Genomic DNA, 56760 nt, shown 5'->3' with positions numbered 1-56760 from the left:
CGATTACTGCTCGACAGACCTTCCGCCGAGCGGAGCGTATCGCAAGAAGCAGGCGTGATACTGTATATGCAAACAGTATCGCGTTGACTCCTATGCAACTGATCGAGAAACTCAGCGTCCTTGCCGACGCCGCCAAGTATGACGTTTCGTGCGCCAGCAGTGGCGCACCCAAGCGCAGCTCCAAGGGACGTAGCGGGCTTGGCGCAACGGACGGCATGGGCATCTGCCACAGCTTCACGCCTGATGGACGCTGCGTCTCGCTGCTCAAGGTCCTGCTGACCAACTTCTGCTTGTACGACTGCCAGTACTGCGTCAATCGCCGGTCCAGTGATGTACCCCGGGCGCGCTTTACACCCGAAGAGGTGGTGACACTGACCTTGGACTTCTACCGTCGTAACTGTATCAGCGGACTGTTCCTCAGCTCCGGAATCATCCGCTCGGCGGACTACACCATGGAACAGTTGATTCGTGTAGCCAAGCTTTTGCGCGAGGATCATGAGTTTCGCGGATACATTCATCTCAAAACCATTCCGGATGCCGACCCCCTGCTGATAGCCGAGGCAGGCCGCTACGCCGACCGGCTCAGCGTCAATATCGAGTTGCCGACCGAAGCCAGCCTGATCCGACTTGCACCAGAAAAGCAGGTCGTGACCATCAAACAAGCCATGCACAGCATTCATCAAGGCGAAACCGAAGCCTCCGCTGAGAAGCGAGCACCACGTTTCGCCCCGGCGGGCCAAAGCACGCAAATGATCGTGGGCGCCGACACCACGGATGACAGCACCATTCTGCACACTGCGCAGTCGCTCTACGGAAGCTATCGATTGCGTCGGGTCTACTATTCGGCTTTCAGCCCGATCCCGCACAGCCCCAAGACAGTTCCTTTCGAAGCGCCGCCGCTGTTACGTGAACACCGTCTTTATCAGGCGGACTTCCTCATGCGTGGATATGGTTTTCAGGCAGGGGAGCTACTTAGCGGTCCAGGCAATCTGGCGCTGGACATCGACCCGAAGCTGGCCTGGGCGCTGACTCATCGGGATCAGTTCCCGGTTGACCTCAACCGTGCGGAGCCGGCAATGATCGCTCGAGTCCCGGGGATTGGAATGCTCAGTGCCAAGCGCCTGGTTGATCTGCGTCGGCAGAAACGAATTCGATTCGAAGACCTGACACGCCTACGTTGTGCCCTGGAAAAAGCCAAACCGTTCGTCATTACCCAGGATTATCGACCAGCACAGGCTGGCCACGAATCTGCAAGGTTGCGGCACCACTTGAGCGATACGTCCTCGCAAATGGCGCTTTGGTGATGATCACGGTGCGCTTCGATGGAAGCTTTGAAGCCTGGAGGGGCCACGCGCGTGCGCTTCTCCTCGGGCTTGTACCTCCGCATGAGGTGAATTGGGCGAGCAGCGAAGAATCGGCCGGTTTATTCGATGATCCGCCACATGACCGGCCCATCGAGTCCTCACAACAGGTAAGAGTCCCCAGGCAACTGCTCGACGAGCTGGAGATGGCCGCTCGCTGCCGCGTCGCGAACCGCTGGAGCCTGCTCTATCGCGTGCTCTGGAGGGTGTCCCAAGGCGATTCGACGGCCAGATTGGTGGGCGATGCCGACGGCAGTGAGCTACATGGCCGGATCAAGGCGGTCCGCCGTGAGGCTCATCATCTGCACGCATTTCTTCGTTTCAATCCGATTGGGGCCAGTGATGGGCCGGAGCATGTAGCTTGGTTCGAGCCGGCGCACGACGTGCTTCCATGGGCAGCGGAACATTTCGCAGAGCGCATGGGCGATAACCGCTGGCTGATAGCAACACCGGACGATGGGGTTTGCTGGGATGGGCAGGCGCTGTATTACGCGCGACCCTGTCCTCCCGAGTGGCGGAAGTTGGCATCAGAAGCCAAGGATCCTGGCGGGGATCTCTGGAAAACCTATTACGAGAACACGTTCAATCCGTCTCGTTTGAACCGCAGCGTCATGGAAAGCAATTTGCCGGTACGCTTCTGGAAGAACCTGCCCGAAGGCTTGCTAATCCCGCAGATGATGAGCCGCGCCCGAGCTGGCGCGCAGCGTGACGGTCAGTCCGAACGGGTCGCCAGCAAGACCGGGAAGCGCATCGGACGACCTTCATCAGAGACCAATTAACGGAAGCTGCGGCCCTTGTCGTCGTCGCTGACTTCAAGCGTCAAGCCCTGAGACACGCTTGTCAGGTGCTCACCGTCGGTTTCAGAGCCTAGCTTGATCATCAAGCGTAGGTCGTTGGAGGAGTCGGCATGCGCCAGGGCATCCTCATAAGTGATTTCACCTTGTACGTAGAGGTTGTACAGGGCCTGGTCGAACGTTTGCATGCCCAGATCGGTGGAGCGCTTCATCAGCGACTTCAGCTCGTGCACCTCGCCCTTGCGAATCAGGTCGGCGGCCAGCGGCGTGTTGATCAGCACCTCGATGACCGCTCGACGGCCCTTGCCGTCCGGCGTTGGTATCAGCTGTTGAGCAACGATGGCCTTCAGGTTAAGTGAAAGATCCATCCAGACTTGCTGATGCCGGTCGGCCGGGAAGAAGTTGATGATGCGGTCCAACGCCTGGTTCGCGTTGTTGGCATGCAGGGTCGCCAGACACAGGTGTCCGGTTTCGGCAAACGCCACCGCATAATCCATGGTTTCGCGGGTACGCACCTCACCGATGAGGATCACGTCGGGTGCCTGACGCAAGGTGTTCTTTAGCGCTACATCGAATGAGTCGGTATCTATGCCAACCTCACGCTGAGTGACTATGCAGCTCTGATGCTGGTGGATGAACTCGATGGGGTCTTCAATGGAGATGATGTGGCCACTGGAGTTTTTGTTGCGGTAACCGATCATTGCGGCCAGGGATGTGGACTTACCCGTACCGGTCGCGCCGACGAACAGCACCAGCCCACGCTTGGTCATCGCCAGTTTCTTGAGCACCTCCGGCAGCTTCAGGTCTTCAAGGGTCGGGATGTTGGTTTCAATGCGGCGCAATACCATCCCGGCAAGGTTGCGCTGATAGAAGGCGCTGACTCGAAACCGGCCGATGCCCCGAGCACTGATTGCAAAGTTGCATTCGTGGTTTTCGGTGAACTCGCGACGCTGCTGCTCGTTCATCACTGCGTGCACCGTTTCGCGGGTCATTTCCGGCGACATCGGTGTCTTGTTCACCGGCATGATCTTGCCGTTGACCTTCATAGACGGCGGCACGCCGGCCGTAATGAACAGGTCCGAACCGCCCTTTTCCACCATCAGGCGCAACAGTTTCTCGAATTCCATCGTCGTTCTCGTAGTCCGGCGTAGCCGATTTGTCTCGAAGCGGAACGCCCCCCGGTTTTGCAGGGGCATTATGTGGGTCAGAAGTTTTCCGGCTGCTTGGCCTTTTCCTTGGCGTTGTCGCGCGAAATGAGCCCTTTTGCCAACAGGCCTTTCAGGCACGAGTCCAGCGTCTGCATGCCCAACGATCCACCGGTCTGGATGGATGAGTACATCTGCGCGACCTTGTCCTCACGGATCAGATTTCGAATCGCAGGCGTACCGATCATGATTTCATGCGCCGCGACCCGACCGCCGCCAACTTTTTTCAACAATGTCTGCGAAATTACCGCTTGCAGTGACTCCGACAGCATCGAGCGGACCATGGACTTCTCTTCTGCAGGGAAGACGTCTACAACGCGGTCAATGGTCTTGGCTGCCGAGGTGGTGTGCAGCGTGCCGAACACCAAGTGGCCGGTTTCCGCGGCAGTCAGCGCCAGGCGGATGGTTTCCAGGTCTCGCATTTCGCCGACCAGAATGATGTCCGGGTCTTCACGCAGTGCCGAACGCAGGGCTTCTGAGAAACCGAGCGTATCGCGATGCACCTCACGCTGGTTGACCAGGCACTTTTTCGACTCGTGAACGAACTCGATCGGGTCTTCGATGGTGAGGATGTGGTGGTACTTGGTGTTGTTCAGATAGTCGAGCATCGCGGCTAACGTGGTCGACTTGCCCGAACCTGTCGGTCCGGTAACAAGCACCAGCCCGCGGGGAACGTCGGTGATCTTGCGGAAGACTTCGCCCATGCCAAGGTCCTCCATCGTCAGTACCTTGGACGGAATGGTCCGGAAGACAGCGCCAGCACCGCGGTTCTGGTTAAAGGCGTTGACACGGAAGCGGGCCACGCCCGGCACTTCAAACGAGAAGTCGGTTTCGAGGAATTCTTCGAAATCCTTGCGCTGCTTGTCATTCATGATGTCGTAGATCAGCGCGTGCACTTGCTTGTGATCCATCGCCGGAAGGTTGATTCGGCGCACATCGCCGTCAACGCGGATCATCGGCGGCAGGCCGGAAGACAGGTGCAAATCCGACGCACCCTGCTTGGCACTGAACGCCAGCAGCTCTGTGATATCCATGGGACTCCCCAATTACAAGCAAGCAGGTAGAATGCCGCGCAGACCCTAAGGTGGCAGGCGCAGGTAATGTCCACGATAGCGACGAATATTGCAAAGGTCGGAACGCGCATCCGTGAGGCGGCGCAAGCTGTGGCGCGCGATCCCGATGAGGTGCAGCTGCTAGCGGTGAGCAAGACTCAACCAGCCAGCGCAATCCGCCTGGCGAATGAAGCTGGTCAGTGGGATTTTGGAGAGAACTACCTGCAGGAGGCACTGGAAAAACAGGCCGACCTTCGTGACCTGTCACTGACTTGGCATTTCATTGGCCCCATTCAGTCGAACAAGACCAAACTGATCGCCGAGCATTTCGACTGGGTACATTCCGTGGACCGGCTTAAGATCGCTCAGCGCCTATCCGATCAACGCCCCCCCGAGCTTCCTCCATTGAACGTCTGCCTGCAGGTCAACGTCAGCGGAGAGGGGAGCAAGTCGGGCTGCGATCCGCAGGAAGCAACCGCTCTAGCCAATGAGATCGCTTCGCTGCCGAACCTGCGCCTGCGTGGCCTGATGGCTATTCCTGAGCCGACTGACGACCTCGCTAAGCAGCGCGCTGCTTTTGCACATCTGCGCCAGTTGCAAAGCAAAATCGACCTCGAGCTGGACACCCTTTCCATGGGCATGAGCCAGGACCTTGAAGCCGCTATCGCCGAAGGCGCCACATGGGTACGCGTTGGCACCGCATTGTTCGGCGCACGCGATTACTCCTTGCAGCCCGGTTCGGCCAGCCCTTCCGCATGAATAAAGGAAATCCTCGTATGAGCACTCCCCGTATCGCCTTTATCGGCGGCGGCAATATGGCCGCCAGCTTGATTGGCGGGCTGCGCAACCAAGGCATTCCGGCCTCTGCCATCTGCGCCAGCGACCCCGGTGCCGACAGGCGTGACGAGCTGAAAAACGCACACGGGATCGACACCTTCTCAGCAAACGCCCAAGCCATCTCTGGTGCCGATGTCATCGTGCTGGCCGTCAAACCGCAGGTCATGCAGACGGTGTGTCGCGACCTCGCAACAAACCTGCAGCCAAACCAACTGATCGTATCTATAGCAGCAGGCATCAGCTGCGCCAGCCTGCAGACATGGCTGGATGAGCAAAACCCTCGATCAATCGTTCGCTGCATGCCAAACACCCCTTCTCTATTGCGCCAAGGCGTCAGTGGGCTGTTTGCCAACAGTCAGGTTTCTGACCTGCAGAAGCAGCAGGCCGAGCAGCTGCTATCAGCGGTGGGACTGGCGCTATGGCTAGACGACGAAGCGCTGATAGACGCCGTAACGGCAGTTTCCGGCAGCGGCCCTGCATATTTTTTCCTGATGATCGAAGCCATGACCGCTGCCGGCGAGCAGCTCGGCCTGTCGCGCGAAACTGCCGCACAGCTGACCATGCATACCGCGCTGGGGGCTGCACGCATGGCTTGTGAAAGCGATGTGGAAGCGGCAGAACTGCGCCGTCGCGTCACATCACCGAACGGAACGACCGAAGCGGCGATCAAAGCCTTCCAGGCGGGCGGCTTCGAGACCCTGGTTACACAGGCGATGAACGCAGCAGCAAAACGCTCGGCCGAACTCGCCGAACAACTGGGCAACTAAGGAGCCTTCATGTCGCAACTCTCGCAAGCCCTGATCCTGATCGTACAGACGCTCGGCAGCCTCTACCTGCTGATCGTTCTTCTGCGCTTCATCCTGCAGTTGGTTCGGGCCGATTTCTATAACCCGCTGAGCCAGTTCATCGTCCGCGCCACCCACCCGCTGCTGCGGCCGCTACGCCGGGTGATCCCCAGCATTGGTGGAATCGACCTGTCTTCATTGGTCCTGGCGATCATCCTCCAAGTGCTTTTGATGGCAGCCATTCTGATGATCGCCTTTGGCACCATCGGCAACCCACTGCAGCTTCTGGTCTGGGCCATCATTGGCGTGACCGGCTTGTTCCTGAACATCTTCTTTTATGCGCTCATCATCAGTGTAATCCTGTCATGGGTTGCCCCCGGCAGCCAGAACCCGGGCGCTCAGCTGGTCAGCCAGATCTGTGAACCGGCACTCGCCCCCTTCCGTCGGCTGCTGCCCAACCTGGGCGGACTTGATATTTCGCCAATCTTCGCGTTCCTTGCACTCAAGCTCCTGGACATGCTGGTCATCAATAATCTGGCAATGATGACCCACATGCCTAACATCCTCCGATCGCTTATCTGAGCCGCACCGCCCATATGCCATTGCGGCGTTTGGGCGGTAGTTCACAAAGTCCGGATTGACCGGCATCGGGCGACTGGGATAATCGTTCGATTCGCCTTTCAGGAAGCAACAGGATCATGGAACGACTCGACCGGCAGGTGGACGCCTACGTCACCTGGAAGCGCGACCTGGTCCGCGAGATCACCCGCTACCGCAGCTGGTTGGCGCACAACCGCCTCAATTCCGAAGGAGTCGATGCCAGGCTCGACCGGGCGCTGAAGCTACTGCGCACCGACCACATCACCCTGGCCTTCGTCGGTGAGTTCTCCCGTGGCAAGACAGAGCTGATCAACAGCCTGTTCTTCTCCGGCTACGGTCAACGCATTCTTCCTTCCCGTGCCGGCCGCACGACCATGTGTCCGACCGAACTATTCTTCGATCCTCGCGCAGAGCGCTCCTATATTCGGCTGCTGCCCATAGAGTCGCGCCTTGAGGACACCAGCATCGCCCAGCTCAAGCGCAGCCCGCGACTCTGGACGAACGTGGCGCTCGATCCTGAAAATCCAGACGCCATGGTCGAAGCCTTCACGCAGGTTGCATCTTCCAAGTCGATGCCGATCGAGCAGGCCATTCAGCTGGGCTTTCACCCTGACGCGCTGGAGCAGTCCGAAACCCTCGGCGAAGTGATAGTGCCCGCCTGGCGGCACGCGATGGTCAACTTCGACCACCCCCTATTACGCCAAGGCCTGCGAATTCTCGATACGCCGGGCCTCAATGCGCTGGGCAGCGAGCCGGAACTCACGTTATCAATGCTGCCGAATGCCCAGGCCGTGATTTTCCTGCTGTCTGCCGATGCTGGCGTCACCGCGAGCGACATGGACATCTGGCAACAGCACATCCGTCACCTTGATGACGGCGACCGGCAACGCCTGTTCGCCGTGCTGAACAAAATCGATGTCCTGTGGGACGACGTGTCCGGCGATGCCTTCGTCAACGACGCGATACAACGCATGCAGACCGCCACCGCCCAACAGCTGGGTATCGCGGTTGAGGACGTGCTTCCGCTTTCGGCCAAACAGGCGCTGCTTGCCAGAATTCGCGGTGACCAGCCCCTGCTTGAGCGCAGCCGGCTGGAGACGCTTGAGCAACTGCTCTGCGAACGCATCCTCGCTCAGAAGGAACGGCTGCTAGAACAGCAGGTGGTGCGTCAGGTGCTGGCGCTTCTGCAGAACAGTCAGCAGATCCTCACCCAGCGCCTGGCCAAGGTGCGTGAGCAGTGTGAGGCGCTAGACAATCAACGCCAGGACAGCGGGCAGGTCCTGATGGAACTCACAGCTCGCACTCGTCATGATCATAACCAGCACCACAAGCGCCTGCTGCAGCTCAAGACCAACCAGCGCCTGCTGCAGCGCCAGGGCGAGCTGTTACGGGATACGGTTCGCTCCGAGCGCCTGGACGAACACCTTGCTCGTCTGCGACGCAGCCTGACCGGCAGCCTCACCACCTTGGGAATCAACCTGAGCATCCTGCACTTCTTCAGGGCGGTAGAGCAGGATCTGGCCGCCCTCGAACACGAAGCCGTCTTGGCGAACAAGATGGTCTCGGCCATCTATCGTCGACACAACGATGAAAACCCGTTACAGGGCGTCGACGCTCCGCTGTTCCGTCTGGCACCCTATCAAAGGGAACTCAAGCGCCTTCAGAACAAGGCCGACCAGTTTCGCCTCCAGCTCAAGACGATGCTCACCGAACAACGCGCACTGACCCGACGATTCTTCGCGACCCTGGTGCAGGAGGTTATCGGCATGCATCAACGCTTGCGCCAGGAGGCCGAGCAATGGGCCAACGAAGCGCTGATGCCACTAATGCAGCACTCACTGGAGCACAAGCAGCAGCTCGAAGCGCACATGCTGAGGCTCAAGCAGCTGGCGCAGGACAGCCAGCAAAGCAGCCAGCGTGGGCGCTTGCTTGCGCGCTACAGCCTGGAACTCGAGCAACAACTGGCGCAGGCTGGTGAAATGCTCAGGCTGCTGCGTCGCCCTGCCCCGATTCGCCGACAGGGAAAGGTGGTCAGTCTCACAGGCGCAAGCCTGGTGTGAATCCTGCGTTTTCGATTGAGGATGAATTGAGGCGCGCTAACCTTTAGACTTTGCCGCCTTCTTCCAGCACGAGCCAGGGTCGATGCCCACTGCTATTCCAGCCGATTCCGTTGGTCTGGTGAGTCCGAAGGTCGAGCATTTCGCCGAGCCGCTGGCACTTGCCTGCGGCCGCACGCTCGACAGCTACCAGCTGATCTATGAAACATATGGCGAACTGAACGCCGCTCGCAGCAATGCCGTGCTGATCTGCCACGCGCTGTCCGGCCATCATCACGCAGCAGGCTTTCACGATACCGAAGACCGCAAGCCAGGCTGGTGGGACAGCTGTATTGGCCCGGGCAAGGCAATCGACACCAATCGATTTTACGTGGTCAGCCTGAACAACCTTGGTGGCTGCAACGGCTCCACCGGCCCGAGCAGTATCAATCCCCTGACTGGCAAGCCCTACGGCGCGGATTTCCCCGTGGTCACCGTGGAAGATTGGGTAAACAGCCAGGCAAGGCTCGCCGATGTCCTGGGTATCGAGCAGTGGGCAGCGGTCGTGGGCGGGAGCCTGGGCGGTATGCAGGCATTGCAATGGACAATGAGCTACCCGGAGCGTGTGCGTCATTGCGTGGCAATTGCCTCGGCGCCAAAGCTCTCGGCGCAGAATATTGCCTTCAATGAGGTAGCCCGTCAGGCCATCCTTTCCGACCCGGAATTTCATGGCGGACATTTTCTTGAGCAGGGCGTCATTCCCAAGCGCGGCCTGATGCTGGCTCGGATGGTCGGCCATATCACCTATCTGTCCGACGATGCCATGGGCACCAAGTTCGGGCGTGGACTCAAGAGCGAAAAGCTCAACTACGACTTCAACAGTGTCGAGTTTCAGGTCGAGAGTTATCTGCGCTATCAGGGCGAGGAGTTCTCCAGTCGCTTCGACGCCAACACGTATCTGTTGATGACCAAGGCGCTGGACTATTTCGATCCAGCTGCCGCTCACGACGATGACCTGGCAGGCGCCCTGTCGTGTGCCAAAGCGGACTTCTGCGTAATTTCGTTCACCACAGACTGGCGTTTCTCGCCGGAGCGTTCTCACGAGATCGTCAACGCACTCATGGCCGCGCGCAAGAACGTCTGCTATCTGGAAGTGGACGCCCCGCAAGGCCACGATGCCTTTTTGATTCCCATCCCTCGTTATCTGCAAGCCTTTCGCGGTTACATGAACCGCATCGTCGTATAAGGAATCCACATGCGCGCCGATCTGGACATCATCCAAGACTGGATACCAGCTGGAAGCCGCGTGCTCGACCTCGGTTGCGGCAACGGCGAGCTGCTGGCTTGGCTGCAAGACAACAAGCAGGTCAGCGGCTACGGTCTGGAAATCGACCCGGACAACATTGCAGCCTGTGTCGAGAAAGGTGTGAACGTCATCGAGCAAGATCTCGACAAAGGCCTCGGCAACTTTGCCAGTGATAGCTTCGACATGGTCGTGATGACCCAGGCGCTGCAGGCAGTTCACTACCCAGACGAGCTGCTGAAGGAAATGCTACGGGTCGGTCGTGAGTGCATCATCACCTTCCCCAACTTCGGCCATTGGCGTTGCCGTTGGTATCTGGCTAGCAAGGGCCGCATGCCGGTGTCGGAGTTTCTGCCTTACACTTGGTACAACACGCCGAACATCCACTTCTGCACATTCGAGGACTTCGAGCGACTATGCCGCGAACGAGGCGCTCGGGTGCTTGAGCGATTGGCCGTGGACCGTCACCACAAGCACGGCATCGCGAGTCGCCTGTGGCCCAACCTGATTGGCGAAATCGGCATCTATCGCGTCACAGGCCCAGCCCGTTGACCTTCCCATCGCTGGAGATGAACCATGAGATCTAGTCTGATATGCCTGCTGACCCTCCTGCTTGCAATGCCCGCTTGGGCAGAGCGCAAGCACAGCGAGGGTGAGTACGACGTCCATTACATCGCGTTCAATTCGGGCTTTCTGCAACCGGATATCGCTGCGGCCGCCGGCCTTGTCCGTAGCAAGACCCAGGGCGTGATCAACGTATCGGTGTTGAAATCTGGCAAGCCGGTCGCGGGACAAGTGAGCGGCTCGGTAAAGAATCTGCTGGGTCAGGATTACCCGCTGAAGTTCAAGCAGCTAAAGGAGGGAGACGCGGCAATCTACTACCTCGCCCAATTCCCGTTCGACTCGCGAGAAACGCTGCGTTTCAGCCTCAACGTCCAACCCACGGGCGGCGCTCCGATCGCCTTCGATTTCTCTCAAGAATTCTTCCCGGACGAATGATGCCCTTCAACGAACTGGTGCTGGCCAGCCATAACGCCGGCAAGCTCAAGGAACTGCAAGCCATGCTGGGCGACTCCGTACGGGTACGCTCGATTGGTGAATTCAGCGCGATCGAGCCAGAGGAGACTGGGCTGTCCTTCGTCGAAAACGCCATCATCAAAGCCCGCAATGCCGCCCGGATTTCCGGACTGCCGTCCCTGGCCGATGATTCGGGTTTGGCGGTGGATTATCTCGGCGGTGCACCGGGCATCTATTCAGCGCGGTATGCAGATGGCAGGGGCGATGCGGCGAACAACGCCAAGCTGCTCGACGCGCTGAAGGATGTACCCGATAGCGAGCGCGGCGCACAGTTCGTTTGTGCGCTGGCGCTGGTGCGCCATGGTGAAGACCCGCTCCCCATCATCTGTGAAGGCCTCTGGCATGGCCGTATTCTGCATGCGCAGCAGGGCGAACATGGGTTCGGCTATGACCCGCTGTTCTGGGTCCCGGAACGCAACTGTTCAAGCGCTGAAATGACCCCGGCCGACAAGAATCAGCTCAGCCATCGTGCGCGTGCCATGGCCCTGCTCAAGCAGCGCCTGGGCCTTGCATGAGCAACACCGCAGCGCCAGAGCCGGACGCTGATGACGGCCATCAGGCTTCCGCATCATCGGCAGCTAGGTTTCAGCTTCCGCCCCTGGCTGCCTATGTCCACATCCCATGGTGCGTCAGGAAATGCCCGTACTGCGACTTCAATTCACACGCGGCGGGCCCGTCGCTTCCTGAAGATGCTTATGTCACAGCGTTGCTGGCCGACCTGGACGCCGATATGGGTCAGGTACAGGGCCGCAAGCTCAGTTCGATTTTCTTTGGTGGCGGTACGCCAAGCCTGTTTTCCCCCGGTGCGTTAGGCAGGATTCTTGAAAGCCTGGAGCAGCGGATCGGCTTCAGCGATGACATCGAGATTACGCTGGAAGCCAATCCGGGCACTTTTGAACAGGCGAAATTCCGCGACTACCGAAGCCTCGGTATCAATCGCCTGTCCATCGGTGTGCAGAGCTTTCAAGCTGAGAAACTAACGGCGCTAGGCAGGATTCACGATGGTGACGAGGCTGTGCGGGCGGCCGATATGGCACGCGCCGCGGGCTTCGATAATTTCAACCTCGACCTCATGCATGGCCTGCCGAATCAGAGCCTGGACGATGCATTGAGCGACCTGCGAATAGCCATCGCTCAGCAGCCGACCCACCTGTCCTGGTATCAGCTCACGGTTGAGCCGAATACCGAGTTCTGGAGCAAGCCGCCAAAGCTGCCGGAAGATGAAACCCTGTGGGACATCCAGGAAGTCGGCCAGGCACTTCTTGCGGCGCACGGTTACCGCCAGTACGAGACGTCTGCTTATGCCCAGCCTGACCGCCAGGCGCGCCACAACCTTAATTACTGGACCTTCGGTGACTTCCTGGGACTTGGCGCTGGCGCCCATGGCAAATCGAGTGACCGAGACGGGCATATCCGTCGGCAATGGAAGACTCGCCTGCCCAAGGACTACCTTGATCCGAGCAAACGCTTTCGCGCCGGTGTGAAAGACCTGGCGCAAGATGAATTGCCATTCGAATTCCTGATGAACGTGCTGCGCCTCACCGACGGCGTGCCCACAGTGATGTTCACTCAGCGCACCGGACTCGCACCAGCGCTGCTCTCCGATGGCCGTCGCGAGGCCGAGGCGCGAGGGCTCTTGGAGCGCGATCCGCAACGCCTGGTCGCCACGCCCAAAGGCCAGTTGTTCCTCAACGACTTGCTACAACTATTCCTGCCCTAAGGACCCCGCATGGACCTAGTACTCGACCTCATTGCCACCTTGTCGCGGTGGAGCCGCAGTCACCTGTCCGACATTTCCCTGGCGATCATGGCCACACTGTTCGTACTGTTCGGGCCAGCATTGAACGCCTGGGTGCAGAGAAACATCGGTGGATGGAATTTCGTATTGCGGACGCTCGCCTTCGTGGTGTTCTGCGCGCTGGTTTACGGCCTCGGCATCATCTACCTCAGCCCCTGGCTCGCCAAAGGCCTGGCGCAATTCAACAACTACACCCTGGCGCCGGTGCTGTTGGTGATGCTCTTCATCATCGGCGTGGTTGCCGACCGCAACTAGCCAACTAGTCATCGCGCAAAAAACGTTCGAGATCCACTGGCTCACCTACCAAACCATGCAGCTGGTGGCGCAAGTCTTCGAACAGCGGATCGTACTCGGCATGGAATGCGAAAAGCACATCCGTGTGCAGGTGCAAACCGCGCTTGCGCAAGCATTGGCGGATGCGCTGTAGAAAGTTGAACGCCACGTCCCGGTGCATCGCGAAGCGTTCATCGATGGGCGTCTGATCGATCGTTCCATACAGGTGGAAACAGGCCCACTCCGGCTTCTGCTCCGGCCCCTCGACGTGGTAGTCGAGCTTGAGGTGATACTCAGGAAAGTTGTCCGATGGCAATCGGTTGACCTCCACGTGACCCGGTCTGAACACGACACCCCTCCTCAAATCATAACCAAGCAACCGCTCTGACTCGGCGCCCCATTGCCTACACCAGCGAGCTCATCGTTGCACCACGACCCCAGCGCTTTGTTGATCCCTGTCATGACCACGTCGTGCAGATAGGCATTCAATGACCGTGACTAAGCAGGTTCTTCGAAGGAGACAGGTTATGGTCGCAGCCACGAAACAACTGAAACTCAATGCGTTGATCGCATTGGTGGTGGGCTCGATGATCGGCGGCGGAATCTTTTCGCTGCCGCAGAATATGGCAGCGAGCGCCAGCGCCGGAGCGATCCTCATCGGCTGGGGCATCACCGCGGTCGGAATGCTCACCCTGGCCTTCGTTTTCCAGACGCTGGCCAACCGCAAGCCGGATCTGGACGCAGGCGTCTATGCCTATGCGAAAGCTGGCTTCGGCGACTACATGGGCTTCTCGTCGGCCTGGGGTTACTGGATCAGCGCCTGGATCGGCAACGTCAGCTATTTCGTGTTGCTGTTCAGCACCCTGGGCTACTTCTTCCCGATCTTCGGCGAAGGCAACACCCTGCCGGCAGTGATCGGCGCCTCGCTCGTGCTTTGGAGTGTGCACCTGCTGGTCTTGCATGGGATTCAACAGGCCGCGTTCATCAACCTGGTCAGCACCATCGCCAAGGTCGTCCCGCTGATCATGTTCATCGTCATCGCTGCCATCGCGTTTCGCCTGGAAGTGTTCACGGCCGACTTCTGGGGCCGTGGCAATCTTGAACTGGGCAGCGTCATGCAGCAGGTGCGCAACATGATGCTCGTGACCGTTTGGGTCTTCATCGGCATCGAAGGTGCCAGCGTCTATTCGGCGCGAGCCGAGCGACGCAGCGACGTCGGCAAGGCGACAGTGATTGGCTTCATTGGTGTGCTCGCACTGCTGGTACTGGTAAACGTTCTATCCATGGGCATCATGAGCCAGGCCGAACTCGCTGGCTTGAAGAACCCTTCCATGGCCGGCGTGCTGGAGCAGGTAGTGGGCCGCTGGGGCGCTGTGCTGATCAGTGTTGGGCTGGTCGTGTCATTGGCCGGCGCCCTGCTGTCATGGACCCTGCTCTGCGCCGAGATACTTTTTGCCGGCGCACGCGACCACACCATGCCGAGCTTCTTGCGCAAGGAAAACGCGAATCACGTTCCCGTCAACGCGCTTTGGCTTTCCAATGGGCTGATTCAACTGTTTCTGATCATCACGCTGTTCAGCGCTTCGACGTACCTGAGTCTGCTCTATCTCGCCACTTCTATGATTCTGGTGCCGTATTTCTGGTCCGCAGCTTACGCACTGTTGCTAAGCGCTCGGGGCGAGGGTTACGAGAATGCGCCTGGTGAGCGTCGTAAGGATCTGCTGGTGGCCGCCATCGCCACGCTATACGCACTCTGGCTCGTCTATGCCGGCGGCGTGCAGTATCTGCTGCTGTCTGCGCTGCTCTACGCGCCAGGCGTGCTGCTCTTCGCCAAAGCCAAGCATGAACGTGGCGAGCCGGTATTCACCCTGATCGAGAAGCTGATTTTCGCTGCTGTCGTGATCGGCGCAGGTATCGCGGCCTATGGCTTGTACGAGGGCTTCCTGTCGCTTTGATCCTCTGGGCGCCGAGTGCGCCTACTCCTCGACCATCGCCATAAGCGATGGCGAACCACTGAGCACCTACCGGTGCGAAGACTTGCAAGGAGAATGTCCATGACCCCGCAACCCTTGAAACTGGGTGTCCATTCCGAGGCCGGCAAACTGCGCAAGGTGATGGTCTGCTCGCCAGGCCTAGCCCATCAGCGCCTGACGCCGACAAACTGCGACGAGCTCTTGTTCGATGATGTGATGTGGGTGAACCAGGCCAAGCGCGACCACTTCGATTTCGTCACCAAGATGCGTGAGCGAGGCGTTGAGGTGCTGGAGATGCATAACCTTCTAACCGAGACGGTGAGCAATCCAGAAGCTCTGAAGTGGATCCTCGACCGCAAGATCACGGCGAACCAGGTCGGTATCGGTCTGCAGAACGAAGTGCGCAGCTGGCTCGAGGAGCAGCAGGCTCGGCACCTCGCCGAGTTCTTGATCGGCGGCGTTTCAGGTAGCGACCTGCCGGGCACCCAAAGTGGCGAAATCGTCAGCATGTTCCGCGATTATCTAGGCCATTCGAGCTTCATCCTGCCTCCGTTACCCAACACGATTTTCACGCGCGACACCAGCTGCTGGATCTATGGGGGTGTATCGCTTAACCCCATGCACTGGACTGCGCGGCGGCAGGAGACCCTGCTCACCGCCGCCATCTATCGCTTCCATCCGCAATTCGCCGACCAGGATTTCAAGATCTGGTATGGCGACCCAGAGCTCGACCACGGCCTGGCGACACTCGAAGGCGGCGACGTGATGCCCATCGGCAATGGTGTGGTCCTGATCGGCATGGGTGAGCGCAGCTCTCGCCAGGCAATTGGCCAACTGGCCCAATCACTGTTTCGCCAGGGCGCAGCCGAACGGGTGATCGTCGCCGGCCTGCCTCGTTCACGATCCGCGATGCACCTGGACACGGTGTTCAGCTTCTGCGACCGGGATCTGGTCACCATCTACCCGGACGTGGTGCAGGGCATCGTCGCCTTCAGCCTGCGCCCGGACGAAACCAAACCTGGCGGCATCGATCTGCGCCGCGAGAGTTCGAGCTTTCTTCAGGTGGTGGCCGAGGCCCTGGGCTTACCCGCCCTGCGCGTGGTCGAGACGGGTGGCGACAGCTATGAAGTCGAGCGTGAGCAATGGGACGACGGCAACAACGTCGTCGCGCTGGAGCCTGGCGTGGTCATCGGCTACGACCGCAACACTTTCACCAACACCCTGCTGCGCAAGGCCGGTGTGGAGGTGATCACCATCAGCGCCAGTGAACTGGGCCGCGGCCGCGGCGGTGGCCACTGCATGACCTGCCCGATCGTACGCGACCCTCTCGACTATTGATCTCAGCGCCGGGCGAGCTTCGCCCGGCATGCAAACAGAGGAATGCTCAACATGGCCTTCAATATCCATAACCGCAGCCTGCTTAGCCTGATGCATCACAGCGAGCGTGAACTGCGCTACCTGCTCGACCTGTCCCGAGATCTGAAACGCGCCAAGTACACCGGCACCGAGCGCCAGCATCTCAAGGGCAAAAACATTGCGCTGATCTTCGAAAAAACTTCCACCCGCACCCGTTGCGCCTTCGAAGTCGCGGCCTACGACCAGGGTGCGAACGTGACATACATCGACCCCAATTCCTCGCAAATCGGCCACAAGGAAAGCATGAAAGACACCGCGCGCGTCCTGGGACGCATGTACGACGCCATCGAGTACCGCGGATTCAAGCAGGAGATCGTCGAGGAGCTGGCGCGCTATGCCGGCGTACCGGTCTACAACGGCCTCACTGATGAATATCACCCCACCCAGATGATTGCCGACGTGATGACCATGCGCGAGCACAGCGACAAGGCGCTGCATCAGATCAGCTATGCCTACCTGGGCGATGCGCGCAACAACATGGGCAACTCCCTGCTGTTGATCGGCGCCAAGCTGGGCATGGACGTACGCATCGCTGCGCCGAGGGCCTTATGGCCTAGCGATGCACATGTCCAGGCCTGCCATGAATTTGCCGAGCAGAGCGGTGCCCGGCTGATGCTCACCGAGGACCCTATCGCAGCGGTGGAAGGCGTCGACTTCGTCCACACCGATGTGTGGGTGTCCATGGGTGAGCCGGTCGAGGCCTGGGCCGAGCGCATCGAGCAACTGCTCCCCTATCAGGTAAATACGGCGCTCATGCAGGCCACAGGCAACCCGCGCAGCAAGTTCATGCACTGTCTGCCTGCGTTCCACAACAGCGAGACAAAGGTTGGCAAGGAGATCGCGGCCAAGTACCCGCACCTGTCCAATGGCATCGAGGTAACCGAGGACGTGTTCGAGTCGCCCTACAACATTGCCTTCGAGCAGGCGGAAAACCGCATGCACACCATCAAGGCAATCCTGGTCTCTACGCTGGCTGACATCTGAGCCTGTACCTCCCTTCTTCCTACGAAGAGGGCCAAAGGGGCGAGGCGGCTCCCAGCCGCCAAGCCCGCACGAGGAGTGAACGCACCATGAGATTAGTCATTGCTCTGGGCGGTAACGCCCTGCTGCGTCGCGGCGAGCCCATGACCGCAGAAAACCAACGCGACAATGTCCGTGTTGCCTGCGAGCAAATCGCAAAAGTGGCACCCGGCAACGAACTGGTGATTGCCCACGGTAACGGCCCTCAGGTAGGCCTGCTGGCGCTGCAGGGAGCCGCCTACGACGCAGGCAACGCATTCCCGCTGGACGTGCTCGGCGCCGAAACAGAAGGGATGATCGGCTACATCATCGAGCAGGAGCTCGGTAATCTGCTGCCCTTCGATGTGCCTTTCGCAACCTTGCTGACGCAGGTCGAAGTCGACGCTGCCGACCCTGCATTCAAGCACCCAAGCAAACCGATCGGCCCGGTATACAGCCGAGAAGAGGCTGATCATCTGGCGCGGGAAAAAGGCTGGAGCATTGCTGCAGACGGCGATCACTTCCGCAGAGTAGTCGCAAGCCCTAGACCCAAGCGCATTTTCGAGATCCGGCCGATCCGCTGGCTGCTGGAAAAAGGCAGCGTAGTGATCTGCGCCGGCGGAGGCGGAATTCCCACTGTCTATAACCAGAATGGCCGACTCGAGGGCGTTGAGGCGGTGATCGACAAGGACCTCTGCTCAGCCCTCTTGGCCGAGCAACTTGAGGCCGATCTGCTGGTGATCGCCACAGATGTTGACGGCGCGTACATGGATTGGGGCGCGCCACAGCAGCGTCGAATCACCGAGGCGCACCCCGATCAGCTGGAGGAACTTGGCTTCGCCGCAGGCTCCATGGGCCCGAAGGTGCAGGCAGCCTGCGAGTTCGCCAGACGTACCGGCAACGTGGCGGTAATCGGCTCATTGAGCGACATCGAAGCGATCGTTCAGGGTCAAGCCGGTACCCGGGTCAGCCTGTCGTCAAAAGCATTTGCATAGCCCGTTGCCTGATTCGGCGAAACAAAAAAGCCGCCTGAAAAGGCGGCTTCGTTGTAATTGAAAGTCGATTATCGGCGCAGGGCCGCCGGAGAGAAGTCTCGCGGCGTGAGCCTGGCTTCGAAGTCATACATCTGCTCGTTATTATCCAAGCCATCCACGAAGTAGTTGTCGTCTTTCAGATGGTAAAGGGTCTCTACCGTACTGTTGAACATGGGCACTTCGTAATAGCTGATCGGGTGGCTTTCCTGCAGACCGATCAACTCACCTTTCTCGTCAAAAAGGTCCACTGCCAGGATCGACCAGCTGTCTTCATCGATGTAGAAGCGACGCTTGTCGTAGGGATGTTTAAAGCCCTTGCGCAGCGTTGCATCGACTACCCACACCCGGTGCAACTCATAGCGCAGCAGCTCGGGATTCAAGGTTTTTGGACCCACGATCTTTTCGTATGGAATGCCTTTCTGGTGCACGGCGTAGCTGTTGTACGGCACGAGCATTTCACGCTTGCCGGCCAGCTCCCACTCGTATCGATCGGGGGCCCCGTTGAACGAGTCCACCACGTCGGCCGTTGCCAGACCGCTGGTATCGGGCTGCAACGAGTCGTAGGCAAGTGAAGGCAGGCGACGGACCCGGCGGTCGGCTGGGCTGTAACGCCAGGCCTTGCGAACCCCGAGAACCTGATCCAACGGATCCTGGACCACCAATGCGGTGCCCGACAGCTTGGCCGGCGCGGTTACCCGGTACTTGTAGTAAAGGGCCGTGTTGTCCAGGTCCGTCTGGTTCATGCCTTCGCGGTTGTAGACGTAGTAGATGTGGCGATCACGCTTGATGTAGGTCGGGCTGCCGTTGATGACCACGGCCTGATTGTTGACGAAATGCGTCTGGTCACCCTTGTAATGCAGCATGTGGTTCCAGATCACCTCTATGCCGTCCTTCGGGATCGGAAAAGGAATACCAGCCGACGCGCCCCTGATGCCGTTTCCATTGGCGATCAGCTCGGCATTGACCGCATTCTGGCGGGTCGCATCATAGATGCGCTGCGGGTTCGCGGCGCTGCGGCGGGTTGGAAACACTCGCAGGTGGAAGTCCGAATGCCGCTCGACCAGTGCCCGCAAGCCCTCGGGCAGCAACGCGGCGTACTCGGCAACGTTGCTCTTGTCGACTTTGTACAGCACCGGATCGGCCGCGTAGGGATCGGGGTGATGCATGCCTGGCTCGTAACCGGCAGGTGCTTGCACACCGCCGGTCCAGGCCGGAATCGTGCCAGCTGCGTTAGCAGCGCGCTCGGCACCCAGCGGGGTCAGATCCTGACCCAACCGCACAGCCTGCGCGTCATCGACCTTGGCGTAAGCCTGGCTGGCACATGCCGCCAGCAGCAGAATTCCAAATTTTCTGTACATCTCTTTGCTCCTTGCTGCGCGAAGTACGCGCGGCAGATGACGGCCACTGCCGGCGGGCAGGGCTCTCGTGAGGCGTTGGGGATCGTGCCTTCCTGGCGTTACGGTCTAACCGGTATTCCTTGGCCGTTGAACGGCTCTAGTCGATGTAGCGGTGTTGCCTGTATTCAATCAGTCGATTCGCTCGAACTTCAGGTCCCAGACACCATGACCCAAACGCTCACCGCGACGCTCGAACTTGGTCGTCGGGCGCTCAGATGGGCGCTCGACATACTGTCCATTTGGGGCTTGGTTCCTGTAGCCAGGCGCGACGCTCATGACGTCGAGCATGTGCTCTGCATAAGCTTCCCAGTCGGTCGCCATATGCAGCACACCACCGACCTTGAGCTTCTTGCGCACCAGCTCGGCGAATGCCGGCTGGACAATGCGCCGCTTGTGGTGGCGACTTTTATGCCAGGGATCTGGGAAGAACAGCAGAACCCTGTCCAGACTGGCATCGGGAACGCATTCACGCAGCACTTCAAGCGCATCGCAACTGTAGACCCGCACATTATTTAGATTCTGTGACAGAAGTCCGCTTAGCAGGGCCCCCACACCCGGCGAATGCACTTCAACTGCGATGAAATCCTGCTCGGGTGCTGCCGCGGCCATCTCCAGGGTGGAATGGCCCATGCCAAAACCGATTTCAAAGGTCCGTGGAGCCTGCCGTCCGAATAGCTCGTCGAAGTCACGCAAGCCATCAGCCAAGTCCAAGCCAAAACGCGGCCACCCCTGGTCAAGACCACGTTGCTGGCCTTCAGTCATGCGGCCGGCACGCATCACGAAACTCTTGATGGTGCGCATGCGCTTCTGGACGGCGGCCGGGTTGGGAGTGTCAGTCATGAACGAACCTGCAGGTAGCAAAGGACCGGCCGCTTGATCCAATGGACAGCGGCCGGATAACGGGTGGGAGGGGTTGGACTAGCGGATCAGGCCTTCCAGAGGCGAGGAAGCACTGGCGTATAGCCTCTTCGGCATGCGACCAGCGAGATAGGCCAGGCGGCCCGCATCTATGGCGTATTTCATGGCTTCGGCCATCAACACCGGATTTTGCGCGAGGGCGATAGCACTGTTCATCAGCACCGCCTCGCAACCCAGCTCCATAGCGATGGTGGCGTCGGACGCGGTGCCGACGCCCGCGTCGACCAATACCGGCACCTTGGCTTCCTCCAGGATTATGCGCAGGTTGTAGGGATTGCAGATCCCCAGCCCCGTACCGATCAGTCCGGCCAGCGGCATTACCGCGATACATCCCATGTCCGCCAGCTGACGGGCGATGATCGGGTCGTCGCTGGTGTACACCATGACGTCAAAATCATCTTTGACCAGGATCTCTGCGGCCTTCAGGGTTTCGATGACGTTCGGGAAAAGTGTTTTCTGATCGGCCAGCACTTCCAGCTTGACCAGCTTGTGGCCGTCGAGCAATTCCCGAGCGAGACGGCAGGTACGCACGGCTTCGTCGGCGTCATAACAACCTGCGGTATTGGGCAATATGGTGTATCGGTCCGGCGAGATGACGTCGAGCAGGTTTGGCTCGCCTGGATTCTGTCCAATATTGGTACGCCGCACCGCGACGGTGACGATCTCTGCGCCAGATGCTTCGATGGCGGCGCGGGTTTCGTCGAGATCCTTGTACTTGCCCGTACCGACCAGCAGGCGAGATTGATAGGTGCGGCCAGCGAGCGTGAAGGGTTTGTCGTGCGGAACTGGGCTCATGCGACCATCCTGTTCAGACGTAATGGATCGAGATATACGTCGCTGCACGGGCGACGTCCGGAAAAAACTATTGGGTGACGGAGCCGTCAGCCGCCGCCAATGGCGTGCACGACTTCGACCTGATCGTCTTCAACCAGGACCGTCGCGGCATGCTGGCTGCGCGGGACGATATCGCGGTTGAGCTCTACGGCCAGCCGACGCCCAGTCAGTTCAAGGCGTTGCAGCAAGTCGGCCACCGACTGACCGTCAGGAAGCTCATAGCGCTCGCCGTTCAGCTGAATGTGCATAGTGATCGCCACCATTGCCAAGGGGCCAGCATTCTAGCCCGATCGACTCCGACCACCAAGGCACCGAGCGCCGCCGTTCATCCTTGCGAAAACCATTGACCCGCTTATACGCGCAGAGTCCAGGCCGCCAGCATCAGGCAGACCCAACCCGCCAGAAAGGCGCTGCCACCGATGGGGGTAATGATGCCGAGCTTGCTGATGCCCGTCAGGGTCAGCAGGTACAGACTTCCGGAAAAGAGCAGGACGCCAAGCGCAAACAGCATGCCCGCAGCGGTCAGTAGGCGACTTGGCGCATGTAATGCCAGCAGCGCAACGCCGATCAATGCCAGCGCATGGATCAGCTGGTACTGCACGCCGGTCTGGAACACGGCCAGATAGTCGGCCCCAAGACGCTGCCTCAACCCATGTGCGGCAAAAGCGCCCAGCGCTACTCCAGTCAGACCGAAGAATGCGGCAAGCATGAGAAAAGGACGAATCATCGGGCGCTTCCAGTCAGGTGGTAAGGACGCCGTTATAATGCCCGTTCCCTCTGGTCGCGACCACGCCCATGCTCCGAGCCCTGCTGCGCCGCCTCATCAAACTGCTTTTATGGCTGACCGCGCTGTCCGTACTGCTGGTACTCGTGTTCCGCTGGGTGCCACCGCCTCTCACTGGGCTGATGATCGAGCGCAAGATCGAATCCTGGACCAGCGGAACGAGCATCGATCTGCAACGGAGCTGGCGGCCCTGGAATGAGCTGCCCGATGACCTGAAGATGGCGGTGATCGCCGCGGAGGACCAGAAGTTCGCCGATCACTGGGGCTTCGATGTCGGCGCAATTCGCGCTGCATTCGAGCACAACGAGCGAGGTGGCTCGCTGCGCGGGGCCAGCACGCTGAGCCAACAGGTCGCCAAGAACCTGTTCCTCTGGTCTGGCCGAAGCTGGGTGCGCAAGGGACTGGAAGTCTGGTTCACCGGATGGATCGAATTGCTGTGGCCGAAACAGCGCATCCTCGAGGTTTATCTCAATAGCGTGGAATGGGGTAATGGAATATTCGGGGCCGAAGCGGCAGCCCGGCATCACTTCGGCATCGGTGCTTCTTATCTCTCCGCTGCCCAGGCAACCCAGCTGGCCGCTGTGCTGCCTAACCCACGCGAATGGAATGCCGGCCGTCCCGGCCCTCATGTTCGCCAACGCGCGAGCTGGATTCGTCAGCAGATGCGCCAGCTCGGAGGCAGCCACTACCTGAATAGGCTGCGACAGACCGACGCTCGCTGAGTGACCGCAGCTCGATTCAGGCGGATGCTCAACCTAGCCGTTCGCCGGACACGACCTGAGCCAGGTAGCAACCCGCCCGCTCAAGGGTTCAAACCTGGACCACAGGCCAACGGAACGGCCTGACGGAGCGTTATGGCAGTGCGCCACTGCAACGAGTAAGCTCAACGCACATCTCGCGAATGCAGGCCCGCACAAGTCTGCAACAAGGGCGTCATTCAAGGCACGCACGACGACTTCGCCATTTGCCACAGAACGCACGGCTGATTGTATGAGCGAAACTGCAACTGACGCGTCATCCGACAAGATGCGGCAAGTCTTCCACTGGCGTAACGGCGTCGCCTGGCTGGTCCTGGCCTTTGCGCTACTGGTACAGCTGGCGCTCCTGCATCATCTCGAGCGCAAAGAAGAGCGCGCCGCGCTCAAGCAGTTTGACCTGTTGGTGCAGACGACTACCGAAACCATCCGCAAACGCATGGTCGACCATGAACAAATCCTGCTGGGCGCAGCCGGCATGTTTGACGGCAGCGATGAGGTTACGCGTGACCAATGGCGCAATTACAACGAACGCTTGCAGCTGTCCGAGCGCTATCCCGGAATCCAGGGCGTAGGCTTCGCCAAGACGGTGCCGCAGGCAGAGCTCGCAACGCACGTTCAATCCGTTCGAGCGGAAGGGTTATCAGACTACGACGTGGCCCCGCCCGGCAATCGCGACCTGTATACGCCGATCGTCTACCTGGAGCCTTTCAACGAGCGCAATCGGGCTGCATTCGGCTATGACATGTTTGCCGAACCCATCAGGCGTCAGGCCATGCTCACGGCTGCCGAAACGGGGGAAACGCAGATAACTGGAAAAGTTACGCTGCGCCAGGAAATCTACCGCGAAGTGCAGGCAGGGATCCTCATGTACGCGCCGCTGTACACCCCCGGCGAGCCACTCGACACCCCAGCGCAGCGCCTTGACGCACTTTATGGCTTCGTCTTCAGCCCTTTTCGGCTGGACGACCTGATGCGCGGGATTCTTGGTGTTAATGCAAACCTCAATTTGCACATCTACGCTGGCGAAAGCGAGAGCGTTGAACAGATGCTTTATGCCAGCCGCGAAGGCGAGGCGACCGAAGAGCCAAAATACAGCCAAGTGGCGAAACTGCAGCTATATGGACAGACGTGGACATTGCGTCTCGAGAGCCGGCCGGCCTTCGATCAGTTCTTCCACAGCAACAAGAGCCTGATCGTTGGCCTTGGCACCGGATTGAGTGCTTTGCTGTTCTTCCTGACTTTATCCCTCTCGATGCGGCGTAGTCGAGCGGAGTCGCTAGCTCAGCAGATGACCGAGCACATTCTGGAGAACAAGCGAGCCCTGCAGCTCAGTGAAGAGCGCTTGAGTCTTGCGCTCAAAGGCAGCAATGACGGCCTGTGGGATCTGAATCTGGACATTGGCACCTTCTACGCCTCGCCTCGCGCGTGGCACATGCTGGGTTATCGTCCAGGCGAGCTGAGTTCGGATCTCAAGCTTTGGGAACGCGTAATGGTGGCAGAGGATCTGCCGAAAGCCCGAGCCCAACTGGCGCGCACCATGTTGTCCAAGGTCGATCATTTCACCGCAGAGTTACGCCTGCAGCATAAAAGCGGCAAGGTCACTCCGGTACTGGTACGCGGCTACATCCAGCGTGACCGGAGCGGTCAGCCGCTGCGCATCAGCGGTACCAGCATGGATCTGACAGAGCACAAACGCATCGAGCAGATGAAAGATGAGTTCGTCTCCACCGTCAGCCATGAATTGCGTACACCGCTGACCTCTATCAGTGGCGCCCTCGGGCTGATTACAGCCGGCGCCCTTGGTGAATCCCCACCAGCCATCCAGCAAATGCTCGAAATCGCTCATCGCAACAGCCTGCGCCTGGGATATCTGATCAACGACTTGCTGGACATGGAAAAGATCACGGCCGGCAAGATGACCTTCGACATGCGGGAGCATTCGCTACGTCGCCTGCTGGACGAGGCGTTGATTAGCAATCAGGCGTTCGCCGCTCATTACGGCGTCAATTGCATCCTGCGCGAGCCGGCCAACGTAAACGTGTGGGTGGACGGTTTGCGGCTTCAACAGGTGCTGACCAACTTCCTTTCGAATGCGATCAAGTACACCCCCGAAGGTGGTGAAGTCACCCTGCACTGCAGCCAGCCCGACGGGGGACACGTACGCATCAGCGTCACCGATCAGGGGCCAGGCATTCCTCCGACGTTCCAGACCCGCGTGTTCGAAAAATTCGCTCAGGCAGATGCTTCGGACAGCCGCCAGAAGGGCGGTACCGGTTTAGGGCTCGCCATTACCAAGGAATTCATAGAGCGTATGGGCGGGCGGGTCGGCTTCGATACGGCTGAAGGCAATGGCACTACATTCTGGTGTGAGCTACCGATCGTGGAAACTGCCACTTTGACGCCAGACCAGGGCCAGCCGCGCCTGCTCGTGATCGAAGACGAACCGGATACCGGTCGGCTATTGCACCTGATGCTGCGAGACGCGGGTTACGCCGTGGACCGCGTACAAAGCCTGCATGCAGCACGAGGCAAGCTCGCCGGCACCCGATATGAAGCGATGACGCTCGATATGCATTTACCGGATGGTAGTGGACGGGACCTGATCGACGAAGTCCGCAATAATCTCGACACCCGAAACCTGCCGATCATTGTCATTTCGGCAGCCAGCCAGTTCGACCGGCACCCAGATGACAGAAACATCGCCTGGCTGCACAAGCCCATCAGTGCCGCGCAGCTGTTGATCGCCCTTACAGACAGCCTGGAAAGCAATCGACATCCTTCGTGAGCGGGACCGAGTGCATGTATCTGTCCGGCTGATAGCGCGATCGGAAACAAAAAAGGCGCTGCAACTGCAGCGCCTTATGAATCGACACCATTGATCAAGCCAGGATAGAGCCCTTGAGCTTATTCATGGCGTTCTTCTCAAGTTGACGAATACGTTCTGCCGAGACGCCGTATTTCGCAGCCAGGTCATGCAGGGTCGCCTTGTTGTCGCTCAACCAACGCTGCTGAAGGATGTCCCGACTACGTTCGTCCAGCGTGCTCAAAGCCTCGTGGAGATTGGTATTGGAACTATCACTCCAATCCGCGTCCTCGAGTTGTCGGGCAGGATCATAACGATGATCCTCGAGGTAGTGAGCCGGCGACTGGTAGGCACTGTCATCATCGGCGTCCGCCGAAGGATCGAAGGCCATGTCATGGCCGGTCAGACGGCTCTCCATCTCGCGCACTTCACGGGCTTCAACGCCGAGGCTGTCGGCAACACGCTCGACTTCGTCGTTGTTCAGCCAGGCAAGACGCTTCTTCTGGCTACGCAGGTTGAAGAACAGCTTGCGCTGCGCCTTGGTGGTGGCGACCTTGACGATGCGCCAGTTGCGCAGGATGAACTCGTGGATCTCGGCCTTGATCCAGTGCACAGCGAAGGACACCAGACGGACACCCATCTCCGGGTTGAAACGCTTGACCGCTTTCATCAGGCCAACGTTGCCCTCCTGGATCAGGTCAGCCTGGGCCAGACCGTAACCGGAATAGCTGCGAGCGATGTGCACGACGAAGCGCAGGTGAGCAAGCACCATCTGGCGCGCGGCCTCAAGGTCCTGCTGATAAAACAGACGCCCGGCCAGATCGCGCTCCTGCTCGACCGTAAGCAGCGGAATGCTGTTGACCGTCTGCACGTAGGCCTCGAGATTCGCTCCCGGGACCAAGGCTTGAACAGGTTGCAGATTTGTAGTCATGCAGATCCTCCAAAATTGAAGCTGCAGAAGTTTAGCACTGCCGCATGAGACTGCAAGCCTGTGGAAAAGTTTCCTTTGTGCAAATAAACCTCTTTATAAACAACAACTTATCTCGGAGCCAATTCGCTCAGATGTCTTGCGACCGCAAGCCAGGCGCCGATGTATCCCAACAGTACAGCGCCCAGTACCAGTGACAGCCCGTCCTCGGAGGGTACGCCGCCCAATCCGAAATCACTGCCATACAGACCGGCAAGGCCTATGACCGCCTCGTTCAACCAGCCAAGGCCGTACGCCAGCAAGAGCCATGCGATCAGGCCGGCCCCCAACCCGTACAGCGCTCCCATGTACAGGAATGGGCGCCGCACATAACCGTCCGTCCCGCCAACCAGTTTCACCACTTCGATTTCAGTGCGACGGTTTTCAATGTGCAAGCGGATGGTGTTGCCGATCACCAACAACAGCGTTGCGATCAGTAGCAGACTGAGGCCAAAGACGAAACGATCACCTAGCTTGAGTATTGCGGTCAGCCGCTCGACCCAGAGCAGATCAAGCTGCGCCTGCTCCACGCCAGGCAGCTCGGCCAGACGCTGACGCAGAGCTTCTAGATTGTCGCGATCGACCTCGGCGGGCGTCACCAGAATCACGCCAGGCAAGGGGTTTTCCGGCAGTTCTCGGAGCGCTTCGCCAAGGCCCGAGAGCTGCTGGAACTCTTCCAGGGCTTCTTCACGGCTGATCCAGCTGGCTTCGGAGACATCCGGCATCTGCAGTATCTGCTCACGCAACCCCTGCCCCTGCTGGGCATCCACGTTTAGCTGCATGAACAGGGAGATCTGTGCGGCACGCTGCCAGGAACCACCGAGGCGCTCGACATTATCCAGCAACAGGGCCAAGCCCATGGGCAGGCTGAGGGCAACCGCCATGACCAGGCAGGTGAAGAAGCTGCCAATCGGCTGTTTGATCAACCGGCCGACGCTGTCGACCACGCTGGCGCGGTGACTTTCCACCCACGCATGGAACAGTGTCTTGAAGTCTGGTTCGTCGCTTCGCGGCTGATCAGGCTTGTTGCGCACGCCGCCGGCACGTTCCGCCGGATTCGGGTTCTGCTCGGGCTTACTCATCGGGCGGACTCCCCGTCACCGATCAATCGACCGCGCTGCAGTGTGAGCATGCGATGGCGCATACGAGCGATCAGCGCCAGGTCGTGGCTGGCAATGAGCACCGTGGTGCCCAGGCGATTGATGTCTTCGAATACACCCATGATTTCTGCTGCCAGACGCGGATCGAGGTTGCCGGTTGGTTCATCAGCGAGCAACAGCGCAGGACGGTGCACCACAGCGCGGGCGATACCGACGCGCTGCTGCTGTCCGGTGGAAAGATCGGAGGGATACTGCAGCGCCTTATCCTTGAGGCTGACGCGCTCCAGGGCAGTCATCACGCGCTGGCCGATCTCGCGCTTGTTCAAGCCAAGAATCTGTAGCGGCAACGCTGCGTTGTCGAACACGGTGCGATCGAACAATAGCTGATGGTTCTGGAACACCACGCCGATCTGGCGACGTAAAAAAGGGATCTGCGCATTACTGATTCGTGAAAGGTCCTGCCCGGCCAGCAGCAATTTGCCGCTGGTTGGCCGCTCCATGGCCAGCAGAAGGCGCAGCAAGGTACTTTTACCGGCCCCGGAGTGACCGGTGACGAATAGAAATTCGCCGCGCTGCACGTGGAAGGAAAGCTCGTGCAGCCCGGTGTGACCGTTAGGATAGCGTTTGCCGACCTGCTCGAATCGAATCATGACGAGGCTCCACCTGCCCCTTTCTCGGCGAACAGGGCATCGACGAACGCATTCGCTTCGAATGCACGCAGGTCGTCAATACCCTCGCCTACTCCGATATAGCGGATCGGCGTACCGAACTGCTTGGCCAGCGCGAAGATCACCCCGCCCTTGGCGGTACCGTCGAGCTTGGTCAACACCAGCCCGGTGAGTTCGACGGACTGGTTGAACTGCTTGGTCTGATTGATCGCGTTCTGCCCGGTCCCGGCATCGAGCACCAGCAGGACCTCGTGGGGCGCGCTGTCATCGAGCTTGCCCATTACCCGACGGACTTTCTTCAGCTCTTCCATCAAGTTGTCCTTGGTGTGCAGACGGCCTGCCGTGTCGGCAATCAGCACGTCGATGCCACGGGCTTTGGCAGCCTGCACAGCATCGAAAATCACCGAAGCGGAATCGGCGCCAGTGTGCTGCGCGATCACTGCGATATTGTTGCGCTCGCCCCAGACCTGCAGCTGCTCGACCGCAGCAGCGCGGAATGTATCGCCGGCGGCCAGCATCACCTTCTTACCTTCGAGCTGGAGCTTTTTCGCCAGCTTGCCGATGGTAGTGGTCTTGCCGACGCCATTGACGCCAACCACAAGAATCACGAATGGGCGCTTGCTACCGTCTATTACCAGCGGCTGCTCGACAGGCTTTAGCAGGCTGGCCAACTCTTCCTGCAGAGCCTTGTAAAGTGCACCGCTGTCGGCCAGCTCCTTGCGCGATACACGACGTGCAAGGTTCTGCATGATTGCAGTGGTGGCCTCGACGCCGACATCCGCCGTCAGCAAACGGGTCTCGAGCTCATCGAGCAGATCATCGTCGATGGCTTTCTTGCCCAGGAACAGGCTGGCCATGCCTTCGCCGATACTGGCGCTGGTTTTCGACAGCCCTTGTTTGAGACGGGCGAAGAACCCCAGCTTGGCCGGCGCCTCAGTCGGGCTGGGCGCAGGGGCCGGTTCGACGGCGATTTCAGCCAGGACCGGGGCCTCCGGCTCTTCGCCAGGCCGGACGAGCTCTGGCACTGGCTCCGCTTCGGGCTCGGCATGCAGGACCACTTCAGGCGCGATCTTGGGCTCGATAGTCGGTTCAGGCGCGGCCGCAACAGCCTCGGTACGCACTGGCTCTACGGCTGGAGGTGTTTCAGGGAGTGCGGTATCGGGCTCGTCTGCGAACGGCTGGCTATCTTCCAGCGGCTCGGCAGGCGGCGGCTCGGCAGCCGGGGTCTGCGGCTTCTTGCGCAGCCAGCCGAACAAGCCTTTCTTCTCGCCAGCCTCGGCCGGCGTCTTCTTATCGTCGTTGGAACCAAACATGGAGAAGATTTTCTCAAGAGGGCGAAACGCCAGCGGCCACGCCGCCGGCCAGACGGGGGCTATCCTAGCACTGCACAACCGCCTGCGCTAAGCGCGGTCATCCCGCAGGAAAGAAGCGGTGCCATATCGGCACTTCACCGCTTTGCCCTCTCACCGACACCCCAGTACCATGCCCTGCGTGTCCCGCCTGCCGGCGTCGCCGTGGCGGAATTCATCCTTGAACGAGCCCTGAATATGCCCCTGATGCTACGCCGCGCCGCGGCCCTCCTACTCGGCGCTCTGTATTTACCACTGGTCATTGCAGCCGAAGCACAGCCAACTCACGAATTCGTCCTCGACAACGGCCTCAAGGTGATCGTCCGCGAAGATCACCGCGCACCGGTGGTGGTGTCCCAGCTCTGGTACAAGGTTGGCTCTAGCTACGAGTCGCCAGGCCAGACCGGCTTGTCCCATGCGCTCGAGCACATGATGTTCAAGGGCAGCCGCAAGCTCGAAGCGGGCGAAGCCTCGCGCATCCTCCGCGAACTTGGCGCGGAAGAGAACGCCTTTACCAGCGACGATTACACCGCCTATTACCAGGTGCTGGCGCGTGATCGCCTGGCTGTCGCGCTCGAGCTGGAGGCCGATCGCCTGGCCAGCCTGAAGCTGCCGGGCGATGAGTTCGCACGCGAAATCGAGGTGATCAAGGAGGAGCGCAGGTTACGCACCGACGACAAGCCCAGCGCCCTTGCCTATGAGCGATTCAAGGCAATGGCCTATCCCGCCAGCGGGTATCACACGCCTACCATAGGCTGGATGGCCGACCTCGAGCGCATGACCATCGAGGAGCTGCGTAGCTGGTACCAGGCCTGGTACGCCCCCAACAACGCTACCCTTGTGGTGGTTGGTGACGTAACCCTGGATGAGGTGCGAAAACTGGCCGAGCGTTACTTCGGACCGATCAAAAGCCGCGCCCTTCCCAGCGCGAAGCGCCCCCTGGAGCTCGACGAACCCGGCGAGCGACGTTTAAAGCTGCATGTGAAGACCCAGGTGCCGAGCCTGATCATGGCGTTCAATACACCAAGCCTGGCCACATCGGATAGCGCCCGACAAATCCATGCCCTGCGCCTGATCAGCGCCCTGCTCGATGGCGGCTACAGCGCCCGTCTACCGCAGCAGCTCGAGCGCGGCGAAGAACTGGTGACCAGCGCTTCTGCCTGGTACAACGCCTACGCCCGAGGCGACACCCTGTTCGCCCTCAGCGCTGCGCCCAACATGCAGAAAGGACGCACCCTGGAAGAGGTGGAGACCGGCCTCTGGCAAGAACTCGACAAGCTCAAGCAGACAGCACCTTCCGAGGAAGAGCTGGAGCGCGTACGCGCCCAGGTTATCGCCGGACTGGTTTATGAGCGCGATTCCATCACTCAGCAGGCCACCACCATCGGCCAGCTCGAGACCGTCGGACTATCCTGGCGACTGATGGATGAAGAGCTCAGCGCGCTTGAGGCGGTGACACCGGACGATATCCAGCAAGCTGCCCGTACCTATTTCACACGCTCCCGGATGAGCGTCGCCCATGTACTGCCCGAGGAGTCCAGCGATGAGTGATCGCAATCTGTTGCGTTGCGGCCTGCTCGGCCTGGTCATGGCGTCCTGTCTGGGCATCGCTGCCTGCGACGCCGATACCGGTGAAACGGCCGCAGCCATTCCCACGCCTGCGGCTGGAACCGTTGCGACCCCCGGCGAGTCCGGCCAAGCGATCGCCAACGCAAAGAACGCCGAAGCGGCCCGCTTGGAATCCTTGGCCGAGTTGGGCGACCAGCCGCTGGCACGCCGCGAGCTGGACATCCAGAGTTGGCAGACCGAAGGCGGTGCTCGAGTGCTGTTCGTCGAGGCACGCCAGTTGCCGATGTTCGATCTGCGCCTGACGTTCGCCGCCGGCAGCAGCCAGGACGGTGACGTTCCCGGCGTGGCCATGTTGACCAACGCGATGCTCAACGAAGGTATTGAAGGCAAGGATGTAACGGCCATCGCCCAGGGCTTCGAAGGGCTTGGCGCCGAATTCGGCAACGGCTCCTATCGCGATATGGCGGTCGCCAGCCTGCGCAGCCTGAGCGAGCAGGACAAGCGCGACCAAGCCCTGGAGCTGTTCAGCCAGGTGGTAGGCCAGCCGACCTTCCCGGAAGATGCATTGCAGCGCATCAAGAATCAGGTGCTCGCGGGCTTCGAATTCCAGAAGCAGAACCCGGGAAAGCTGGCCAGTCTTGAACTGTTCGAGCACCTTTACCAGGATCACCCTTACGCGCACCCCAGCGAAGGCACCGCCGACACCATCCCTGGCATCGGCGTCGCCCAGCTACGCGACTTTCATGGCAAGGCATATACCCCTGGCAATGCGGTGATCGCCCTGGTTGGTGATCTCGACCGCGCGCAGGCCGAGGCGATTGCAGAACGGGTCTCCAGCGCGTTGCCGCAAGGTCCCGCACTACCCGCGCCACCGGCCCCGAGCGCACCGACCGCAAGTCAGCGGCACATCGACTTCCCTTCCAACCAGACCCACCTGATGCTCGCACAACTCGGCATCCCGCGCGGCGATCCGGACTACGCAGCGCTTTACCTGGGCAATCAGATCCTTGGCGGCGGCGGTTTCGGTACGCGCCTGATGGAAGAAGTGCGCGAGAAACGCGGGCTTACCTATGGCATCTACTCCGGGTTCAGCCCGATGCAGACCAACGGCCCGTTCATGATCAATTTGCAGACCCGCGCCGACCTTTCCGAGGCAACACTGGCACTGGTTCAGCAACTGGTCGGCGAGTTTCTGGAAAAAGGCCCGACCCAGGCCGAGCTGGATCGCAGCAAGCGTGAGATCGCAGGCAGCTTCCCGCTGTCTACCGCGAGCAACGCTGACATCGTCGGCCAGCTGGGCAGCATCGGTTTCTATAACCTGCCGCTGACCTATCTGGAAGACTTCATGCAACAGGTCCAGTCGCAATCGGTCGAACAGGTCAGGGACGCGATGAACAAACATCTCAGCGCGGACGGTTTCGTGATCATTACTGCCGGCCCGCAAGTCGAGCAGAAACCATTGCCGCCACCGAGCGAAAAACCCCTCGAGCAACCCAGCAGCGTTCCGGAGCATTGATGGCCAACCCTCCTATCAGACCTTCTGCCCAAAGCCACGGCGGTCAGGGACAGCTGCGAATCATTGGCGGCGAGTGGCGCAGCCGGCGATTCGAGTTTCCGGATGCCGAAGGTCTGCGGCCGACGCCTGATCGCGTGCGCGAGACGCTGTTCAACTGGCTCGCGCCCTATATGTCCGGCGCACGAGTGTTCGACCCCTATACCGGAAGTGGCGCGCTTTACCTCGAGGCACTGTCACGCGGCGCAAGTATGGCCTTGGCGCTGGACGTTAACGCCAACGCCATCGCCAGCCTGCGCAAGCATCTCGACACGCTCAAGTGCGGCCAGGGCCAGTTACTGCAGAGCGACGCGCTGCGCTATCTCGAAACTCAATCGCCCACAGCGTTCGATCTGGTGTTCCTCGATCCGCCGTTCAACAAAAACCTGCTGCAACCAACATGTGAGCTGCTGGAAAACAAGGGTTGGCTGGCCAAGCATTCGTGGGTCTATACCGAGAGCGAGATGGTGCCTTCGAGCCTTGGGCTGCCCGCCAATTGGCGGCTGCATCGTGAGAAGCAGGCTGGAAAGGTGCATTACGCGTTGTGGGAGCGCAGTGCGCAGGCGTGAACCTCCGATAGTCTGTTGGTCCCACTGCAACTAAACGGCGCCGGCCACAGATGTAAGTAATCAGCAACGGGACTGCCCTGTGTCCGCAACCTATCCCGACCCCTTCATTGAAAACCGCTCTGGCGACGATTTCGCCCCCGCCTGGTGGTTGCCAGGCGGTCACCTGCAGACGCTCTGGAACCCCTTCTTGCGGCGCAGGATCAAGCTCGACCGACGACGTGAGCGCATCTGGTTGGCCGATGGGGATTTCATCGACCTCGACTGGCATGGCCCGCACGAACCGGCGGCACCCTTGGTGCTGGTCCTGCACGGGCTGACTGGCTCCTCCAGCTCACATTACGTGCTGGGCCTTCAGGCGCAGCTGGCGAAACGCAACTGGGCCAGCGTTGCGATCAACTGGCGTGGCTGTTCCGGCGAGCCGAACCTGCTGCCCCGCGCTTATCACTCGGGGGCCAGCGATGACCTGAAGGAGGTTATCGCCCACCTGCAGGCGGCCCGGCCGTTGGCTCCGCTGTATGGGGTCGGCTACTCGTTGGGCGGCAATGTCCTGCTCAAGTATCTGGGTGAAACTGGCCCAACGGCGCCACTACAGCGTGCTGTGGCGGTTTCGGTTCCGTATCGGTTGGATCAGTGCGCCGACCGCATAGGTCTCGGCTTCTCGCGGGTGTACCAGGCGCATTTCATGCGCGAGATGGTCGCCTATGTGAGGGACAAGCAGCGCCTTTTCACCCAGCAGGGTGCCAGTGAACACCTGTCGGCGCTGCAACGCCTCGGCTCCCTCGACGGCATGCGCACTTTCTGGGATTTCGATGGCCGCTTCACAGCCCCGCTTCACGGTTACGCCGACGCAAGCGATTACTATCGCCGTGCCTCGAGCCGCTACTTTCTACCGAATATCCGCGTACCGACCCTGCTCATCCAGGCCGAAGATGACCCCTTCGTGTTTCGCCACAGCGTGCCCGAACTCGGTGAACTGTCCGCAACCACGACACTGGAACTGCACCGAACCGGTGGCCACGTTGGCTTCGTCGAAGGCATGCCACACAAGCCGCGTTACTACCTGGAGCGTCGAATACCGGAGTGGTTAGCGCAGCCCCATATGGCCAGCCGAGTCGATTCAACGTCCCAGCATGAAGGTTTCGAACTCAAGGTCCTCTAGCGAATTGGCCAGGCGCACCAAACCCAGCAGCACGCAGGCCAGTACCGACAAGGTAAAGCCATAGCCGAAGAAGCTCGGTCCCATCTGCTGACTGACGACTGTCAGTACCGCATTCAGCAAGACGAAAATCAGGCAAAGCTCCAGCACGATCCGACGCTTGTCCAGGTAAAAAAACACGTTGAGCAACGCCATGAATACCACCTGGATACTGACGCCGATGAGGTCGACGTAGAACAACGGTAGGTAGTATGCGGATATCCCCAGCCAGGCCAGCAGCTGTGGCGCGATCAGGAACAGCAGCACCACGGTCAGCCCCTGAACTTTGCATATTTCCAGGAGCCCCTGGCGTACCGAGAGAATCATCTGCTGCTTGAGCTGACCGATATGTTGCAGGGTCTCTCCGCCGCGTATGGCAGAGTAAACGCGGTCATACCATTCGGCGAAGTCGGTCTCGATGCGTACCAGGAACACGGCCATACCAGGAATGATGGCCAGATACGCCAGAAAGATCGGCAAGTCATAGAGCATCGAAGCGCGCAGCGGACCGATGACCTGGCTGGACGTGCTGGGGTTGAACCAGAACAGGATCTTGTCGATCCAGATCCCCATGTTGTAGCAAAGCCCGGTCACGAGCAGGCTGACGAACACCTGTTTACGCTTGAAGAAGTCGAAGGCCACCAGTTGCTTGGCCGGGTATTCACGCAGGATGTCGAACAGAAACATGAAAAACAGGCTGGCGTGGCCGATCAGCAGGCTGAGCAGCAGCCCTTCGAGCTTGAGAAAACGCAGCAGGAACGAGCACAGCACCATCAGCGAGTAGCCTGCCGCCATGACCAGCAGGATGCGGTTGTAGGCTTTCATGCCCGATAGAAAAATGATGGTCAGCCACAGGTTACAGAGCACCACGAAGTTCGCGAGCATCAGCAGACGGTAGAGAAATGGCTGGTCGAACAGCAGGCCGAGCAGGATAAATCCAAGCAGCCCGGACGAGACGGTGGTGACCAGGAGTATTCCGATCAGATTGGGCAAGATCATTTCTTGCCGCTTTTCGAACAACCGATCGGAAATGAACCGAGTGAAGAACAGCTGGGCGCCGCCAGTGACGATCAGCGACGCGGCCATCAAGTAGGTCACGCTCACCAGAAACTGTCGAATCAGGAACTCCGGTACGACGACCCCCAGGCTCATCACACCAATCAGCATCACGCTGATGATCGACAGGACCCAGGGCCCCGAGCTGATCAGACCGGCATAGACGTAGGCTCTAAGAGTGGCCGTATAGGAATCGCGCGACAGGATCTTGCGCAGCTCGAAGCCAATCCCGGCCATGTCAGACTTCTCCCTTGGCGTTGCGATAGAGGTTGCGGTAACGGTCGAGCATGAGCGTTTCAGTGTAATAGCGATTGACCCGCTGCAGCCCTACCGCCTGCGCGGCTCGCCAGCGTTCCGGGCTTTTAAACAGGTTGATGATCGCGCGGGAAGTAGCTTGCGGATCGGCGATCGCGACGACCTCACCCGCACAGCCCAATGCTGGCTCTTCATCGGGCGCGCCTTCGATCAATTCACGGCAAGAGCCAACGTCACTGGTCACCACCGGCGTGCCGGCTGCCCAGGCTTCCAGTATCACCAGCGGCTGCGCCTCGCTGATCGATGTAAGCACCATCAGACCGAGATTCGGCAGCAGCTCGTGTATCTGTCGAAAGCCGAGAAACTTCACCTTACCTTCGAGGCCCAGGCTGATCACCAGGCTGTGACACTCAGCGGCATAGGCCCGATCTTCCTCTTCGGGACCAACCACCCACCCTTCCGCTTCGGGAATGGCGCTAACCACGCCGCGCATCGCCCGGATGAAGGTCTTCACGTCCTTGATCGGCACCACACGGCCAACCAGGCCGACAATGGGTGCGATCCCGGCTGGCCGGCGCTGCAAGGCATCGCCCCAGGCAGCCATCGCAATGCCATTGGGTATGACCCGGGTACGGATCGGATCGGCGCCATCGGCTATCTGGCGTTGGCGGTTGCCGTCGTACAGGGAAATGATTGGGTCGGCAGCACGATAGGTAAGCAAACCGATACGTTCGAAGAAGCGAATCCAGAGCTTGCGGATATAGCTGAACTCCGCGTCCAGACCGGTACGCAGCGCTTCGTCTGCCCCCTCGGAAATCCAGCTCGCCTGGGCCAGGTCGATTTTGCGTTCCTTGGTATAGATGCCGTGCTCGCTGAGCATGTATGCGCATTGCCAGCGTTTTTGCAGGATCGCCCCGAGCAGACCGGCGTAGCCGGTTGAAATGGAATGCAAGGCCCTGGCCCGCGGCAGCCGGGCCGCTGCCTGAGCAAGCATGACGAGCGGCGCATGCATGGTGCGCAGCGTCCAGAAATAGTTGATGAACGATGGATCGCTGCAGTGCTGGGAATAACCGTCGGTGATCGCCTCCCAGCTCGACCGGCTTCGCAACACGTCATCAAGGCTCAGGCGCCCCGATGCGAGAATCTCAAGAATAGCCTCACCCTGCTCGATGGAAGGCTCGTCTGGATGATGCAGAAACTCGTGCATCTGCCGCATGCTGTCGCGCGACCCTTCGCCCTTGGCCACTTCCACCGGATCACCGGGACGCCAGGCGCTCTCCAGAAAGTGCTCTTCGATATGAACGACGTTTGGTGGGATCTTGTATTGCCTCTCGCCGTAGGCTTCTCGCTGGCCACCGATAAAGAACACCGAGAAGGTGAACTCCGGAAGCCCCAGGATCAATTGATTGACCCAGCTGGACACGCCACCGCGCACGTAGGGCCATGTGCCCTCAAGCAATAGGCAAACATCAGCGATCGGGGTTTCGAGATTAGGCTTGGTCACAACCAGTACTTCGCGAGGGAGGCAAAAGGTGGGCGTTGCAGGACCGAATCGGGCAGCTCGCAGAGTTGTCCCGCAATGTCCTCGTAGCGACCTTCGATGAAGGCCGTTTCGGCACGGTACGGAGCCAGGGTCGGCTTGCCTACGCCGGCAGCCTCAGCCTGGTCGAAGTGGGTCTTCGCCGCGTCCAGTCGCCCCTGCTCCAGGGCAATGCGTCCGGCAAGCACGTGAGCATAGGGGTTATCGCCGCCATCGAGGGTATGCTGCGCATGCTCCCGTGCCTGGTTGAGAACATGCTCGAGCACGCTGCCTTGGGCCAGCCCAAGATAAGCGAGCTCCCAATACCAGCGCGCCAGGGCATCATGCAGGGCGGTCCGGTGTGAACCCTCCGCCGTCGCCAACTGTTGCAACGAAGTCTCGATGCGAAGGTTGATCTCGCTTTCCTGCTTATCGAGCATCGAATAGGCCAGCAACCGCACATCATCGGCCGGATCGCGCAGCGCCACCTTGAGGATGGGAATCGCCTCACGTGCAGGCATCCGGCGCGTCGCGAATAAAGCGGTCAGGCGCTTCTCGGTATCCGGGGCGTGACGCAACACATCCTGCAGGCCGCCGTCGTTGAACATCAGCTCCTTGCCTCGCTCCTGAGGGCGGAAGGGCAGTTCAGGCAATGCCATGGAGTCCCAGGTCAGCTGCTTGTGTCGACGGGGCAGATAGAGCGCCGGAAACAGCGCGGCAGCAACACCAACGGCGCCTAGCCCCGGTACGAAAAATGCCAGACTGAAGATAAAAAGCGGACTCCAGGGCAGTGGAAACTTATAGCGTCTAGGCAGCAGCAGCCAGATACCGCCCGCGAGCAATGCACTGCTGAGGGCATGCGCCCCCAGGTATAAGGAGGTTGCCTGCGCGATGCTCAACTGCTCTTGAAAGGCCGCCCAGCTGCCGACCTCGAACAGCAGCGCGCCGCTAAACAGCCACTTGCTGATCATTCAGGGCGCACTCGCTGTAGAGGAAATGGCGTATCGAGTCGTGGCCGCTCGCGGTACCGAGGTCGTGCGCGAGTACTTTCACCTGCAGACTCTCAAGTGTTTCACCGGCCCCAAATCGCTCGGCCAGCAACGCGTTCAGACGGAACAGGTAACCCTGCGCACCCTCGGCCGAGGTGAGTGGTAGCAGCACCAGCACGCAGGTATTACCGCGTTGATTTTCTGCTCTGAGTTGCAGATCCAGCCCGCGTCGGCTGTCTTCGATCAGGCGCAGCAGTTTTTCACGGGATGGGGAGGCCCCCACTTCCAAGCAATAGAGGCTGGCATCCAGCCCATGTGATCTGGCATCGCTCAGTGAGCGCTTCAGGTTCTGGCTGAATACCTGGCTGTCCATGTCTTGCAATTGCAGCGTTTGCGGGTCGCTCAGGATCAGATCAGCAATATGCCCAGCCAGGATCGAGAGCAGGCCGAACACGCGATCATTGAAGGAGAAAAAGGGCATCTGCTCAACGGCAAGGATGGCCAGGATGCGACCCTCGGTATCGATGAGCGGAACGCAGAGCTGGTAGCTGGAATGCTGTTTATGCTCGCCACGCTCGAGCAACTCTTCACGAATACTGACCAGCTCTCCGCGTTTCAGGCACATGCGCAGGAGCAGATCATTTTCATCAAGAGGCGCCGTATCACCGACCACGCTCAGGGGGCTGGCCACTGCGGCACCGCTCTTCACCCGGTAGAGGCCCGCCGCCCGGAACGAGCCGTACTGCGTGAGCAGGCTCAGCACCGGCTCGGCCAGCGCCGCGAGCGGATCGTCTCCCCTTGGCAAGCTGCGCAGCTGGTTACGCAAACCGACGAGCGAGCTGCGCAGGCTCTGGTCACTCCCAGCGACTCGCTGTTCCAGCCGATCATGGGAAATACGCAGGATGTAGTGGGCCCGCGTGAATTCGTCCAACCTCAGCTGACGGTAGTCGTTAGCCAGGTCCAGACGCTCCAGGCGCCGTTCCCAGATATCGCGAAACTCACCTACCAACATGCCACTGACCAGCACACCGACAATGAAGGATGCCGGCATTTCGGGGTAAAGGCCATCGCCGAACCGGTGGTAGGCAATCAGCGCGAGGATCAGCAGCACCGCGCTGACCAGCCCACGCATGAAGCCGTAGCGCATTCCCAGCAGCAATGGCGCGAGTACCGGCCAGGGAAACGAGTTTTCAACCATCAACGGGTCGGCAGGCATCAACCAATAGCCGATGCCGATGGCAAGGCCCGTGATCAGCCAGGTTTCCAGCCACGAAACGGCGGTACTGGCGCGTGGGGCCAGCGTGAAATCCTTATGTGCCGAGCTGAGTGCCATTATTCGAGACGCAACGCGCCGGCGAGCTCACGCAGAACCTTCTGCCCGGTGCCCGCAAGACTCTCCCGAGACCAGCCGGCACGCGCTCCGCTCTTGCTCCATACGACCCGCCCGCTGGCAGGCTCAATCACTTGCAGGCTCAGGCCAACCGCAGGCTCGCCATCCAGACCGCTCTTGTATTGCCACTCCTCGACACTGCCGCTGATCACGTAATCGAGGCGTTCGGCTTTTGCCCAGGCAAGAGCCTTGGCCAGGCGCTCCCGATCATCAAGCATGGGTATTTCCGATTGCGGCATCACAGGATAGTGACGCGGCTGGAGGCCACGCTCGGCCAGTACACTGAGAAGAATCTGCTCAGCACGCTCGCCAGCCTGAGGCGCCTGAGAGTAATTGACCACCGGCACCAGCCCCCAGGCAGCCGCTCGTGGTAAACCGGGCGCGCTTTGCTGGGTGAAGGTGGTGCAGCCACCAATGAGAAAGACCATGGCCAGTACGACCAGGCTACGAATGGATGACATCTTTGATTCTCCCTGTGATTGCCGCATCAGCGCCCGAATCGAGTGCTGTAAGTCATGCCCAATGTTCCACCTGGCTCGCCATCACCGTTTTTTGGTGCGGACTGAAAGCCAAAGGTGAACGCCAGCTCATCGTCGCCAAGCACCTGCATGCCGACTCCGGTGTTAATTGCATAGTTGGTCTGCTGTTCGGTCCATTGCCAGCCGGCCAGCACATCGAAGATCCAGCTGAATTGGGCTGTGCTGCGATTCAATGCACCCGGAAAACCGCGGCGCCAGGTGCTACCGATGTAGGCCTGTCCGAAGCGATCCTGTAGTAGATCGGCCGCAGGCGCGCCAACTGAACGCAGCTCGTCGTTCGAGGTGCCATATCTTGCATAGCTAAGCCCGGTGCGAAGCGTCCACGTAGGGCCTTCGAAGAAAACGGCATGGCTCAACTCGAGATTGACCTGTTGCCCGCTGCCCACAGCTTCACCGCTCAAGGTGCTGAAGCGTTGCTGCGCCGCAGACCAGCTGAACTGGTCGCGAGCGCTGATGGCATGAATGCCGCTGACACCCAGCGAATCGCGTCGCCCCATGGCTCGCAGAAGACCACTCTCTTCTGCCTGACGATGCCACCCCATCTGAAACTCGACGGTATCGCCACTGTTGAGTTGGAGGCTGCGGGTAAGCCCGAATCCCGTACGGTCCCCGGCGTCATGACGACTGACGTCCACCTCCACACCCGCTGAGCCATCCGGCAGAGCACGTGTCAGCTGCAATTGCGCCCAATGCTCGATGCCTGGTCGAACCCCGATCAGACCACTGCCGGAGTAGTCCTGCCGGCCAAGCGACAGCTGCGCGTGCCAATCATGGTCAAGTTGACCCGCGATCTCTGCGGTTTGCCCCTGCAGCTCGAGCGACCCGAAATCCTGTTGGCGCATGCCTATCCGGACGCCTTGGGGATTGCGCTCCTGTAGCGCCAGTGTCTGCCGACGTAATTGCTGCTGCACTGCAACCGGCTGTTCGGGCGAGAGCGCCTGCAGACCTTCGGCCAAGGCACGGCCTGTAGCGCCCAGACGCTGCAAAGCCTCGACACGCTGCGCGGGATCCAATCCACCCTCGGCAAGCAGACGCTCCAAGGTCTGGCGGTTCTGCTCTTGCAATGCCTGTTGCAGTTCGGCATAGCGACTGATTCGCAGGCCCTTGCTACGAGCCCAAGCCAGCCATTGCTCCTTGAGCGCACCCTGGTTGGTCGCGTCGAGTTGCTCGCTGAACTGGTCGAACCACAACTGCAACAACGGCTGCGAGCCATCGTTCCAGCTTAGCGCCAGCTCACCGGCCGCCATGCGCGCGCCCCCTGACGTCAATAACCGCAGGTAGGTTTGATAGAGCGCCGGGGCGGCTCCAACCACAGGCATCTCGAAATTACGCAGCACATGACGTCGCAGACGCAGTGCACGATCCGCATAGCCGGCGCTATCCAGCGCATCGGCATAGGCCGCCTGCACCAGCGCATCGCCAGGATCCTTTCGCAGGTAAAGGTCGAACCAGCGCAAGGCTTGATCGTTGCGGTTGAGCATCAGGTTTGCGCTTGCGAAGGGAAGCCACAGTCCACTTTGCTTTCGCGCCAAAGGCTCCCACTGCTGCAGCAGCGGCCCGAGCGCGTCACGCTCCCCGTGATCGATGTAATGCCAGAGCAGCTGCTCGCGGAACTCTCCCGCATGGGGGAAAAGCGACAGCGCCTGAAGATAGATCTGCTCGGTCCCGGCGCGGTCGCCATTGCGTGACGCTACGAACGCGCGGGCGCTCCAGATAGCCACAATCCTGTCACTGTCGGGCAGCTGAAGTCCTTCACTGATCAACCGCTCCACCCGGCCCAGATCGCCGAGTTCCATAGCCAATTGCAGTGCACGAGTTAGGTTGGGCTGCGTGCGATTGCGCTCCCAACTGGTAATCATCACGTCCAGCGCACGAGTCGGCTCGTTGCGCTCGTAAAGCGCGATGAGTCGTTCTTCGGCAGTGCTGGTGGGACCGACCCCCAACGCGGCAAGCCGCTGGTAGGCGTCGAGCGTGTCTGCATCTCGCTCCAGCTCCCATGCCAGCTCCGCACGCAGCAGCCAGTAAGCTGTGTCGGTCACCGTCTTGGCGTCCGCAATGTCGAGCACGCGCCAGGCAGCCTGAGGGTCGAACAGCTCCCAATGGTCCTCGGCCCACTTGATCCGCTGATCAATCGTCAGACCGAAACGGCGGTCGATCTCTGCCCACAGCTCGACCTGCGCGACCTGCTGGTGGGTGTGCTCGAGAATCTGCTGAAGATGCAGCCAGGCGCGCTGGTGACCGGGCCTGCTACGGAGATAGTCACGCAACCAGCGCTCGGCCTGCTCTGGTGTACCCCGCGCGTTATGGCTGTATACCAGCGCATCCAGTTCGGTATCGGACAACTGCCGCAGCTTCCCGGCCCCGGCGAGTAAAGCGATGGTGTTGTCATAGTCGAAAAGCTGTGACGCCAGACGCCAGGCATGTTCGCGGATCGCCGGTTCGTCACGTTGCTGGACCAGACGTAACCAGAATTCAAGCGATTCGCTCGTCCGGCCGGTCCACTCACCGAGCCTGCCCATCAGCTCCAGAGTCTCGGCATCCAATGGACCAAGCGCTGACAGGTGCTGCCCTGCAGCCCAGGCCTGTTCCAATTGCCCCGCCGCGAGGCGAAGTTGCATGTCGGCGTGTACAGCGGACGCATCGTCCGGCTGAGCCTCGCGCCAGCGAGTGACCGTGTCGATCGCCAGATCGTAACGATGGCTACCGACCCCAGCCCGAACAGCCCTGCCGAACAGATCACCATCGGCGGCGCTCAACAGATCGAGATTACGGTGGACCAGCTCTGCTGCCTGCTCGCCCTGATCGGCCGCGACCATCGCTGAAAACGCCTTGCCGAGGTATTCGCGGCGCTCCGCGGACGGCTCGGTGCTGGCAAGCAGGTCGGTGAAGATGCGTGCAGCAGCCATCGTATCCCCCGCTGCCAGATGGCTCTGCGCTGACTCGATCAGCCAGTGCTCGCGCTGAGCCTCATCTCGAACCGCCAGATCGCGATAGGTAAGCGCCGCCAAAGCAGGGTCGCCCAGGGCCAGCGCATAACGAGCAAGACGGGACAATTGCTCGATGGTGACACTTCCGCGCTCTACGGCGCCTAGCTGATCGCGCAGGGCGGCAAGCGTCGAAGCCGATATACCATCGGTGGCCGACTGCGCTTCCAGCACTGCAAGCTCGGCAAGAAAGAAGCGCACGTTGTCAGACTCGGACTCGGCCAGTTTGAAGACATGCGAGCGCGCACGCGCGAGGTCGCCCAGCTCGACAAGCTGCTCGATGAGCTTGAGGCGCAAGCTGGTGTCGTTCGGGTGCGCCTCAAGCAGAAGCTCGGCGTAACTGATGGACACAGCGTCGGGCTGTTTTTCGCTGGGCATGAACACGTCTTCGCCGGTATAGGTCAGCACCAGCAAGGCGCCAACGAGCACCGCCACCAGCAGCAGCGCCCATGGACTCAGCAGTCGAGTGGGTTCAGTTACAGAGGAGCTGCGCATCTACCACTCGTTTCCCTGGCAGATCGAACCGCCACAATCCATCCGCCTTTACGGCTTGATAACGTTTACCCGCCACATCGAGCGAGCACCGGCCCACGGCGCGCACTGAAAACCGCAAGGGCATCTCACCGGCGAACGACAACTTCACCCTGTTCTCGTCGAGATAGTCCCAACCCAGTAACGGCAGATTTGCCTGCTCCAGCGCGGGACGCGGGTCGCGCTCGCCTCGCAGCGCGAGTACTGCACCTGAACTGCTCAGGTGGACATAGCGGCCCTGGGGCAGATCACGAACACCCGCTACGCCTTGAGACCGGGCCAGATCCGGCCAACCGAGGCTCGGGTCCAGGCGCAGCGTGCGCAGGCCATCCATTGCGCGAATCTGCCAGCGACCGTCGGCCAGACGAGCCAGGCTGGCCTGGTGCAGGCCATGCATGCGGGTGATGTACTGGCTCATCCAGAGTGAGATCGGCTGCTCAGCCAGCATCGAGCGATAGATCTCCTTCATGGTGCGGATGGAGGCCTGCTTGGTAGCTGAATAGAAGTGGTAGTACAGATGCAAACCACGCAGCCGACGGGGCCCGTCTGTTAGCTCAAAGGTTTCCAGCACATCGCGGAAGCCGTAGTACGGCCCCTGCCAAAGGTTGGTGTAGAGGTTTTCATTGATGATAGGGGCGTAATACTGGACGCCGCCTGCGGTTGGCCTGATCAGCGGCGACAAGCCGGTAAGTGACGGCCGCGCATGAGTGAGTATGGTGGTGCCACCATTGACGTTGGCCAGTCCGGCGTCGTACGCCAGCTTGATGGTCGCCGCGTCCGGCAACGCATCGCCCGTCCAGAAGATCATCTTCACCGGCTTCGATGCACTGGTAAGGCGCTCGTTTATATACGCCGTCGAGCCTACGACCTCCCGTGTGAAGTCGAGCGTGTCGTACCCAGGGATGGTCATCGACATCCCATAGTCGGCGGTGAAACCTTCGCGCAGCCGAGCCCGCTCAGGCTGCCAGAAGAACGGGTGACTGAAACTGTGAGTGGCCACCTCCACCTTTGCATCGGCGAAGATCTCACGAGCGATCGGCTCAAGCTCCCGGGAAAGATGCGGGTAGCGCCCCTTGGGCCCGATTTCACCCTCGATGACGGAAACGGATGTCAGCAGCGCGTGAGGCTTGATGAATGTGTCGAGCACCTCACGCCCCGCATAGGGAGACCCTGTCACTTCGGCACGTGAAAGGAAGCCGTCGCCATCGATATGCACCGTAGCAACTCGCCTGCCATTCTCCGTGGTCGCATCCGGACGCGGGATAGCGGGTAACCGCAAGGCCTGTTGCAAGAAGGCGAATGGATCAAGGATCCAGCGCTGGCTGTCCGGGCCTTCCTCAAGGATGTAAGGCGTCAGCGCGATACCGCCAGTCGCCCCCGTAGCGATCGGGACGTACTGACGCAGCTCGCTGTCGACAAGCTCAAGGGCGGCCGTCGCGGTGCCTTCGATGACGGTGAGCGGCACAAGATCGCGCAATCGGATCACCACCGGCGCCTCGAAACTGCCGACCAGCCGCTCGTCGCGACTGGCAATCCGGACTTCACGCTTGGCCTGCTGACCAACCCGTTGCAGACCCATGCGGGCCAGCAAGGCCTTATCGGTAACAGGCAAGCCCGCCATGATGGCCAGCGGAACGGACTCATCGATGCGTGCCGACAGCCATCGATCGAACCCGGCTGAATCGGCGGGCGCCCCGCTAGTCATCCAGGTCACTACGCCTGCATAAAGCCCGGCGAGGGGGCCGTCTGGGAGCTGGTCGGCAGCAAGATAGTCGATACGATACCCGAGGTACTCGAGCAGCCCACCGAGGAACATATGACCGCGATTCGACGAAAGCGGACCTTCGCGCGGGTCATAGACGACCGCAATGCGGCGTGGCTGGACCTCGATGCTGCTGACTCCGAGGTAATTGAGATCTGGCATCGTCACGAAGGGCACAAAGCCTTCCGACTGCAGTCGCTGAGCCAGCTCTCGGGCCTGGTCACGCTGAGTAGCCGGAAGATAGTCGATCGCAATCAGCGGCACCCCTTTGGCGCGCAACGGATCAAGATGAATGTTCAGCCAGTCGCGATCCGCCTGTGGTACTTCCCTGTAATGTGCGGCGTTCGCATCCCACCCGGCATGGATCGATTCCACAGCCACGGCGGAGGCGACACCTGAGAGCTCCGGCAGCACTTCGAAACCACGATTGAATATGAGCTTCAGCGCGGGCTGCCGCCGCTTCAGCTCGGCGAGGAAATCACGCAACGCGATGCGTTGCTCTTCTCGTTCCGCCTCTGGCAGCAGTTGGAAACTGTCCAGCGTATCCAGAAACAACCCGGTATAACCCTGGCCCGCCAGCGCTTCGGCACGGCGCAGCAGATGCGCCTGCCAGGCACTGGATGAGAGCAACATCACCTGGCTGTTCCAGGCCTGGTTGCGCACGTCGCTTGCGCCCGCAGCCAGATTTACCCCAGGCGCCTGCACGTCTCCGTCGAATTCGCCGATAGAAAGGTAAGCAAAAGGCTCGCTGCCCTGAGCACGAAGGAAGGCCACGTCTTTAGGTTCGAGATGTGCCGATTCCAGAACGGTCCATTCGAACTGAGCGAGCTCAGCGAGCGGAGGGTTGGCGGCGTACCAGAAAGCCACACTGCCAGGGCTGGCGGTGTCGGCTCGACTGGGTGAAGCCAGGGCGAACACACCGCCCAACACGACGAGTGCCAAGAGAACGATTCGCGAAATAGCCGGCAATTCAAAAAATACAGCCGCGATGGTTCGGCAATCTCGCGCTTGAGCAACCCACATGACTTCCACCAGACAGAACGGCTGTTACAGGCGGTATTAATTCACAGGCCACTACCCGATACAAGCAAAATGCCACCATTGGCGATGGATGGTTGACTAAGGATGAAATACGCGCCAGAAAACCGACACATTCAACGAATTAGCTCGCCAGAATATTGAATTGGCGATCGCAACTAGCGGAGTCGCTGCCGAATATCATTGAATGCGGAGCGCGCGGATTCAGTGACAAACCCTTCCTCTAGCGCCAGCAGTTGGCCGATACCACGCTTTAGCATGTCTTTGTCGGGTGCACCATCAGCCTCGGTAGTAACGGTACAGAGGAACTGCATCCATGAGGTCATGACGATCCAGGCGTTGGTCGCCAGAGCCTCAACCTGAAGTGTTGTCATCTTCAGGATGCCGGCATCGACGAAGCCCTGGTAAATGTACTGCGCACTGTGCAGATGCCGCCTGGCAAAGAGGCGATAACGCTCGGCAAGCTCCTGATCACTGCTCAGCATATGTTCGAGGTCCCGGTGCAGAAAGCGGTAATTCCACATCACTGACAGCAGCGCTTCAAAATAGCGGGTTTTATCCTCGATGGTTACAGAGCGGCCCTCAGGCAGTTTCAGAAAACCATCAACCTCCTGCTCATAGCGGGCAAAGAGCTCAGCGATGATCATCTGCTTGTTTCGGAAATAGTAGTAAAGGTTGCCCGGCGACATTTCCAGGTGTGCGGCAAGGTGGTTGGTAGTCACGCTGCGCTCACCCTGGGCATTGAACAGTTCGAGGCTGGCCTGAAGGATGCGTTCGCGGGTCTTGGATTTGGGGGGCACGGGGAGGACTAATCCGTCGGGGCTGAACCTGGGCATATAAAGGTAACCCGGCGACCTCTTAAGCGCACTCGATTGACAGATTAGAGCAGTTACTCTAATAAGCGCTGCACTGCCCGTTTCTGCCGGAGCCGCGCTCATGCATGGCGATGCCGCATACCTGAATCAGCTCAGCTCCGAGGCCGACCGCTTGTTGGCCCTTTTGGGACGCCAACGCAAGGCGTTCCAGGCAAACCCCTACCCGAACGGCGAAGATCGTCAGCAATGGCTGGAAGCATTGCACGATGTACTGGCAAGCAATCAGCAGCCGTTGATCGAGGCCATCAGTCATGATTTTGGCAATCGATCGGCAGACGAAACCCGTTTGGCTGAGCTGATGCCTAGCCTTCACGGCATTCAACACGCCAAGCGACACCTGCAACGCTGGATGATGCCGTCGCGTCGCCGGGTTGGTATTGCATTTCAGCCAGCCAGCGCCAAAGTCGTGTATCAGCCACTCGGCGTGGTTGGCGTCATCGTGCCTTGGAATTACCCGCTGTATCTGGCTATCGGCCCAATGATCGGAGCGCTGGCAGCGGGCAACCGAGTCATGCTCAAGATGAGCGAGTCCACGCCTGCCACAGGGAAGCTACTGAGGGAGCTGCTTGCTGAAATCTTCCCTGAAGAGCAAGTGGCGGTCGTGTTGGGCGACGTTGAAACCGGCATTGCATTCTCGCAACTGCCCTTCGATCACCTTTTATTCACTGGAAGCACCAGCGTCGGTCGGCAGGTGATGCGCGCCGCGGCGGAGAATCTGACGCCCGTAACGCTCGAGCTGGGCGGCAAGTCGCCGGCTATCGTCTCGAAGACAGTACCGCTTGCCGATGCCGCCGAACGCATCGCCTTCGGCAAGACGGTAAATGCGGGCCAGACCTGCGTCGCCCCTGATTATGTGCTGGTACCCAGACCGCGCATCGACGGGTTCATAGCGGCTTATCGCGCAGCCGTGCAGCGCTTTTACCCAGTGCTGAAGGACAATCCTGACTACACCTCCATCGTGAATGCCCGCCAGCTCGCTCGGCTTCAAACCTATCTGGACGACGCCGCCGCCAAGGGCGCGCGCCTGCTGCCGCTGCACGAAGTCGGCCAGGACCGCCGCATGCCGCACCATCTGCTGCTCGATGTCAGCGACGACATGCAGGTGATGCAGGACGAAATCTTCGGCCCGTTGCTCCCAATCGTGCCCTATGACGATCTCGACCAGGCGCTCGCCTACGTCAACGAGCGTCCTCGCCCGCTGGCGCTGTACTACTTTGGCTATGACAGGGCAGAGCAACGTCAGGTGCTGCGCCAAACCCACTCCGGTGGCGTCTGCCTCAACGACACCTTGCTTCACGTTGCCCAGGACGACCTGCCATTCGGTGGCGTTGGACCATCCGGGATGGGCCACTACCACGGGCACGATGGATTTCTGACCTTCAGCAAGGCCAAGGGCGTCTTCATCAAGCAAAGACTCAACGCTGCCCGACTGATCTACCCGCCCTATGGCAAGGCACTGCAGCAGCTGATCTACAAGCTCTTCGTGCGCTGACTCGCAAGCAATAAGTCCGATGATGGATATCGACCGTACATATTCACGCCGCGGGGTGCTCAAGGTCGGCCTGTTTGGCGGCTTCGCACTGGCTGGGGCAGGTCTGCTCGGAAGCGTGTCCGGCTGCAGCACGGACCGCTCAGCCGCAGGCTTCCAGCAGTTGCGACAAAGCGATCTGCCCATGCTGCGCCGGCTGACACCGATCATGCTGGCCGGTGCTGTTCCAGCGTCAGACGCCTCCGACGCGGCACAGGCCGCGCTGGCCAGTCTCGATGAGGGTCTTGGCTACCTCTCACCGGCCGTGTTGCGGCAAATCCGGCAGCTTTTTGACCTCCTCTCTCTTTCACTGACTCGAGGACCGTTTACCGGAATCTGGAGCAGCTGGGAGCTTGCGAAGGACGCCGACATCCACGCGTTTCTGGAGCGCTGGGAAAACAGCTCCATTGCACTGTTGCGCCAAGGCCATGCCGCGCTTCAGCAGATGATTCTGATGGCTTGGTATGGCCGCCGGGAATCCTGGCCACATTGCGGTTACCCCGGCCCGCCAGCGATCTAGCCGTCGCTCACACTGACCGGATCACACAGCGTATAGAGGAAAAATATGCCCGTCTCCGACCCGATAGCCGACGGCCTGGCCCGCGGCTGGAAAACCTACGACGGGTCGCGCCTGGAGCAGGATCTAACGCTCGAAACCGATATTGCCATCGTAGGCAGCGGTGCCGGTGGAGCAACCAGTGCAGAGTTCCTCAGCGCCGCCGGTTTCAAGGTGTTGTTGATCGAAGAAGGCCCGCTGCGCAGCAGTCGCGACTTCGACATGCTGGAGCCGCCGGCTTACGCCTCGCTCTACCAGGAAGCCATCGGACGCACCAGCAAGGACGGCGCCATCACTATTTTGCAAGGCCGCGCGGTCGGCGGTTCGACGCTGGTGAACTGGACCTCCAGCTTTCGGACACCGATTGCCACCCTCAAGCACTGGGCGCGCGAGCATGGCGTCATCGGCATCTCGGCAGAAGAAATGGGGCCCTGGTTCGAGCGAATGGAAGCGCGGCTTGGTATCGAGCCCTGGCAAATGCCGCCGAATGCCAATAACCAGGTGATTCGCAAGGGATGCCAAGCCCTTGGCTACAGCTGGGCGGTCATTCCACGCAATGTACGTGGCTGCTGGAATCTGGGCTATTGCGGCATGGGATGTCCGACCAACGCCAAGCAATCGATGCTTGTCACCAGCATACCCGCCACCCTGGATCGCGACGGCGAGCTGCTCTACCTGACGCGCGTTGATCGCCTGATCATGCAGAAGGAGCGCATCGTAGCGCTTGAGTGTTCGGGCATGGATGCGCGCTGCGTCGCGCCCACTGGCCGCCGGATTCGCGTGCTCGCCCGTCACTACATTCTCGCTGGCGGCGGCATCAATACCCCGGCCATCCTCTTGCGCTCGGGCGCACCCGACCCCCACCAGCGCGTCGGCGCGCGCACCTTCCTGCATCCAGTCAATTTCTCTGCTGCGCAGTTCGATGAGGTCATCAACCCGTTCTATGGCGCGCCCCAGTCGATTTATTCCGATCACTTTCAGTGGGATGACGGGGTCAGTGGCCGCATGTCCTACAAGCTTGAAGTGCCGCCGGTTCATCCGGCTTTGGCGGCCACCCTGCTGGGACGGTTCGGCATAGACAATGCGCTGCGCATGGAGCAGCTGCCTAACACCAACGCCATGATCGCCTTGATGCGAGACGGTTTTCACCCCGACAGCGCAGAAGGACAAGTGCAGCTGCGCAGCGACGGATCGCCCACGCTCGATTACAGGATGACGGGCTACACATGGGATGGCATTCGTCGCGCTTATCAAAGCATGGCGGAAATCCAATTCGCGGCTGGCGCCAAGGCGATGCTACCACTGCACAACGATGCCACTCTGGCGAAAAGCCTTCGGCAGGCACGCCAGATGATTGCAGGGCTGAAGCTTGAGCCGTATCGAACACGCCTCGGCAGCGCTCACGTGATGGGCGGCTGCGCCATGGGCGAAGACCCGCGCCACGCGGTCACCGACAGCCTCGGCCGGCATCATCGAGTTGAAAATCTGTCGATCCACGACGGCTCGCTGTTTCCTACGAGCATCGGCGCGAACCCCCAATTGTCGATCTACGGCCTGGCGGCGAAGCTCTCCAGTCAACTGATCGAACGGTTGAAAAATGCGTGAACGGCTCCGTTATGTCGCTACCCGGAGGTCATCCGCTTTGACGCTTTACGCTGCCGTTACCGAGCCGCTACCATCCACCCCCCACGCATGCGTCAGGACGCCGCGATGAATCGAGTGTTGTATCCGGGCACTTTCGACCCGATCACCATGGGCCACACCGACCTGGTCGAACGCGCCTCACGTTTGTTCGACGAGGTGATCATTGCGGTCGCTGCCAGCCCCAACAAGAATCCGTTGTTCCCGCTTGAACAACGTGTAGCGCTTGCTCAGGAAGTTACGGCGCACCTGCCCAACGTCAAGGTCATGGGCTTTTCCAAGTTGCTGGCTCACTTCGTCATCGAGCAGAAGGCCAACGTTCTGCTGCGCGGCCTGCGCGCAGTGTCTGACTTCGAGTACGAATTCCAACTGGCCAACATGAATCGGCAGCTCGTTCCCGACGTGGAAAGCCTGTTCCTGACGCCTTCGGAAAAGTTCTCCTACATTTCCTCCACCCTGGTTCGCGAGATTGCGCGTCTGGGTGGCGATGTCACCAAGTTCGTCCATCCCTCGGTCATGAAGGCACTGACGGAGCGCTACGCCTCGCGCTAAGGCGATTCAGCCTCACGACGGGAACATTGCCGACGACAGGGCAGCGACTGCTACGTGCACCGGGCGGGCCAATGCGGCAAAATTGACGGCCCGTTTTTACCTGCGCTGCGGTCCGTACTGCAGCTGGAGTTAGCTGGATGTCCCTGATAATCACCGATGACTGCATCAATTGCGACGTGTGCGAGCCCGAGTGCCCGAACAGCGCCATTTCCCAAGGCGAGGGAATCTACGTCATCGATCCGAATCTCTGCACCGAGTGCGTCGGTCATTACGACGAACCACAGTGCCAGCAGGTTTGCCCCGTGGACTGCATTCCGCTCGACGAAAGCAACGTCGAGAGCAAAGACGAACTGATGCAGAAGTACATGATCATCACCGGCAAGGCGTGACGCCTCCGAACTCGGCTCGACGGTGAAGTCATCCCCGACGCTCGCCTCCCGTTCTCCCAGCGCTGCAATTGCGCGACATCCATACGGATCTCTTGGCTCGGCCGGCTTTGCTGAACGCATGAGCACGGCCGCTCAGACTCATCATCCAGGCCTTTCAACGAAAGTTACAGCGGGAAGCTGAAGCCGAAAACGACACGGCCCTGCACGCGATCAAGCGACAAGGCCGTGAGGGCGAGCCGGGTGATCACCCGGTCCGATGAAGCTGAACCGCAGAATCAGTCCTGGCGGTTGTAACCGACGCGGGTGCAACCCAGGCAACGGGCAAAGGCCGCGGCGCCAGGCTCGACGACCAGCGCATGGCCGGTTTCCTTGATGCCGCCACCCATGGCGCTGAAAGGCAGGCTGACGACGAACAGGCCTGCACCGATGGCGGTCGCGGCAATGAGCAGTGGCCGGGCAATCAAAAGATCGCCGACCATGGAAAAGGCTTTGGGAGCTTCTACGGTGTACATCGGATCGCCGCTGGCGTTCTGCTGTACCGATTGCGCCTGCACAGGCATCGTCAGCAGACCTGTGGTCAGGGCCAAGACAACAGCAGTGGAGCGAAACAGATTCATGGTGTGGTCCTTCAGCTGGGCGAAACGAGGCAGATGATTGTGGTGAGGGTCACTATAGCAGTGGCCGCCGGTTGTTGATCGTGAACACCGTCAATGCCTGCGCAGTGCAAGGCAGATCGATTTTATCGCTGGCAGCGTCCGCAGTAGACGCTGGCACGCTGACCGAGGCGGATTTCGCGCAGGGTCGAGCCGCAGCGTTTGCACAAATCCCCGCCCCGACCGTAGACGAACAGCTCCTGCTGGAAATAGCCCGGCTTGCCGTCGCCACCGACGAAATCACGCAACGTGGTACCGCCGCGCTCGATGGCGTAGGCCAGTATCCGCTTGATCTCGACGGCCAACTTCATATAACGCGCTCGCGATACCGCTCCGGCGGCGCGACGAGGGTCGATCCCGGCAGCGAACAGCGCCTCGCTCGCATAGATATTGCCGACGCCCACCACCACCGCGTTGTCCATGATGAAGGGCTTGACCGCCATGCTGCGTCCGCGCGAAAGCTGGTACAGGCGTTCACCATCAAAATCATCACTGAGCGGCTCTGGTCCGAGGCTCGCGAGCAGCACATGGCTCAACGGATCGGCGCTCCAGAGCAGCGCGCCAAAGCGACGGGGATCGGTGTAGCGCAGCGCCATGCCGGATTCCAACACGAAATCGACGTGCTCATGCTTGCCCACAGGTAGATCGGCCGGCACCAACCGCAGGCTGCCTGACATACCCAGATGGGCAATCAGGGTCCCGACCTCAGCTTTGATCAGCAGGTATTTGGCGCGCCGCTCCACCGCCTCGATACGTTGGCCAGACAGCCGTACGTCGAGAGCATCTGGAATCGGCCAGCGCAGCCGGCGCTCGCGGACAACGACCTGGCTGACACGTTGGCCAACGAGGTGCGGGGCAATGCCACGGCGGGTGGTTTCGACTTCGGGGAGTTCAGGCATACGGGCGAATCGGTAGTGGACCGGGAGGCGACCTTAGCAGCTAACAGGCGGTGGGGTCAGCCGACACCCAGCTCGCGGATGATGTCGCGCTGGCATTCGAAATCGTATTCAGAGAGGCCCACGTATTCGAGCACTAGCCGTGCAACGGCTTCCCACTCATGGTCGTCCGCCTGATCGCCGAGCACGCGATGGCAGGCGCAGATGTGCTCTGCCATCTTCAGGATCGCCAGCAGGGTCTTGATCTGTGGATCGCTCCATTCATCGTTGAACAGGGCGAGCGCGTTATGGTGGTTGGCGATGGCCTCGCACAGGTGCTGCGGCAGCTTCCACGATCGTGCGACGAAATAACCCACGACGGAATGGTTGGTATTGAGCACCCGATTTTCGATGTCGGTGATGCGCGTCTCGACCCCGACGCTTGCATAGGCCTCCTCCAGCACTGCCATGTATCCGGGGAATCGGGTCAGCATCAGCGGGATGCCGCAGTTGTGGAAGAGCCCCAGCGTGTAAGCCTCATCCGGCGCCGGATGCCCGATGCGTTTGGCCAGCGTCAGACAGGTGCTGGCCACATCTTGCGCAGAATCCCAGAAACGGTTGAGCGTGACGATGGCCGCGTCGGTCAGCTCGCCGCGGATCGATTGTGCATTGATCAGGTTAATCACCGAACGGCAGCCCAGCAGGTTGACGGCCTGCTGGATCGATGCGATGCGGTTGGCGAGGCCGAAAAATGGAGAGTTGACCGTTTTCAGCAAGGCGCCGGACAGGCCAGGATCCTGGCTGATCAATCGAGCGATTGCGCGCAGATCGGGATCAGGCATGACCTGCTCCATCTGCAGATCGACCATTATCTGTGGCTGCGGCGGAACGCTGATCCCCTGCAGCACGCTGCGGATCTGCTCGTCGGTGAGTTCGATGGACATGAAGATGGCCCGGCCTCGCGCAATAGCACAAGGCCACTAAGAAAAGAGTGCGAACTTTGGCCGAGTTCATGGTCGGATTTCAAGTAGATAACTTTGCAATCCGACGAGGAGGAAACGATATGACCGATTCCCTGAAAGGCAAACGTGTAGCGATCCTGGTAACCGACGGTTTCGAGCAGGTCGAGCTGACCGGCCCGAAGGAAGCGCTGGAAAAAGCCGGCGCGGTCGCCGAGATCATCTCATCCTCGAACGGTGAAGTGACCGGCTGGAACCACATCACTCCGGCCACCAAGTTCCATGTCGACAACACCTTCGAAGGCATCAAAATGAGTGACTACGACGCCGTGGTGCTGCCTGGCGGGGTGGTGAACTCAGACACCATTCGTACCGATGAAAAAGCGCAGCAGCTGGTGCGCGACGCGGCCCAGGCAAACAAGCCGATAGCGGTCATTTGCCATGGTGGATGGCTGTTGATTTCAGCCAAGCTCGTGCAAGGCAAGCGGATGACCAGCTACCCATCGCTCACCGACGATCTGAAAAACGCGGGCGCCAACTGGGTCGACGAGCAAGTGGTGGTCGATGGAAATCTGATCAGCAGCCGCAACCCGGACGATATCCCGGCCTTTAGCGAAGCCTTGGTCAAGGCACTCGCTGGCTGATGCGTGCCCAGAGGCATCGGAAATAGCCAGTCGCCACTGGCAGCCCCGATGCCTCACCGGTAGGAAGTGAGTTCCGACTCCTGTCAATAATCCCTGCCTACGAATATGTTGCTGCACCATCTCCGGCGCTTTTGTCCGCCCGCTCCCCTATAATCCCGCCCTTTTCCCGGAGCCCTCCTGATGAGCCTGCCCAGCCTGCGCCTCAAAGCCAACGCCGATCGCCGCCTGCGCGCCGGTCATCTGTGGGTCTACAGCAACGAAGTGGATACTGCCGCCACACCCTTGAGCGGCTTCGCCGCCGGTGATCAAGCGATCCTCGAAGCGGCTGGCGGGAAACCGCTGGGTATCGTCGGCGTCTCGCCGAACAACCTGATCTGCGCGCGCCTGCTGTCGCGCGACCTCAAGCACAGCCTGGACAAGTCGCTGCTGGTGCATCGCATCCAGGTCGCCCTATCGTTGCGCGACCGCTTGTTCGATCAGCCCTGCTACCGCCTGATCTATGGCGATTCGGACCTGCTGCCCGGGCTGGTGGTGGACCGCTTCCATGACCATCTGGTGGTACAGCTGGCCTCGGCCACCATGGAGCGCAACAAGGATGCCGTGCTCGAAGCGCTTGTCCAGGTGCTCAAGCCGCGCGGCGTGCTGTGGAAGAATGACTCCAGCGCCCGCGATGCCGAGGGCCTGGAGCGGTACGTCGATACTGCGTTCGGCGTGGTCCCGGAATGGGTCGCACTGGAAGAGAACGGCGTGAAGTTCGAGGCACCGGTGCTGCAGGGCCAGAAAACCGGCTGGTTCTACGATCACCGCATGAACCGCGCGCGCCTGGCCCCCTATGTGAAGGGCAAGCGCGTGCTCGACCTGTTCAGCTACATCGGCGGATGGGGCGTACAGGCTGCGGCCTTCGGTGCCAGTGAAGTCTTTTGCGTCGACGCTTCAGCCTTCGCCCTGGACGGCGTCGAGCGCAATGCCGCGCTCAACGGCGTAGCCGAAAAGATGACCTGCGTGGAAGGCGATGCCTT

Annotated in this window: 52 protein-coding genes (1 of these 52 running past the window's edge); 29 read left to right on the top strand and 23 right to left on the bottom strand. The window is 60.2% G+C overall.

Translation table 11 applies throughout. From position 1 onward, the window contains the following. The first annotated feature begins 92 nt into the window (after positions 1 to 92). Positions 93 to 1304, top strand: coding sequence for a putative DNA modification/repair radical SAM protein (locus tag EA797_RS01790; protein WP_122163481.1), 1212 nt, complete (start codon positions 93 to 95; stop codon positions 1302 to 1304). Further along, positions 1304 to 2140: a TIGR03915 family putative DNA repair protein gene (locus EA797_RS01785; RefSeq protein ID WP_122163480.1), complete on the top strand. Its 837-nt coding sequence runs from the start codon at positions 1304 to 1306 to the stop codon at positions 2138 to 2140. The genes EA797_RS01790 and EA797_RS01785 overlap by 1 nt, the downstream gene beginning before the upstream one ends. Here EA797_RS01785 and EA797_RS01780 read toward each other — a convergent pair. Beyond that, a complete protein-coding gene (locus tag EA797_RS01780) occupies positions 2137 to 3282 on the bottom strand; it encodes a PilT/PilU family type 4a pilus ATPase (RefSeq protein ID WP_122163479.1) in 1146 nt (381 codons plus the stop codon). The genes EA797_RS01785 and EA797_RS01780 overlap by 4 nt on opposite strands. Before the next feature lie 77 nt (positions 3283 to 3359). Beyond that, positions 3360 to 4394, bottom strand: a complete 1035-nt coding sequence (gene pilT, locus EA797_RS01775) for a type IV pilus twitching motility protein PilT (RefSeq protein ID WP_122163478.1) — start codon at positions 4392 to 4394, stop codon at positions 3360 to 3362. Between the two features lie 66 nt (positions 4395 to 4460). On the opposite strand from pilT, the gene EA797_RS01770 reads away from it, so the two are divergent. The 10 genes from EA797_RS01770 to EA797_RS01725 all read left to right on the top strand — a co-directional run bounded on the left by EA797_RS01770 (position 4461) and on the right by EA797_RS01725 (position 13103). Further along, positions 4461 to 5171 carry a YggS family pyridoxal phosphate-dependent enzyme gene (locus EA797_RS01770; protein WP_122163477.1) on the top strand — a complete coding sequence of 237 codons (711 nt, stop codon included), beginning with the start codon at positions 4461 to 4463 and terminating at the stop codon, positions 5169 to 5171. Positions 5172 to 5188: 17 nt separating this feature from the next. Next, positions 5189 to 6016 carry a pyrroline-5-carboxylate reductase gene (gene proC / locus EA797_RS01765; protein WP_122163476.1) on the top strand — a complete coding sequence of 276 codons (828 nt, stop codon included), beginning with the start codon at positions 5189 to 5191 and terminating at the stop codon, positions 6014 to 6016. A gap of 9 nt (positions 6017 to 6025) precedes the next feature. Next, on the top strand, positions 6026 to 6616 hold the full coding sequence (locus tag EA797_RS01760; RefSeq protein ID WP_122163475.1) for a YggT family protein: 591 nt from the start codon (positions 6026 to 6028) through the stop codon (positions 6614 to 6616). 116 nt (positions 6617 to 6732) lie between these two features. Next, on the top strand, positions 6733 to 8694 hold the full coding sequence (locus EA797_RS01755; protein ID WP_122163474.1) for a dynamin-like GTPase family protein: 1962 nt from the start codon (positions 6733 to 6735) through the stop codon (positions 8692 to 8694). 82 nt (positions 8695 to 8776) lie between these two features. After that, on the top strand, positions 8777 to 9916 hold the full coding sequence (gene metX / locus EA797_RS01750) for a homoserine O-succinyltransferase MetX (protein WP_122163473.1): 1140 nt from the start codon (positions 8777 to 8779) through the stop codon (positions 9914 to 9916). Positions 9917 to 9925: 9 nt separating this feature from the next. Next, positions 9926 to 10525 (top strand): methionine biosynthesis protein MetW, encoded by a 600-nt coding sequence (metW, locus tag EA797_RS01745; RefSeq protein ID WP_122163472.1) that lies wholly within the window; start codon positions 9926 to 9928, stop codon positions 10523 to 10525. Between the two features lie 24 nt (positions 10526 to 10549). Next, on the top strand, positions 10550 to 10972 hold the full coding sequence (locus tag EA797_RS01740; RefSeq protein ID WP_122163471.1) for a DUF4426 domain-containing protein: 423 nt from the start codon (positions 10550 to 10552) through the stop codon (positions 10970 to 10972). Continuing rightward, the gene (gene rdgB / locus EA797_RS01735) at positions 10969 to 11565 is read left to right on the top strand and encodes an RdgB/HAM1 family non-canonical purine NTP pyrophosphatase (RefSeq protein WP_122163470.1); all 597 of its coding nucleotides are present in this window, start codon (positions 10969 to 10971) and stop codon (positions 11563 to 11565) included. Before EA797_RS01740 ends, rdgB begins: the two co-directional genes overlap by 4 nt. Further along, positions 11562 to 12770, top strand: coding sequence for a radical SAM family heme chaperone HemW (gene hemW, locus EA797_RS01730; RefSeq protein ID WP_122163469.1), 1209 nt, complete (start codon positions 11562 to 11564; stop codon positions 12768 to 12770). The genes rdgB and hemW overlap by 4 nt, the downstream gene beginning before the upstream one ends. 9 nt (positions 12771 to 12779) lie before the next feature. Continuing rightward, on the top strand, positions 12780 to 13103 hold the full coding sequence (locus EA797_RS01725; protein ID WP_122163468.1) for a DUF3392 domain-containing protein: 324 nt from the start codon (positions 12780 to 12782) through the stop codon (positions 13101 to 13103). Between the two features lie 4 nt (positions 13104 to 13107). Here the strand turns inward: EA797_RS01725 and EA797_RS01720 are convergent, their stop codons facing one another. Then, entirely contained in the window at positions 13108 to 13470 is a 363-nt protein-coding gene (locus EA797_RS01720; RefSeq protein ID WP_244214049.1) for a DUF5064 family protein, read from the bottom strand. A 178-nt stretch (positions 13471 to 13648) separates the two neighbouring features. On the opposite strand from EA797_RS01720, the gene arcD reads away from it, so the two are divergent. From arcD to arcC, 4 genes are all read left to right on the top strand, one after another. Next, entirely contained in the window at positions 13649 to 15076 is a 1428-nt protein-coding gene (arcD, locus tag EA797_RS01715) for an arginine-ornithine antiporter (RefSeq protein WP_122163467.1), read from the top strand. A gap of 99 nt (positions 15077 to 15175) precedes the next feature. Then, positions 15176 to 16432 carry an arginine deiminase gene (gene arcA, locus EA797_RS01710; protein ID WP_122163466.1) on the top strand — a complete coding sequence of 419 codons (1257 nt, stop codon included), beginning with the start codon at positions 15176 to 15178 and terminating at the stop codon, positions 16430 to 16432. A gap of 51 nt (positions 16433 to 16483) precedes the next feature. Then, a complete protein-coding gene (locus EA797_RS01705; RefSeq protein ID WP_122163465.1) occupies positions 16484 to 17494 on the top strand; it encodes an ornithine carbamoyltransferase in 1011 nt (336 codons plus the stop codon). A gap of 86 nt (positions 17495 to 17580) precedes the next feature. Then, positions 17581 to 18504 (top strand): carbamate kinase, encoded by a 924-nt coding sequence (gene arcC / locus EA797_RS01700; RefSeq protein WP_122163464.1) that lies wholly within the window; start codon positions 17581 to 17583, stop codon positions 18502 to 18504. Between the two features lie 68 nt (positions 18505 to 18572). On the opposite strand, the gene EA797_RS01695 is transcribed toward arcC, so the two are convergent. The 5 genes from EA797_RS01695 to EA797_RS01675 form a co-directional block, all read right to left on the bottom strand. After that, complete coding sequence (locus EA797_RS01695; RefSeq protein WP_122163463.1) at positions 18573 to 19901, bottom strand: DUF1329 domain-containing protein; 1329 nt, start codon at positions 19899 to 19901, stop codon at positions 18573 to 18575. 168 nt (positions 19902 to 20069) lie between these two features. Then, complete coding sequence (trmB, locus tag EA797_RS01690) at positions 20070 to 20780, bottom strand: tRNA (guanosine(46)-N7)-methyltransferase TrmB (protein WP_122163462.1); 711 nt, start codon at positions 20778 to 20780, stop codon at positions 20070 to 20072. Positions 20781 to 20858: 78 nt separating this feature from the next. Then, complete coding sequence (locus EA797_RS01685) at positions 20859 to 21653, bottom strand: thiazole synthase (protein ID WP_122163461.1); 795 nt, start codon at positions 21651 to 21653, stop codon at positions 20859 to 20861. 86 nt (positions 21654 to 21739) lie between these two features. Continuing rightward, complete coding sequence (gene thiS, locus EA797_RS01680) at positions 21740 to 21940, bottom strand: sulfur carrier protein ThiS (protein ID WP_122164645.1); 201 nt, start codon at positions 21938 to 21940, stop codon at positions 21740 to 21742. Positions 21941 to 22044: 104 nt separating this feature from the next. Continuing rightward, the gene (locus EA797_RS01675) at positions 22045 to 22419 is read right to left on the bottom strand and encodes a DUF423 domain-containing protein (RefSeq protein ID WP_122163460.1); all 375 of its coding nucleotides are present in this window, start codon (positions 22417 to 22419) and stop codon (positions 22045 to 22047) included. A gap of 68 nt (positions 22420 to 22487) precedes the next feature. Between EA797_RS01675 and mtgA the strand changes: the two genes are divergently transcribed. Then, positions 22488 to 23198, top strand: a complete 711-nt coding sequence (gene mtgA, locus EA797_RS01670) for a monofunctional biosynthetic peptidoglycan transglycosylase (RefSeq protein ID WP_122163459.1) — start codon at positions 22488 to 22490, stop codon at positions 23196 to 23198. Positions 23199 to 23466: 268 nt separating this feature from the next. Further along, on the top strand, positions 23467 to 26019 hold the full coding sequence (locus EA797_RS01665; RefSeq protein WP_122163458.1) for a hybrid sensor histidine kinase/response regulator: 2553 nt from the start codon (positions 23467 to 23469) through the stop codon (positions 26017 to 26019). A gap of 94 nt (positions 26020 to 26113) precedes the next feature. On the opposite strand, the gene rpoH is transcribed toward EA797_RS01665, so the two are convergent. The 4 genes from rpoH to ftsY form a co-directional block, all read right to left on the bottom strand. Then, positions 26114 to 26968, bottom strand: coding sequence for an RNA polymerase sigma factor RpoH (gene rpoH / locus EA797_RS01660; RefSeq protein ID WP_122163457.1), 855 nt, complete (start codon positions 26966 to 26968; stop codon positions 26114 to 26116). 107 nt (positions 26969 to 27075) lie between these two features. Next, the gene (ftsX, locus tag EA797_RS01655) at positions 27076 to 28086 is read right to left on the bottom strand and encodes a permease-like cell division protein FtsX (protein WP_122163456.1); all 1011 of its coding nucleotides are present in this window, start codon (positions 28084 to 28086) and stop codon (positions 27076 to 27078) included. Continuing rightward, the gene (gene ftsE, locus EA797_RS01650; protein WP_122163455.1) at positions 28083 to 28754 is read right to left on the bottom strand and encodes a cell division ATP-binding protein FtsE; all 672 of its coding nucleotides are present in this window, start codon (positions 28752 to 28754) and stop codon (positions 28083 to 28085) included. The genes ftsX and ftsE overlap by 4 nt, the downstream gene beginning before the upstream one ends. After that, the gene (gene ftsY / locus EA797_RS01645; protein ID WP_122163454.1) at positions 28751 to 30085 is read right to left on the bottom strand and encodes a signal recognition particle-docking protein FtsY; all 1335 of its coding nucleotides are present in this window, start codon (positions 30083 to 30085) and stop codon (positions 28751 to 28753) included. Before ftsY ends, ftsE begins: the two co-directional genes overlap by 4 nt. 234 nt (positions 30086 to 30319) lie before the next feature. On the opposite strand from ftsY, the gene EA797_RS01640 reads away from it, so the two are divergent. From EA797_RS01640 to EA797_RS01625, 4 genes are all read left to right on the top strand, one after another. Continuing rightward, positions 30320 to 31672: a M16 family metallopeptidase gene (locus EA797_RS01640; protein ID WP_122163453.1), complete on the top strand. Its 1353-nt coding sequence runs from the start codon at positions 30320 to 30322 to the stop codon at positions 31670 to 31672. Further along, positions 31665 to 33206 carry a M16 family metallopeptidase gene (locus EA797_RS01635; protein WP_122163452.1) on the top strand — a complete coding sequence of 514 codons (1542 nt, stop codon included), beginning with the start codon at positions 31665 to 31667 and terminating at the stop codon, positions 33204 to 33206. The genes EA797_RS01640 and EA797_RS01635 overlap by 8 nt, the downstream gene beginning before the upstream one ends. Then, complete coding sequence (rsmD, locus tag EA797_RS01630; RefSeq protein WP_122163451.1) at positions 33206 to 33811, top strand: 16S rRNA (guanine(966)-N(2))-methyltransferase RsmD; 606 nt, start codon at positions 33206 to 33208, stop codon at positions 33809 to 33811. Before EA797_RS01635 ends, rsmD begins: the two co-directional genes overlap by 1 nt. A gap of 79 nt (positions 33812 to 33890) precedes the next feature. After that, positions 33891 to 34970: a hydrolase gene (locus tag EA797_RS01625; RefSeq protein WP_244214048.1), complete on the top strand. Its 1080-nt coding sequence runs from the start codon at positions 33891 to 33893 to the stop codon at positions 34968 to 34970. Here the strand turns inward: EA797_RS01625 and pelG are convergent. The 8 genes from pelG to EA797_RS01585 all read right to left on the bottom strand — a co-directional run bounded on the left by pelG (position 34929) and on the right by EA797_RS01585 (position 47869). Further along, positions 34929 to 36299, bottom strand: coding sequence for an exopolysaccharide Pel transporter PelG (pelG, locus tag EA797_RS01620; protein WP_122163450.1), 1371 nt, complete (start codon positions 36297 to 36299; stop codon positions 34929 to 34931). The two genes, EA797_RS01625 and pelG, sit on opposite strands and share 42 nt — an antisense overlap. Position 36300: 1 nt before the next feature. Further along, positions 36301 to 37821 (bottom strand): GT4 family glycosyltransferase PelF, encoded by a 1521-nt coding sequence (pelF, locus tag EA797_RS01615; RefSeq protein ID WP_122163449.1) that lies wholly within the window; start codon positions 37819 to 37821, stop codon positions 36301 to 36303. Then, on the bottom strand, positions 37818 to 38807 hold the full coding sequence (locus EA797_RS01610; RefSeq protein WP_122163448.1) for a HEAT repeat domain-containing protein: 990 nt from the start codon (positions 38805 to 38807) through the stop codon (positions 37818 to 37820). The genes pelF and EA797_RS01610 overlap by 4 nt, the downstream gene beginning before the upstream one ends. After that, a complete protein-coding gene (locus EA797_RS01605; RefSeq protein ID WP_122163447.1) occupies positions 38785 to 40158 on the bottom strand; it encodes a PelD GGDEF domain-containing protein in 1374 nt (457 codons plus the stop codon). The genes EA797_RS01610 and EA797_RS01605 overlap by 23 nt, the downstream gene beginning before the upstream one ends. Then, positions 40158 to 40676, bottom strand: a complete 519-nt coding sequence (locus tag EA797_RS01600; RefSeq protein WP_122163446.1) for a penicillin-binding protein activator LpoB — start codon at positions 40674 to 40676, stop codon at positions 40158 to 40160. Before EA797_RS01600 ends, EA797_RS01605 begins: the two co-directional genes overlap by 1 nt. A 26-nt stretch (positions 40677 to 40702) precedes the next feature. After that, entirely contained in the window at positions 40703 to 44233 is a 3531-nt protein-coding gene (locus EA797_RS01595; protein ID WP_122163445.1) for a tetratricopeptide repeat protein, read from the bottom strand. Beyond that, positions 44211 to 47054, bottom strand: coding sequence for a bifunctional glycoside hydrolase/polysaccharide deacetylase family protein (locus EA797_RS01590; RefSeq protein WP_122163444.1), 2844 nt, complete (start codon positions 47052 to 47054; stop codon positions 44211 to 44213). The genes EA797_RS01595 and EA797_RS01590 overlap by 23 nt, the downstream gene beginning before the upstream one ends. A 173-nt stretch (positions 47055 to 47227) precedes the next feature. Beyond that, positions 47228 to 47869: a TetR/AcrR family transcriptional regulator gene (locus EA797_RS01585; RefSeq protein WP_167468758.1), complete on the bottom strand. Its 642-nt coding sequence runs from the start codon at positions 47867 to 47869 to the stop codon at positions 47228 to 47230. A gap of 136 nt (positions 47870 to 48005) precedes the next feature. Between EA797_RS01585 and EA797_RS01580 the strand changes: the two genes are divergently transcribed. The 5 genes from EA797_RS01580 (at position 48006) to EA797_RS01560 (ending at position 52610) form a co-directional block, all read left to right on the top strand. Then, positions 48006 to 49436 carry a coniferyl aldehyde dehydrogenase gene (locus EA797_RS01580; RefSeq protein ID WP_122163442.1) on the top strand — a complete coding sequence of 477 codons (1431 nt, stop codon included), beginning with the start codon at positions 48006 to 48008 and terminating at the stop codon, positions 49434 to 49436. Positions 49437 to 49455: 19 nt separating this feature from the next. Further along, a complete protein-coding gene (locus tag EA797_RS01575; protein WP_122163441.1) occupies positions 49456 to 49992 on the top strand; it encodes a twin-arginine translocation pathway signal protein in 537 nt (178 codons plus the stop codon). A gap of 45 nt (positions 49993 to 50037) precedes the next feature. Beyond that, entirely contained in the window at positions 50038 to 51633 is a 1596-nt protein-coding gene (locus tag EA797_RS01570; RefSeq protein WP_122163440.1) for a GMC family oxidoreductase, read from the top strand. A 105-nt stretch (positions 51634 to 51738) separates the two neighbouring features. Beyond that, on the top strand, positions 51739 to 52221 hold the full coding sequence (gene coaD / locus EA797_RS01565; protein WP_122163439.1) for a pantetheine-phosphate adenylyltransferase: 483 nt from the start codon (positions 51739 to 51741) through the stop codon (positions 52219 to 52221). A 137-nt stretch (positions 52222 to 52358) separates the two neighbouring features. Then, the gene (locus tag EA797_RS01560; RefSeq protein WP_122163438.1) at positions 52359 to 52610 is read left to right on the top strand and encodes a YfhL family 4Fe-4S dicluster ferredoxin; all 252 of its coding nucleotides are present in this window, start codon (positions 52359 to 52361) and stop codon (positions 52608 to 52610) included. 275 nt (positions 52611 to 52885) lie between these two features. Here EA797_RS01560 and EA797_RS01555 read toward each other — a convergent pair whose 3' ends face one another. From EA797_RS01555 to EA797_RS01545, 3 genes are all read right to left on the bottom strand, one after another. Continuing rightward, the gene (locus tag EA797_RS01555; protein WP_122163437.1) at positions 52886 to 53227 is read right to left on the bottom strand and encodes a multidrug transporter; all 342 of its coding nucleotides are present in this window, start codon (positions 53225 to 53227) and stop codon (positions 52886 to 52888) included. Positions 53228 to 53349: 122 nt separating this feature from the next. Continuing rightward, on the bottom strand, positions 53350 to 54162 hold the full coding sequence (gene mutM, locus EA797_RS01550; protein WP_122163436.1) for a bifunctional DNA-formamidopyrimidine glycosylase/DNA-(apurinic or apyrimidinic site) lyase: 813 nt from the start codon (positions 54160 to 54162) through the stop codon (positions 53350 to 53352). Positions 54163 to 54218: 56 nt separating this feature from the next. After that, the gene (locus tag EA797_RS01545; protein WP_122163435.1) at positions 54219 to 55082 is read right to left on the bottom strand and encodes an HDOD domain-containing protein; all 864 of its coding nucleotides are present in this window, start codon (positions 55080 to 55082) and stop codon (positions 54219 to 54221) included. Between the two features lie 119 nt (positions 55083 to 55201). Between EA797_RS01545 and EA797_RS01540 the strand changes: the two genes are divergently transcribed. Together EA797_RS01540 and EA797_RS01535 are read left to right on the top strand one after the other, a co-directional pair. Further along, positions 55202 to 55741: a type 1 glutamine amidotransferase domain-containing protein gene (locus tag EA797_RS01540; RefSeq protein ID WP_122163434.1), complete on the top strand. Its 540-nt coding sequence runs from the start codon at positions 55202 to 55204 to the stop codon at positions 55739 to 55741. Positions 55742 to 55921: 180 nt separating this feature from the next. Beyond that, on the top strand, positions 55922 to 56760 hold the 5' portion of the coding sequence (locus tag EA797_RS01535) for a class I SAM-dependent rRNA methyltransferase (RefSeq protein ID WP_122163433.1). Its footprint extends 358 nt past the window's final position; only the first 839 of its 1197 coding nucleotides appear in the window; the start codon lies at positions 55922 to 55924; its stop codon lies beyond the right edge, outside the window.

It is taken from the genome of Stutzerimonas zhaodongensis (assembly GCF_003696365.1).
GTDB lineage: Bacteria > Pseudomonadota > Gammaproteobacteria > Pseudomonadales > Pseudomonadaceae > Stutzerimonas > Stutzerimonas zhaodongensis.
This window is presented reverse-complemented; position numbering and strand designations above follow the sequence as displayed.

What these genes read in the sequence shown, in the direction of transcription:
- mtgA (WP_122163459.1), top strand. Translation starts at nt 22,488, where the DNA reads ATGCTCCGAGCCCTGCTGCGCCGCCTCATCAAACTGCTTTTATGGCTG.
- EA797_RS01685 (WP_122163461.1), bottom strand. Translation starts at nt 21,653, where the DNA reads ATGAGCCCAGTTCCGCACGACAAACCCTTCACGCTCGCTGGCCGCACC.
- arcC (WP_122163464.1), top strand. Translation starts at nt 17,581, where the DNA reads ATGAGATTAGTCATTGCTCTGGGCGGTAACGCCCTGCTGCGTCGCGGC.
- EA797_RS01595 (WP_122163445.1), bottom strand. Translation starts at nt 44,233, where the DNA reads ATGCGCAGCTCCTCTGTAACTGAACCCACTCGACTGCTGAGTCCATGG.
- arcD (WP_122163467.1), top strand. Translation starts at nt 13,649, where the DNA reads ATGGTCGCAGCCACGAAACAACTGAAACTCAATGCGTTGATCGCATTG.
- EA797_RS01545 (WP_122163435.1), bottom strand. Translation starts at nt 55,082, where the DNA reads ATGTCCATCGAACTCACCGACGAGCAGATCCGCAGCGTGCTGCAGGGG.
- EA797_RS01575 (WP_122163441.1), top strand. Translation starts at nt 49,456, where the DNA reads ATGATGGATATCGACCGTACATATTCACGCCGCGGGGTGCTCAAGGTC.
- EA797_RS01640 (WP_122163453.1), top strand. Translation starts at nt 30,320, where the DNA reads ATGCCCCTGATGCTACGCCGCGCCGCGGCCCTCCTACTCGGCGCTCTG.
- pelG (WP_122163450.1), bottom strand. Translation starts at nt 36,299, where the DNA reads ATGGCCGGGATTGGCTTCGAGCTGCGCAAGATCCTGTCGCGCGATTCC.
- EA797_RS01785 (WP_122163480.1), top strand. Translation starts at nt 1,304, where the DNA reads ATGATCACGGTGCGCTTCGATGGAAGCTTTGAAGCCTGGAGGGGCCAC.
- EA797_RS01580 (WP_122163442.1), top strand. Translation starts at nt 48,006, where the DNA reads ATGCATGGCGATGCCGCATACCTGAATCAGCTCAGCTCCGAGGCCGAC.
- ftsY (WP_122163454.1), bottom strand. Translation starts at nt 30,085, where the DNA reads ATGTTTGGTTCCAACGACGATAAGAAGACGCCGGCCGAGGCTGGCGAG.
- EA797_RS01665 (WP_122163458.1), top strand. Translation starts at nt 23,467, where the DNA reads ATGAGCGAAACTGCAACTGACGCGTCATCCGACAAGATGCGGCAAGTC.
- EA797_RS01695 (WP_122163463.1), bottom strand. Translation starts at nt 19,901, where the DNA reads ATGTACAGAAAATTTGGAATTCTGCTGCTGGCGGCATGTGCCAGCCAG.
- EA797_RS01590 (WP_122163444.1), bottom strand. Translation starts at nt 47,054, where the DNA reads ATGTGGGTTGCTCAAGCGCGAGATTGCCGAACCATCGCGGCTGTATTT.
- coaD (WP_122163439.1), top strand. Translation starts at nt 51,739, where the DNA reads ATGAATCGAGTGTTGTATCCGGGCACTTTCGACCCGATCACCATGGGC.
- EA797_RS01605 (WP_122163447.1), bottom strand. Translation starts at nt 40,158, where the DNA reads ATGGCACTCAGCTCGGCACATAAGGATTTCACGCTGGCCCCACGCGCC.
- EA797_RS01675 (WP_122163460.1), bottom strand. Translation starts at nt 22,419, where the DNA reads ATGATTCGTCCTTTTCTCATGCTTGCCGCATTCTTCGGTCTGACTGGA.
- EA797_RS01560 (WP_122163438.1), top strand. Translation starts at nt 52,359, where the DNA reads ATGTCCCTGATAATCACCGATGACTGCATCAATTGCGACGTGTGCGAG.
- metW (WP_122163472.1), top strand. Translation starts at nt 9,926, where the DNA reads ATGCGCGCCGATCTGGACATCATCCAAGACTGGATACCAGCTGGAAGC.
- trmB (WP_122163462.1), bottom strand. Translation starts at nt 20,780, where the DNA reads ATGACTGACACTCCCAACCCGGCCGCCGTCCAGAAGCGCATGCGCACC.
- rpoH (WP_122163457.1), bottom strand. Translation starts at nt 26,968, where the DNA reads ATGACTACAAATCTGCAACCTGTTCAAGCCTTGGTCCCGGGAGCGAAT.
- thiS (WP_122164645.1), bottom strand. Translation starts at nt 21,940, where the DNA reads ATGCACATTCAGCTGAACGGCGAGCGCTATGAGCTTCCTGACGGTCAG.
- rsmD (WP_122163451.1), top strand. Translation starts at nt 33,206, where the DNA reads ATGGCCAACCCTCCTATCAGACCTTCTGCCCAAAGCCACGGCGGTCAG.
- EA797_RS01705 (WP_122163465.1), top strand. Translation starts at nt 16,484, where the DNA reads ATGGCCTTCAATATCCATAACCGCAGCCTGCTTAGCCTGATGCATCAC.
- rdgB (WP_122163470.1), top strand. Translation starts at nt 10,969, where the DNA reads ATGATGCCCTTCAACGAACTGGTGCTGGCCAGCCATAACGCCGGCAAG.
- mutM (WP_122163436.1), bottom strand. Translation starts at nt 54,162, where the DNA reads ATGCCTGAACTCCCCGAAGTCGAAACCACCCGCCGTGGCATTGCCCCG.
- EA797_RS01540 (WP_122163434.1), top strand. Translation starts at nt 55,202, where the DNA reads ATGACCGATTCCCTGAAAGGCAAACGTGTAGCGATCCTGGTAACCGAC.
- EA797_RS01610 (WP_122163448.1), bottom strand. Translation starts at nt 38,807, where the DNA reads ATGATCAGCAAGTGGCTGTTTAGCGGCGCGCTGCTGTTCGAGGTCGGC.
- pilT (WP_122163478.1), bottom strand. Translation starts at nt 4,394, where the DNA reads ATGGATATCACAGAGCTGCTGGCGTTCAGTGCCAAGCAGGGTGCGTCG.
- EA797_RS01740 (WP_122163471.1), top strand. Translation starts at nt 10,550, where the DNA reads ATGAGATCTAGTCTGATATGCCTGCTGACCCTCCTGCTTGCAATGCCC.
- ftsX (WP_122163456.1), bottom strand. Translation starts at nt 28,086, where the DNA reads ATGAGTAAGCCCGAGCAGAACCCGAATCCGGCGGAACGTGCCGGCGGC.
- EA797_RS01780 (WP_122163479.1), bottom strand. Translation starts at nt 3,282, where the DNA reads ATGGAATTCGAGAAACTGTTGCGCCTGATGGTGGAAAAGGGCGGTTCG.
- EA797_RS01555 (WP_122163437.1), bottom strand. Translation starts at nt 53,227, where the DNA reads ATGAATCTGTTTCGCTCCACTGCTGTTGTCTTGGCCCTGACCACAGGT.
- EA797_RS01755 (WP_122163474.1), top strand. Translation starts at nt 6,733, where the DNA reads ATGGAACGACTCGACCGGCAGGTGGACGCCTACGTCACCTGGAAGCGC.
- proC (WP_122163476.1), top strand. Translation starts at nt 5,189, where the DNA reads ATGAGCACTCCCCGTATCGCCTTTATCGGCGGCGGCAATATGGCCGCC.
- EA797_RS01725 (WP_122163468.1), top strand. Translation starts at nt 12,780, where the DNA reads ATGGACCTAGTACTCGACCTCATTGCCACCTTGTCGCGGTGGAGCCGC.
- EA797_RS01770 (WP_122163477.1), top strand. Translation starts at nt 4,461, where the DNA reads ATGTCCACGATAGCGACGAATATTGCAAAGGTCGGAACGCGCATCCGT.
- metX (WP_122163473.1), top strand. Translation starts at nt 8,777, where the DNA reads ATGCCCACTGCTATTCCAGCCGATTCCGTTGGTCTGGTGAGTCCGAAG.
- EA797_RS01600 (WP_122163446.1), bottom strand. Translation starts at nt 40,676, where the DNA reads ATGTCATCCATTCGTAGCCTGGTCGTACTGGCCATGGTCTTTCTCATT.
- ftsE (WP_122163455.1), bottom strand. Translation starts at nt 28,754, where the DNA reads ATGATTCGATTCGAGCAGGTCGGCAAACGCTATCCTAACGGTCACACC.
- arcA (WP_122163466.1), top strand. Translation starts at nt 15,176, where the DNA reads ATGACCCCGCAACCCTTGAAACTGGGTGTCCATTCCGAGGCCGGCAAA.
- EA797_RS01760 (WP_122163475.1), top strand. Translation starts at nt 6,026, where the DNA reads ATGTCGCAACTCTCGCAAGCCCTGATCCTGATCGTACAGACGCTCGGC.
- EA797_RS01790 (WP_122163481.1), top strand. Translation starts at nt 93, where the DNA reads ATGCAACTGATCGAGAAACTCAGCGTCCTTGCCGACGCCGCCAAGTAT.
- EA797_RS01570 (WP_122163440.1), top strand. Translation starts at nt 50,038, where the DNA reads ATGCCCGTCTCCGACCCGATAGCCGACGGCCTGGCCCGCGGCTGGAAA.
- EA797_RS01635 (WP_122163452.1), top strand. Translation starts at nt 31,665, where the DNA reads ATGAGTGATCGCAATCTGTTGCGTTGCGGCCTGCTCGGCCTGGTCATG.
- hemW (WP_122163469.1), top strand. Translation starts at nt 11,562, where the DNA reads ATGAGCAACACCGCAGCGCCAGAGCCGGACGCTGATGACGGCCATCAG.